The 46,622-nt window shown below is 69.4% G+C and carries 44 protein-coding genes (1 of these 44 running past the window's edge); 28 read left to right on the top strand and 16 right to left on the bottom strand.

Going from position 1 to position 46,622, the window contains the following annotated elements; genetic code table 11:
- Positions 1-108: 108 nt before the first annotated feature.
- Positions 109-582 (bottom strand): NUDIX hydrolase, encoded by a 474-nt coding sequence (locus AC069I_RS00485; protein WP_478264565.1) that lies wholly within the window; start codon positions 580-582, stop codon positions 109-111.
- Between the two features lie 186 nt (positions 583-768).
- On the opposite strand from AC069I_RS00485, the gene AC069I_RS00480 reads away from it, so the two are divergent.
- The 7 genes from AC069I_RS00480 (at position 769) to AC069I_RS00450 (ending at position 5,300) form a co-directional block, all read left to right on the top strand.
- Positions 769-930: a hypothetical protein gene (locus AC069I_RS00480; protein ID WP_005167589.1), complete on the top strand. Its 162-nt coding sequence runs from the start codon at positions 769-771 to the stop codon at positions 928-930.
- 24 nt (positions 931-954) lie between these two features.
- The gene (locus AC069I_RS00475) at positions 955-1,515 is read left to right on the top strand and encodes a PH domain-containing protein (protein ID WP_034313292.1); all 561 of its coding nucleotides are present in this window, start codon (positions 955-957) and stop codon (positions 1,513-1,515) included.
- 51 nt (positions 1,516-1,566) lie between these two features.
- Positions 1,567-2,430, top strand: coding sequence for a PHP domain-containing protein (locus AC069I_RS00470; RefSeq protein WP_219145857.1), 864 nt, complete (start codon positions 1,567-1,569; stop codon positions 2,428-2,430).
- A complete protein-coding gene (locus tag AC069I_RS00465; protein ID WP_016331481.1) occupies positions 2,427-3,056 on the top strand; it encodes a MarC family protein in 630 nt (209 codons plus the stop codon). The genes AC069I_RS00470 and AC069I_RS00465 overlap by 4 nt, the downstream gene beginning before the upstream one ends.
- A 197-nt stretch (positions 3,057-3,253) precedes the next feature.
- Entirely contained in the window at positions 3,254-4,114 is an 861-nt protein-coding gene (locus AC069I_RS00460; protein WP_478228391.1) for a RecB family exonuclease, read from the top strand.
- A 33-nt stretch (positions 4,115-4,147) separates the two neighbouring features.
- Positions 4,148-4,486 carry a hypothetical protein gene (locus tag AC069I_RS00455; protein ID WP_478234500.1) on the top strand — a complete coding sequence of 113 codons (339 nt, stop codon included), beginning with the start codon at positions 4,148-4,150 and terminating at the stop codon, positions 4,484-4,486.
- A 115-nt stretch (positions 4,487-4,601) separates the two neighbouring features.
- Entirely contained in the window at positions 4,602-5,300 is a 699-nt protein-coding gene (locus AC069I_RS00450) for a hypothetical protein (RefSeq protein WP_478264564.1), read from the top strand.
- Positions 5,301-5,340: 40 nt separating this feature from the next.
- On the opposite strand, the gene AC069I_RS00445 is transcribed toward AC069I_RS00450, so the two are convergent.
- Both AC069I_RS00445 and AC069I_RS00440 read right to left on the bottom strand, forming a co-directional pair.
- On the bottom strand, positions 5,341-6,735 hold the full coding sequence (locus AC069I_RS00445) for an Rv3212 family protein (protein WP_478264563.1): 1,395 nt from the start codon (positions 6,733-6,735) through the stop codon (positions 5,341-5,343).
- A gap of 132 nt (positions 6,736-6,867) precedes the next feature.
- Positions 6,868-8,466 carry a DEAD/DEAH box helicase gene (locus tag AC069I_RS00440; RefSeq protein WP_478228467.1) on the bottom strand — a complete coding sequence of 533 codons (1,599 nt, stop codon included), beginning with the start codon at positions 8,464-8,466 and terminating at the stop codon, positions 6,868-6,870.
- Between the two features lie 463 nt (positions 8,467-8,929).
- Between AC069I_RS00440 and AC069I_RS00435 the strand changes: the two genes are divergently transcribed.
- The 3 genes from AC069I_RS00435 to AC069I_RS00425 all read left to right on the top strand — a co-directional run bounded on the left by AC069I_RS00435 (position 8,930) and on the right by AC069I_RS00425 (position 11,269).
- On the top strand, positions 8,930-9,583 hold the full coding sequence (locus AC069I_RS00435) for a ferritin-like fold-containing protein (protein WP_034313407.1): 654 nt from the start codon (positions 8,930-8,932) through the stop codon (positions 9,581-9,583).
- Between the two features lie 60 nt (positions 9,584-9,643).
- Positions 9,644-9,874, top strand: coding sequence for a DUF3107 domain-containing protein (locus AC069I_RS00430; RefSeq protein WP_005167610.1), 231 nt, complete (start codon positions 9,644-9,646; stop codon positions 9,872-9,874).
- Between the two features lie 132 nt (positions 9,875-10,006).
- Positions 10,007-11,269 (top strand): heparan-alpha-glucosaminide N-acetyltransferase domain-containing protein, encoded by a 1,263-nt coding sequence (locus tag AC069I_RS00425; protein ID WP_478264562.1) that lies wholly within the window; start codon positions 10,007-10,009, stop codon positions 11,267-11,269.
- Between the two features lie 55 nt (positions 11,270-11,324).
- Here AC069I_RS00425 and AC069I_RS00420 read toward each other — a convergent pair whose 3' ends face one another.
- Positions 11,325-11,651 (bottom strand): DUF4873 domain-containing protein, encoded by a 327-nt coding sequence (locus AC069I_RS00420; protein ID WP_034313275.1) that lies wholly within the window; start codon positions 11,649-11,651, stop codon positions 11,325-11,327.
- Complete coding sequence (locus AC069I_RS00415) at positions 11,648-12,415, bottom strand: TetR/AcrR family transcriptional regulator (protein WP_457957897.1); 768 nt, start codon at positions 12,413-12,415, stop codon at positions 11,648-11,650. The genes AC069I_RS00420 and AC069I_RS00415 overlap by 4 nt, the downstream gene beginning before the upstream one ends.
- 50 nt (positions 12,416-12,465) lie before the next feature.
- Here AC069I_RS00415 and AC069I_RS00410 point away from each other — a divergent pair, with 50 nt between their 5' ends.
- Together AC069I_RS00410 and AC069I_RS00405 are read left to right on the top strand one after the other, a co-directional pair.
- Positions 12,466-13,374, top strand: a complete 909-nt coding sequence (locus AC069I_RS00410; protein WP_478228397.1) for an AurF N-oxygenase family protein — start codon at positions 12,466-12,468, stop codon at positions 13,372-13,374.
- Complete coding sequence (locus tag AC069I_RS00405) at positions 13,371-14,294, top strand: alpha/beta fold hydrolase (protein ID WP_340684424.1); 924 nt, start codon at positions 13,371-13,373, stop codon at positions 14,292-14,294. The genes AC069I_RS00410 and AC069I_RS00405 overlap by 4 nt, the downstream gene beginning before the upstream one ends.
- Positions 14,295-14,505: 211 nt before the next feature.
- Here the strand turns inward: AC069I_RS00405 and AC069I_RS00400 are convergent, their stop codons facing one another.
- A complete protein-coding gene (locus tag AC069I_RS00400; protein WP_478228398.1) occupies positions 14,506-15,042 on the bottom strand; it encodes a carboxymuconolactone decarboxylase family protein in 537 nt (178 codons plus the stop codon).
- 166 nt (positions 15,043-15,208) lie between these two features.
- Between AC069I_RS00400 and AC069I_RS00395 the strand changes: the two genes are divergently transcribed.
- Entirely contained in the window at positions 15,209-16,249 is a 1,041-nt protein-coding gene (locus tag AC069I_RS00395; RefSeq protein ID WP_478264561.1) for an amidohydrolase family protein, read from the top strand.
- A gap of 35 nt (positions 16,250-16,284) precedes the next feature.
- Complete coding sequence (locus tag AC069I_RS00390) at positions 16,285-17,706, top strand: amidohydrolase family protein (RefSeq protein ID WP_478234506.1); 1,422 nt, start codon at positions 16,285-16,287, stop codon at positions 17,704-17,706.
- A gap of 71 nt (positions 17,707-17,777) precedes the next feature.
- On the opposite strand, the gene AC069I_RS00385 is transcribed toward AC069I_RS00390, so the two are convergent.
- Complete coding sequence (locus tag AC069I_RS00385; RefSeq protein ID WP_125680286.1) at positions 17,778-18,401, bottom strand: TetR/AcrR family transcriptional regulator; 624 nt, start codon at positions 18,399-18,401, stop codon at positions 17,778-17,780.
- A 321-nt stretch (positions 18,402-18,722) separates the two neighbouring features.
- Here AC069I_RS00385 and AC069I_RS00380 point away from each other — a divergent pair, with 321 nt between their 5' ends.
- The 3 genes from AC069I_RS00380 to moeZ all read left to right on the top strand — a co-directional run bounded on the left by AC069I_RS00380 (position 18,723) and on the right by moeZ (position 22,134).
- Positions 18,723-19,580 carry an alpha/beta fold hydrolase gene (locus AC069I_RS00380; RefSeq protein WP_478228401.1) on the top strand — a complete coding sequence of 286 codons (858 nt, stop codon included), beginning with the start codon at positions 18,723-18,725 and terminating at the stop codon, positions 19,578-19,580.
- A gap of 81 nt (positions 19,581-19,661) precedes the next feature.
- Positions 19,662-20,837 carry a DUF3152 domain-containing protein gene (locus AC069I_RS00375; protein ID WP_478228402.1) on the top strand — a complete coding sequence of 392 codons (1,176 nt, stop codon included), beginning with the start codon at positions 19,662-19,664 and terminating at the stop codon, positions 20,835-20,837.
- Positions 20,838-20,955: 118 nt separating this feature from the next.
- On the top strand, positions 20,956-22,134 hold the full coding sequence (gene moeZ / locus AC069I_RS00370; RefSeq protein WP_034313402.1) for an adenylyltransferase/sulfurtransferase MoeZ: 1,179 nt from the start codon (positions 20,956-20,958) through the stop codon (positions 22,132-22,134).
- A gap of 146 nt (positions 22,135-22,280) precedes the next feature.
- Here moeZ and AC069I_RS00365 read toward each other — a convergent pair whose 3' ends face one another.
- On the bottom strand, positions 22,281-23,249 hold the full coding sequence (locus AC069I_RS00365; protein WP_478264560.1) for a hypothetical protein: 969 nt from the start codon (positions 23,247-23,249) through the stop codon (positions 22,281-22,283).
- A 106-nt stretch (positions 23,250-23,355) separates the two neighbouring features.
- On the opposite strand from AC069I_RS00365, the gene AC069I_RS00360 reads away from it, so the two are divergent.
- Positions 23,356-24,153: a TIGR02569 family protein gene (locus AC069I_RS00360; protein WP_125680289.1), complete on the top strand. Its 798-nt coding sequence runs from the start codon at positions 23,356-23,358 to the stop codon at positions 24,151-24,153.
- A gap of 1 nt (position 24,154) precedes the next feature.
- Here AC069I_RS00360 and AC069I_RS00355 read toward each other — a convergent pair whose 3' ends face one another.
- From AC069I_RS00355 to AC069I_RS00345, 3 genes are read right to left on the bottom strand one after another with little or no spacing between them, the layout of a single operon-like run.
- The gene (locus AC069I_RS00355) at positions 24,155-26,398 is read right to left on the bottom strand and encodes an FtsX-like permease family protein (protein ID WP_478228405.1); all 2,244 of its coding nucleotides are present in this window, start codon (positions 26,396-26,398) and stop codon (positions 24,155-24,157) included.
- Positions 26,395-27,075 carry an ABC transporter ATP-binding protein gene (locus AC069I_RS00350; protein WP_465457566.1) on the bottom strand — a complete coding sequence of 227 codons (681 nt, stop codon included), beginning with the start codon at positions 27,073-27,075 and terminating at the stop codon, positions 26,395-26,397. The genes AC069I_RS00355 and AC069I_RS00350 overlap by 4 nt, the downstream gene beginning before the upstream one ends.
- A gap of 15 nt (positions 27,076-27,090) precedes the next feature.
- The gene (locus AC069I_RS00345; protein ID WP_125680292.1) at positions 27,091-27,615 is read right to left on the bottom strand and encodes a PadR family transcriptional regulator; all 525 of its coding nucleotides are present in this window, start codon (positions 27,613-27,615) and stop codon (positions 27,091-27,093) included.
- 337 nt (positions 27,616-27,952) lie between these two features.
- On the opposite strand from AC069I_RS00345, the gene AC069I_RS00340 reads away from it, so the two are divergent.
- The 6 genes from AC069I_RS00340 to AC069I_RS00315 are packed head-to-tail and all read left to right on the top strand — an operon-like array spanning position 27,953 to position 36,782.
- On the top strand, positions 27,953-30,022 hold the full coding sequence (locus AC069I_RS00340) for a molybdopterin oxidoreductase family protein (protein WP_478228407.1): 2,070 nt from the start codon (positions 27,953-27,955) through the stop codon (positions 30,020-30,022).
- Complete coding sequence (locus AC069I_RS00335; RefSeq protein WP_478264559.1) at positions 30,019-31,446, top strand: FAD-dependent oxidoreductase; 1,428 nt, start codon at positions 30,019-30,021, stop codon at positions 31,444-31,446. The genes AC069I_RS00340 and AC069I_RS00335 overlap by 4 nt, the downstream gene beginning before the upstream one ends.
- A gap of 29 nt (positions 31,447-31,475) precedes the next feature.
- A complete protein-coding gene (locus tag AC069I_RS00330; protein WP_478264558.1) occupies positions 31,476-32,834 on the top strand; it encodes a nitrate/nitrite transporter in 1,359 nt (452 codons plus the stop codon).
- Entirely contained in the window at positions 32,834-35,338 is a 2,505-nt protein-coding gene (gene nirB / locus AC069I_RS00325) for a nitrite reductase large subunit NirB (RefSeq protein WP_478264557.1), read from the top strand. Before AC069I_RS00330 ends, nirB begins: the two co-directional genes overlap by 1 nt.
- Positions 35,335-35,682: a nitrite reductase small subunit NirD gene (gene nirD, locus AC069I_RS00320; protein ID WP_478264556.1), complete on the top strand. Its 348-nt coding sequence runs from the start codon at positions 35,335-35,337 to the stop codon at positions 35,680-35,682. The genes nirB and nirD overlap by 4 nt, the downstream gene beginning before the upstream one ends.
- A complete protein-coding gene (locus AC069I_RS00315) occupies positions 35,679-36,782 on the top strand; it encodes a uroporphyrinogen-III synthase (protein ID WP_478264555.1) in 1,104 nt (367 codons plus the stop codon). Before nirD ends, AC069I_RS00315 begins: the two co-directional genes overlap by 4 nt.
- A 77-nt stretch (positions 36,783-36,859) precedes the next feature.
- On the opposite strand, the gene AC069I_RS00310 is transcribed toward AC069I_RS00315, so the two are convergent.
- The 3 genes from AC069I_RS00310 to AC069I_RS00300 form a co-directional block, all read right to left on the bottom strand.
- On the bottom strand, positions 36,860-38,041 hold the full coding sequence (locus AC069I_RS00310) for a Kelch repeat-containing protein (RefSeq protein WP_478228413.1): 1,182 nt from the start codon (positions 38,039-38,041) through the stop codon (positions 36,860-36,862).
- A gap of 93 nt (positions 38,042-38,134) precedes the next feature.
- Positions 38,135-39,253, bottom strand: a complete 1,119-nt coding sequence (locus AC069I_RS00305; protein ID WP_478228414.1) for a DNA glycosylase AlkZ-like family protein — start codon at positions 39,251-39,253, stop codon at positions 38,135-38,137.
- 9 nt (positions 39,254-39,262) lie between these two features.
- Entirely contained in the window at positions 39,263-39,658 is a 396-nt protein-coding gene (locus AC069I_RS00300) for a DUF3224 domain-containing protein (RefSeq protein ID WP_478228415.1), read from the bottom strand.
- A 60-nt stretch (positions 39,659-39,718) separates the two neighbouring features.
- On the opposite strand from AC069I_RS00300, the gene AC069I_RS00295 reads away from it, so the two are divergent.
- Genes AC069I_RS00295 through AC069I_RS00285 form a run of 3 tightly spaced genes read left to right on the top strand, consistent with a single transcriptional unit; the run spans position 39,719 to position 42,833 of the window.
- Positions 39,719-40,687, top strand: a complete 969-nt coding sequence (locus AC069I_RS00295; protein WP_478228416.1) for a helix-turn-helix transcriptional regulator — start codon at positions 39,719-39,721, stop codon at positions 40,685-40,687.
- Positions 40,680-41,489, top strand: coding sequence for a uroporphyrinogen-III synthase (locus AC069I_RS00290; protein ID WP_478228417.1), 810 nt, complete (start codon positions 40,680-40,682; stop codon positions 41,487-41,489). Before AC069I_RS00295 ends, AC069I_RS00290 begins: the two co-directional genes overlap by 8 nt.
- 54 nt (positions 41,490-41,543) lie before the next feature.
- Positions 41,544-42,833 (top strand): sensor histidine kinase, encoded by a 1,290-nt coding sequence (locus tag AC069I_RS00285; protein WP_478228418.1) that lies wholly within the window; start codon positions 41,544-41,546, stop codon positions 42,831-42,833.
- A gap of 274 nt (positions 42,834-43,107) precedes the next feature.
- Here the strand turns inward: AC069I_RS00285 and AC069I_RS00280 are convergent, their stop codons facing one another.
- Both AC069I_RS00280 and AC069I_RS00275 read right to left on the bottom strand, forming a co-directional pair.
- Positions 43,108-43,938 (bottom strand): siderophore-interacting protein, encoded by an 831-nt coding sequence (locus AC069I_RS00280; RefSeq protein WP_478228419.1) that lies wholly within the window; start codon positions 43,936-43,938, stop codon positions 43,108-43,110.
- A gap of 14 nt (positions 43,939-43,952) precedes the next feature.
- On the bottom strand, positions 43,953-44,276 hold the full coding sequence (locus AC069I_RS00275; RefSeq protein ID WP_240595477.1) for an MGMT family protein: 324 nt from the start codon (positions 44,274-44,276) through the stop codon (positions 43,953-43,955).
- Between the two features lie 54 nt (positions 44,277-44,330).
- Here AC069I_RS00275 and AC069I_RS00270 point away from each other — a divergent pair, with 54 nt between their 5' ends.
- Positions 44,331-46,622 carry the 5' portion of an ATP-dependent helicase gene (locus AC069I_RS00270; RefSeq protein WP_478228420.1) on the top strand. It continues 939 nt past the right edge of the window, so only the first 2,292 of its 3,231 coding nucleotides appear in the window; it begins with the start codon at positions 44,331-44,333; its stop codon lies off the right edge, out of view.

Below are 46,622 nucleotides of genomic sequence, written 5' to 3'. Positions count from 1 at the left end.
TCTCCAGCCCTGGGGGGGGTCCGGGGTTTCGGGGGGGGGCGGTTGGGTTCCCACCCCAACCCCCCCCCCACGACCACGGTGTCGGCAATGTGTCGGGACGGCTAATTTTCACTTCTTGCGCTGCTTTGTCCCCGCGTCTTTTGCCGAATTGGGCAAAACGGGTGTCAAGACGGTGGTCGGCAGCACTCCCCAATCGCGGAGAGTGACGAACAGGAGTTCGGCCAAGTGGCCGCCTTCGTCGAGTTCGATCAAGGTTCCGGCGTCGATCCACCGGGCGTCGGTGGCGTCGTCCCCGGCACGGAGAGTGCCGCCGGTGACCGCGCAGGCGTAATCGTGGATGTCATACGGGCCGCGGCGGACGGTGCCGACGAGTGTGCCCGGCATCACGTCGAGCCCGGTCTCTTCGCGCATCTCCCGGACGACGGCCGCTTCGTCCGTTTCGCCTGGTTCGACCCGCCCGCCGGGGACCGACCAGAGTCCACGTCCGGGTTCATTCGCGCGCCGGATCAGCAGAATCCGCCCCAGCTCGTCGTGGACGATGCCGCCTACGCAGCGGACGGTGCTGTCCGAAACGGTGTTCATTCCCGAATGGTAGACGCGGGCTTCCTGACAATGGCTGTCCTGTACACGGAGAGTAGCCATACGGTACACTTCCCCTCGCCGGCTGACCCAAGCGCGGGACTTCCCTCCCGCGCCGGTGGAAGGTGCGGTACAAAATGAATGGTCAGTATCCGCAGTCAGTCACCGTAAGAGACAGGATTGATCGCTGTGAACGCGAAAAAGCTCCTCACTTTCGCAGGAATCGCGTTGGTGCTGTTCTTCGTGATCGCGCAGCCAGGTCAGGCCGCGGGCCTCGTGGGAAACATCATCGGCTTCCTGCGTGACTCGGCCGAATCGGTGATCACCTTCGTCAGCAACGTCTTCAGCTAGCGAGGGAGCGGATACTCTAGCGGTATGTTCGCCCCACGCGATCCAGACGAGTATCTCCTCGACACCGAGCGGCGGGTCATCAGGATCCGCCGGCACTGGGCTGTGCTGTTGTGGGAAACCTTCGAGACGGCCGCGTTGCTGGCCGTCTGCGTCCTGGTCTCCTACCTGTTGCCGCCCGCCGCGTGGGTCATCCAGAACATCCTCTGGTATGCCGCGTTGCTCATCATCCTGCGCTTCGCGTACGTGGTGATGGAGTGGTGGGTCGAGCGCCTGGTGGTCACGGACAAGCGGTTCGTCATGACCACCGGTGTCTTCACCACGAAAGTGCTGATGATGCCGATCACCAAGGTCACCGACCTCACCTACGAGCGTTCGGCGTGGGGCCGGATGATGGGGTACGGGACCATGGTGGTCGAGTCCGCCGGTCAGATCCAGGCGCTGAACCGCATCGACTACCTGCCGAAGCCGGAAGAGTTCTACGACACGATTTCCGAGCTCGTCTTCGGCGACAAGCAAAAGCAGGCCGAGCGCTTTTCGATGATCAAGGCGCAGCGTGCGGCGCGCGGCAAGAAGAAAGTCGGTTAGCGCAGGTCCCGGAGTCGCTGTGACCTGGAGCATCGTCGATACTGAGCGGCGATGCGCATCGACCTGCACGCCCACTCCACCGCCTCCGACGGTACCGACAGCCCTGCCGGGCTGGTCGCCGCCGCCGCGAAGGCGGGCCTCGACGTAGTCGCGATCACTGATCACGACACCACGGCCGGCTGGGCCCCGGCCGCCGAGGCACTTCCGCCGGGACTCACCCTGGTCCCCGGCGCCGAGCTGTCCACGATCTCCGTCGATCCGGTGACCGGGCGGCACATCAGCGTCCACCTGCTCGCGTACCTCTTCGACCCGGCGTCGCCGTCGATCGTCGCCGAACAGACCCGGCTCCGGTCGGAGCGGCGGTGGCGGCTGCGCGTGATGGCGGAGCGGATGGCCGCCGACGGTCTCCCCGTCGATCCCGACGAGGTCATGTCGCTGCTGCCGGAGGACGGTTCGGCCGGGCGGCCGCATCTCGCGCAGGCCCTGGTGCGGGCAGGCGTCGTCTCGTCGGTGAACGAGGCCTTCGGGAGCTATCTCGGCAACGGCAGCGGGTACTTCGTGGCGCGGCAGGACACGCTCGTGGAGGACGCGATCGACATGATCGCGGAGGCGGGCGGCGTCACCGTCATCGCGCACCCCTTCGCCTACACGCGCGGCGCGACCATCACCGTCGACGTGCTCGCCGGGCTGGCCGGGCACGGGCTCACCGGTGTCGAGGTCGATCACCCGAACCACGACGAGGAGACCCGCGTCCAGCTGCACGGGCTGGCGGGGGAGCTGGGGCTCGTGCGCACCGGTTCGAGCGACTACCACGGCACGAACAAGACCATCGATCTCGGCGACGAGACCACCGACCCGCTCGCGCTCGAAGAACTCGTCGCGCGGTCGACCGGCTACCAGGTCGTGACGCGGTGACGATCACGGACTTCTTCGACGCGCGCCTGTTCATGAGCGCGACGATCACGCTGATCGTCATCATGGACCCGCCCGGCACGGTGCCGGTGTTCCTGAGCCTGACCGGCCGCAAATCGGTCGCGTTCCGCGCCAAGGCCGCGCGGCAGGCGGTGCTGGTCTCCTTGCTGGTGATCTCGCTGTTCGCCGTCGCGGGACAAGCGATCCTGTCGTACCTCGGCATCGGGATCCCGGCGCTGCAGGGCGCGGGCGGGCTGTTGCTGCTGCTCATCGCGCTTCAGCTGCTGACCGGCAAGACCGGCGGCGAGGCCGAGGCGGCGGGCGACGACGTCAACGTCGCCCTCGTGCCGCTCGGGACACCGCTGCTCGCCGGCCCGGGCGCAATCGCCGCGACCATCGTCTTCGTCCGGCAGGCCGATGGGCACGTCGGCGCGTACGTGGCTCTCGCGCTTTCGATCGTGACGGTGCACTTCGTGCTTTACCTGTGCATGCGGTACTCGGGTGTGGTCATCCGGCTGATCAAGGAAAGCGGGATCACGCTGCTGGCGAAGATCGCCGGTCTCCTGCTGGCGGCGATCGCGGTCGAGCTGGTGGCGAACTCCGTGAAGGGCTTCATCTCGGGTACGTGACGTTCCGCGGGCGGTAGCAAAGGTCCCTTGCTCCCGCGCTCGGAGTCGTGAAGGCCTCCTTGCCTACCCTGAAGGTAGTGAAGGAGGCCTTCACGGACCGCGGCCGCCGGTGATAGCAAAGGTCCCTTGCTCCCTTCCTGGGGATCCCCTCGAAAAGTGTCGGTGGGGGTGCGTAGCGTTGCGCGCGGGGTGATCCGATGGAGCAGATTGGTTTCGACTTCGGCGTCGAGGCGCCGCGCAAGCTGACGAAGGTCTCGCCCGCGCGCCTCGCGACGTTCGAAGATTGCCCGCGCCGCTACCGCATGGCGTATCTCGACCGTCCGTCCCCGGCACGCACCGGCGCGTGGGCGCACAGCACGCTGGGTGCGGTGGTGCACAACGCTTTGCGGGCGTTGTTCGACCTGCCGGTGATCAAGCGCGTGCCGCAGCGGGCGATGGCGCTCGTCGCCGAACACTGGAAGGACGCCGGGTTCGAAGACGCCGACCAGGCCGCCCGGTACCGCGCCAGGGCCAAGGCCTGGGTCGCGGAGTACGTCGAGCACAACGACGTCAGCGTCGATCCTGTCGGGCTGGAGCGCTGGGTTTCGGCGCCGGTCACGCTGGAGCCGGGCAGCGGGCCCAGCCTCATCATCGAGGGCCGCGCCGACCGGATCGACCAGCGCGGCCGCGAATTGGTGATCATCGACTACAAGACCGGCCGCCGCGAGCCGGACGAGTACGAGGCGCGTTCGTCGCAGGCCTTGGCGCTGTACGCGGTCGCGGCCGCCAGGACGCTGCGGACGCCGTGCTACCAGGTCGAGCTGCACCACGTGCCCACCGGGACCATCGCGGCCGCCGAGCACACCGAAGAGAGCCTGAAACGGCATCTCCAACGCGCCGACGAGACCGCCGGGGACCTGCGGCTGGCAGCGGATACCCTGGACGCCGGCGGCGACGAGGACGTGTTGTTCCCGGCGCGCCCTGGCCGTCGTTGCTCATGGTGCGACTTCCGGCCCAGTTGCGCGGCAGGCCAGGAGGCCGGGCCCGCGGCTCAGCCGTGGGAGTTGCTGGCGCCCTAGATTCTCGAACCCGACGATTGGACAGGCGAGGACGTGTCGTCACCGGACACCGAAGAGCTCGCGACCACTCCGCCGCCCGCGGACGAGCCCACGACGCCCGGAGGCGGCCGGTTCTGGCGCGGGCTGACCGGAGCGCTCGCGGCCGGGATGGCCGTGCTGGCGGTGTGCGTCGTCGCGATCGCCTCGCTCTGCCTGTTCACCGGCGCGCCGGGGCCGGGGCTCCTGATGCTGATCGGCCACCCGGTCGCGGCGGTCGTCTCCTTGCTGGCACAACGGGTCGCGGACTCGCGTAATGGCCGCGCCGCGGGCTGCGCCGGTCTCGTGGTCGTGGTGAGCGTGACGGCCGCGCTCAGCCTGTTCTGGTGGAGCTGACACGGCAGGAAAGTGCCATTGCCCGAAAAAACGTCCCGTCCCTGCGAAACTATGGCTCACTGGGCATGTCGTAGATGAACACGCTGTCCCGCAGCGAGGACGAAGGGCACTGTTGATGACCTACCCACCCCAGCCAGGACAGCCCGACCACGGCCAGGGCGGGCAGCAGTACCCGGGGCAGCCCGACCAGGGCGGGCAGCAGTACCCAGGACAGCAGTACCCAGGGCAACAGCAATACCCGGGACAGCAGCAGTACCCGCAGGGCGGTTACGACCAGAGCGGCGCGTACCCGCAGCAGCAGTACCCCGGCTACGGCCAGCAGCAGTACGGCCAGAACCAGCAGTACCCCCAGGGCTTCGGCGGGCCGCCCGCGCCCCCGAAGAACAACAAGACCGGCCTGATCGTGGGCATCGCCGCCGCTGCCGTGGTGGTGGTCACGCTGGGTATCACCGGGTTCGTCGCTCCCGGGTTCTTCCTCAGCGACGACAAGGCCGAAAAGGCGGCAGGCCCGGAAGGGACCGCGCAGGCGATCATCGACGGCATCAACGCCCACGACAGGGCGGCGTTGACGGCGCTCAAGTGCGGGAACGCCGAAAAGGACATCGACCAGATCATCGATCGGGTCAGCGAAGCGTCGGACGCTTCGCTCGGCGCGGTCACGAAGGTCTCCGAGACCAAGTACACGGTCGCCGTCACGCTGAGCGTCGCGGGGCGGCAGGGCACCGCCACCGGCACGCTCGCCAGCGAAGGCGGCAAGTGGTGCTGGAAGGAAGTCAGCAGGCTGCGTACTTCCAGGACTTCGACGACGCGATGACGGCCGGCGGGAGCAAGGGACCTTTGCTACCGCCTGCCGGTCACTTGAGGGCGACGAGGGTGGGGCCGCGTTGCTCCAGCAGCACCGGCCCGACCGAGGAAAGCAGCACCGGGCCGGTGTAGCCGCGCCTGTCGACGCCGACGGTGCGGATCGTGGCGCCGGTCGTCTCGTCGAGCACGGCGAGCCCGCCCTGGATCGGCACGACCAGCTGCTCCCCGAAGGTCACCCCGGGGCCGGTGGAGTTGTTCAGCGTCCAGCGCGGCGTGAGGTCGTCCCGTGAGAACGCCATGGTCTTCGAGCCGGTGAACCAGTAGACGCCTTCCGCGGTCCACGAGGTCGTCATGACGCCACCCACCGGATCCTGCGCGATGTCCGCGTCGGGCACGTCGAGTGGGTACGCCGACTTCTGCAGGCCGTCGCCGCCGTAGATGACGAGCAGTTTCTGCTCGGGCAGCACGATCAGCGCGAGATCGCCGGACATCGCTATGACCTTCGCGTTCCTGCCCGCGAGCACGGTGCTGTAGTCGACCTTCGGGTCGTCGGCTTCGTCGTTGGTCGCGCGGTAGACGGTGAAGCGGTCGGCCGGGTCGCCGGGGCAGCGCTCGATCACACCGATCTTGCCCGCCGCGGCGGCCACTGTGCCGTAGGTGCAGCCGGTCCTCGGCTGCTTGTCCGGGTTCACGATGGCGGGGACCTGGCCGTACTCCATGCTCTTGACCAGGTCGTCGCGCCAGGTGTTCAGCAATCTCTTGCCGGTCGTGGTGACGTGCGATCCGTCGACGACCAGCCTGGTCCCGAGTTCGGCGTCCCCGTTGCGCTGCGCCGTGCGGCGCCCGGTGCCCGCGTCGAGCTGGGTGACCTCGCTGCAGCCGGTGTCCTTGCGGTACACCGCGTCCACCTTGATCCCGGCGAGCGCGACGGTGCACAGTTCGAGGTCGCGCGAGTAGCGCCACCGGACATCGCCGGTATACGGGTCCCGGCCGAGTACCTCGCCCTTGTCCGCTGTGACGACGCTGTTGGCTTCGCCGATCGGGACGGGTGTCGAGGAACTCGGTGCCTGCCACAGTTCGCTGAGGGAGCCGGGAACCTGCGCCGGCGCGGGCGGGAGCCCCGGCGGCAGGGTGGCGGCGACCTGCGCGACCGTCGCCGCGTTGTCGCTGGTCACGCCGACGACCACGCCGGTGATCGCGACGACCACGACGATCGCCGCGGCGATCACGCGATCCCGCGTGCGGTTCCACGGCGAGCGCCGGGCGCGTTTCCCGCCCAGCGGCGGCTCGTCGGCCACCGGGTGGGCGGGATCGGCGTCCAGCACGTCTTCCGTGCCGATCGCGTTTTCGGCCGCCTCCGGCTCACCGCCGTCCGGCCTGCCGTGATCGGCGGACACGGGCCGCACCGGTTCGTCGTCCGGCGCGGCGTCCCAGCGTTCGCTCACGTGCCCCTAGCTCCCCACGTCGCGGTCTGCGTTCTTACCGTGAACCCGCGCGGGGCCGTTCGGCCGGGGCGGGTTCACACTTGTGGCTGGTGCCACAGTAAGGCTTCAGCTCCGCCAGCCGGGCTGAAGCTCTCAGTCTGCCGACGCAGGTGTATCAGAAGTCGCCGAGGGACGGCGACGGCGGCGTCGGCGAGCCGGACGCTCGGCGCTGTCGCCTGCCTCCTTCTCGACCGCCGGACCGCTGACCTCCGGGCTCGGCTTCGCGGCACCGCGGCTACGGCGACGGGTCCGCGTGCGGCCCTCCGAAGCGGCTTCGCTCTGGCCTTCGGCGCTGTCCGCGGAAGCACTCGCGGCGGCGTCGGCGGCCTCGATCTTGGCGGCCGCGTTCGCCCCGCCACGGGTCCGCTTGCGCGGCGTGCGGTTGCGTTTGCGAGGCGCTTCTTCGTCCTTCGCCGGACCCTGGCCACGGCCGCGGCGCTTGCCGCCCAGGTCCTCTTCGACCTCGGCCGAAAGGCCGGCGCGGGTGCGCTTCGACAGCGGCAGGCGCCCGGTGGTGCCCTCCGGGATGCCGAGGTCGCTGAACAGGTGCTTCGACGACGAGTACGTCTCGACCGGCTCGGGCATGTCGAGGCCCAGGGTGTCGGAGATCAGCTTCCAGCGCGGCTCCTCGTCCCAGTCGACGAGGGTGATCGCGACACCGGTGCGCCCGGCGCGGCCGGTGCGGCCGATGCGGTGGACGTAGGTCTTCTCGTCCTCCGGCGTCTGGTAGTTGATCACGTGCGTGACGTCGTCGATGTCGATACCGCGGGCGGCGACATCGGTGGCGACCAGCACGTCGACCTTGCCGGAGCGGAACGCGCGCAGCGCCTGCTCGCGGGCGCCCTGGCCGAGGTCACCGTGCACGGCGGCGGCCGCGAAGCCGCGCTCGACGAGCTCGTCGGCGACCTTCTGCGCGGTGCGCTTGGTGCGGGTGAAGATCATCGTCAGGCCACGGCCTCCGGCCTGCAGCGCGCGGGCGATCAGCTCGGGCTTGTCCATCGAGTGCGCCCGGTAGACGAACTGGGTGGTGCGCTCGTGGATGGCGCCTGCGTCGTTCTCCTCGGCGCGGATATGCGTCGGCTGCGTGAGGAACGTGCGGGCCAGCGTGATGATCGGGCCCGGCATGGTCGCCGAGAACAGCATCGTCTGGCGCTTTTCGGGGACCATCCGCAGGATGCGCTCGATGTCGGGCAGGAAGCCCAGGTCGAGCATCTCGTCGGCCTCATCCAGCACCAGGCCGCGGATCTTGCCGAGCACCAGGTGCTGCTGCTCGGCCAGGTCCAGCAGGCGGCCGGGCGTGCCGATGACGACGTCGACGCCCTTGCGGAGGGCCTCGATCTGCGGCTCGTAGGGGCGGCCGCCGTAGATGGCCAGCGTGCGGATGCCGAGGTGCTTGCCCGCGCCCTTGAGGTCGTTCGCGACCTGGATGCACAGCTCACGGGTCGGCACGACGACCAGCACCTGCGGGGTGCCGTCGCCGGGGACCTCGACGCGGTGCAGCAGCGGGACACCGAAGCCCAGCGTCTTGCCCATGCCCGTACGGGCCTGGCCGATGAGGTCGTCGCCCGCCATGGCCAGCGGCAGCGTCAGGGCCTGGATGGCGAAGGTGCGCTCGATCCCGGCCTCGCTGAGGGCCTTCACGATCTCCGGCTTGACGCCGAAGGAGGCGAAGGTGGGGGATTCGGCCTCCACCGGCGCGCCCGCCTGCAGCGGGTGCGACGTGTCCAACGTCGCCGGGCCTGTCTCGCTGTGCTCCAGCGCGACGGCCTCCGGGACGCCGGTGGTGGTGTGCTCTTCGGTTGTGGTTTCGTTCGTGGTCAGGGTGCTCGCCTCTCTCGTGACCAGCGCGCACTGCCCTGGTCACCGATCGACACTCGACCACGAAAATTCGCTCGGGCTCCGCGCTACTGGCGCTGGAGCGGCCCTTCGTGGGAATGCCGCAGGATGGCGTGCACGCACATCATTCTTGTGCTGACCGGGGCCACACCGGCTGTCCTTCAGCCGCAGCGGCGCCCCGATCCGGGACGGAAGATCCGTCGTATCCGGCGGCCAGTTTACCTGATCTGCGGTTTTTCGATACCCCCCGGCGCGCCGGGCGGGGTGGGATCGGTCTCTTCACCGCCCCGGAGGTGTGTTCGGCGATACCCTTTCCGCCGTGACGGAGGCAAAGCAGATCAGTGAGGGCGTAGTCGATTTGCTCGGCGTACTCGCCTATGGGGAATTGTCCGCATTCGATCGCATGGCCGAGGACGCGCGCACCGCGCCGACGCTGTCGGGCCGGGCCGCGCTGGCGTCCATGGCGGCCGCCGAGATCGGGCACTACGACCTGCTCACCAAGCATCTCGCGGGGCACGGCGTCGCGATCGAGGACGCGATGCGGCCGTTCGTCGGGCACATCGACGCCTGGCACGCCTCCACGGCGCCGCGTTCGTGGCTCGAGTCCCTGGTGAAGGCCTACGTCGGCGACGGGCTCGCGGCGGATCTCTACCGCGAGATGGCCAGCTGGCTCGATCCCGAGACCAAGGATCTGGTGCTCACCGTGCTCGCCGACACGGGGCATTCCGCGTTCGCCGAGCGCGAAGTCGCGGCCGGTATCGAGGCCGACCCGAAGGCGCGGGACAAGCTCGCGCTGTGGGGCCGCCGCCTGCTGGGCGAGGCGTTGACGCAGGCCCAGTACGTCGTCGCCGAGCGGGATGGGCTCGCCGAGCTGATCGTCGAGGGCTCTGGCGACCTTTCGGGAATCGCCGCGCTGTTCCGCCGGTTGCAGCAGGGGCACACCAAACGCATGCAGGTGCTGGGGCTCGGCTGACGTCTCTTCGGCTAGCCTTGGCGCACCAGTAATTTCCGAACTTTCAAGCGGAGGTCCCACGTGGAGGTCAAGATCGGCATCAAGGACACGCCGCGGGAGCTCGTGGTGTCCAGCAGCCAGTCGCCCGACGAGGTCGAGGAACTGGTCGCGAACGCCTTGAGGGCCGGCGACGGGATCTTCCGCCTCGACGACGAAAAGGGCCGTAAGTACATCGTGCCCACCGACCGGATCGCCTACGTCGAGATCGCGCCGTCGGATGTTCGCAAGGTCGGCTTCGCTGTGGGTGGCTAACCCGATCGGGTTGTAGTCGGATGTCACAGTGGCGTCACCGCCGCGTCTCAGCCAGCTCTCAGATTTGATCGTCACGCTAAGGCGGGGACGGCAGGGGGCTAGCCGAGAAATGAGGTGGACGGCGTCACTGTGATGGACCCCGCGTTGGTCGACGGCGCGCGCACTGTTCCCGAGCAAGGCAAACGGGTCGCGGGGCGGCTGACCGGTATCGACGTCGCCCGTGGCCTGGCCGTACTCGGCATGTACGCGGTGCATGTCGGCCCTGATCCCGCCAAAGGCGGCTTCGGGGTGCTGTTCAAACCGTTCGAAGGCCATTCCGCGGCGTTGTTCGCGGTGCTGGCCGGGGTCTCGATCGCGCTGATGTCCGGCGGACGCCGTCCCAAACAGGGCCGCGACCGGACCCGCGTCGCACTCAAACTGGCGACCCGCGCCCCGCTCTTGGTGGCGCTGGGGCTGTGGCTGACCAGCCTCGAGACCGGCTACATGGTGATCCTGGCCTACTACGGGGCCTGTTTCCTCTTCGCGATCCCGTGGCTGCGCGCTGGCGCGAAGGCGCTGGCGATCGCGGCGGTCGTCGTCGCCGTGGCGGGCCCGCTGCTCTCGCATCTGATCAGGGCGCAACTGCTGCCCCGCGACCTGCTCTTCTTCGCGCCGGACCTGACCGCGGACGACGTCACGTCGACCGGACTGCTGAAGGCCGCGACCGTCCTCGTCCTGACCGGGACGTTCCCCGCGTTGACGCTGATGGCGTACGTGTTCGCCGGGATGGCGATCGGGCGGATGGACCTGACCTCGCGCAGCGTGTGCCGGCGGCTGTTCTTCGGCGGATCGGCGCTCGCGGTGGGCGGGTACGTCGTGTCCTGGATCGCGACCGGGCCGCTCGGCGGCATGCAGGCCGTCTACCGCTCGCTGGAACCGGCCGCCGCGCAGATGGGGATGACGCCGCCGGAATTCCTCCGGCTCCACCAGACCTGGATCCACGGCACGCCGCCGACCACCAGCTGGGCCTGGGAACTACTGCCGACGGGGACCTCGTACACGCCGTTCGACCTGCTGATCTCGATCGGGATCGCGGCGGCGGTGATCGGCGGCTGCCAGCTGCTGATGCCGAGGTTCGAACGCGTGCTGCGGCCGCTTTCGGATCTGGGCGGGCGGGTGCTCAGCGCGTACGTGCTGCATTTCGTGGCGATCGCGCTGCTGTGGGACGAGAGCGACGGCGACTCGATCTTCAGCGTGCTGCACTTCGTCGAGTTCTCGGTGGTCGCCCTGACCGCGGCGGTGCTGTGGCGGAAGTTCGTCGGGCGCGGGCCGCTGGAATGGGCGATGAACAAGCTGTCGAGCTGGCCGAAGTACGTGGTGCCGCGTACTCGGGTGCCCGCTCAACGGCAGGGCTGAGTTCTGCGGCTCGTGAGTGGTAAGGACGGTTCTAACCGTCCTTACCACTCACGAGTCAGGCGTTGAGTTCGTTCAGTTCTTCCAGCGAGGTCGGCACGTGGAAGGGCGGCGTGCTGGTGCCCATGATGCGGTAGCGGTCCCACGGGTCCGGGTCGGAGAGTTCGCCCTTCGCGCTGTACTCGCCCGCGCGGATCTCGACGGCGGTCTTCTTGCCGCCGGCGGCCGCGGACACCTGCTCGTTGGTGGCGACGCGGCCGTACCAGCGGTAGTACCCGTCGATGGGCTGGAAGTAGCCCCTCAGGTCGACCGTGGTCGCGATCTCGGTCCCGTCGATCACGAGGACCGCTTCGCCGGAGTAACCGTCTTCGTCGTGCTCGCTCATTGTGCCTCCGATTCCTTCCGCATCTGGACGACCTTGTTCTCTTCGAGCGGCAGGTTCGGGTCGATGACGATGCCCTGCTGCCGGGAGAGGCCGTCGATCGCGGCCCAGATGATCTGCGTCAGGTACTCGACGACGCTGTCGCGGCCCATCGAGCGCCGGTCCAGCCACCATTCGCCGGTGCTCTGCACCATGCCGACGATGCCGTGCGCCCACGGTTCGGCGGCGCCGGAGTCCATGTTGAACATCCGCATGTAGTCGCCGAGCAGCGCGGTCAGCGCGGTGGCGATCAGTTCCTTGTCTTCGGCGACGACGTCGGCCTTGACGACCACCTTCTCCTGAAGGCCGCCGCGCGCGAGCAGTCGGTACAGGTTGGGGTGCTCCTCGATGACGCTGAAGAACGCGTCGAGCGCCATCCGGATCCGGGGGACCGGGGCGAGTTCGGAGTTGATGGCCGGGATCAGCCGCTGGAAGAGGATCTCCGTGCCGCGCTGCCCGAGCGCGACGTACAGATCCGCCTTGTCGTCGAAGTGCCGGTACAGCACGGGTTTCGTGACACCCGCTTCGGCGGCGACGTCTTCCATGCCGAGGTCCGGCCCGTGGGTGTCGAGCGCGCGCAGGGCGGCCTCGACGAACTCCGCGCGGCGCGCGATCCGGTGCTTGCGCCAGCGGTCACGACGGGCATCACCCGTGTCGGCCTCACCCGCCGTGGGGTGCTTGCTCGACTGCTTGCTGTTGCGCTTGACACGTTCGATCACCCCGGTCATGCTACCAGAGGTAACTGTTACCACGAGTTACAGATAGGGGTGTGTCGGCAATGACGCGGGCGCTGAAGGAAACAGACCGGGAGAAGACGGCCGAGCGGCTGCTCAAGTCCTCCGCGAACAAGTTCTACGATCCCGACGTCGACATCGACTGGAACGCCCCGCTCGTCGACGGGAAGCGCTTCATCCCGGCTCACCGTTCTTCGCTCTACGGCACCGAGTTGTGGGACTCGCTGTCCGAAGAGCAGCGCATCGAACTCGGAAAGCACGAAGTCGCGAGCGTCGCCACGACGGGGCTGTGGTTCGAAATCCTCCTGATGCAGATGCTGCTCAAGGAGGTCTACGAAGAGGACCCGACCAGCTCGCACGCCCAGTACGCGTTGACCGAGATCGCGGACGAATGCCGTCACTCGACGATGTTCGCGCGGATGGCTTCGCGGATCGGCTGCCCGTCCTACGGGCCGGTGCCGTGGTTGCGGCGGCTGGCGAAACTGATGCCGACGATCAGCTACGGCCCCGCGCGCTACGGCGCGATCCTCGTCGCCGAAGAGGTACTCGACCGGCTTCAGCGCGAGCAGATGAACGACCCGGAGATCCAGCCGCTGGTGCGCATGGTGAACCGGATCCACGTGCTCGAAGAGGCCCGGCACGTCACTTTCGCCCGCGAAGAGGTGACTCGCGGGATGGCGAAACTGTCGAAAAAGGAAATCCTCTACCAGCAGTTCATCATCGCGCTCATTTCGTACTTCGTGACGCGGGCCTTCATCAACCCGAACGTCTACAAGGCCGTCGGCATCCGTCCGCGAGACGGCGTCGAAGCCGCGCTGAACAACCCCAACTGGCGCGAAAGCATCCAGTGGGCGGGCGAGAAGATCATGCCGTTCCTGCAGGAATCCGGTCTGGTCGGCAAGCCGGGCATGTACTTCTGGCGCAAGTCCTTCCTGTTGCCGGGGAAGCGATGAGGAGCGTCAAGCAGCGCGACGCCGTCTCGTGGGACCCGTCGCGGGAACACCGGTTCGTGACGGGCGACGGCACCGCCCTGCACGTCGAGACGAGCGGCCCCGCCGACTCCGAACTCACGCTGGTGCTCGTGCACGGCTGGACACAGGACCACCGGACCTGGGACGGCGTGGCGTCGCGGCTCGGGGACTCCGTCCGGACCCTGCGCTACGACCTGCGCGGCCACGGCGGCTCCGCGCCGGCGAAACCGGGGACGGCCACGATCGCGACCCTCGCGGACGACCTCGCCGAGCTGATCGAAGACCGCGTCCCGAACGGACCGCTCGTGCTCGCCGGGCACTCCATGGGCGGTATGACGATCATGGAGCTTTCCCGCAGACATCCCGATCTCGTGGCCCGGCGCGTCGCAGGGGTCGCGTTCGTCGCCACATCGTCCGGTGAGATGGACCGGATCACCCTCGGCTTGCCGGGGATCGCGGGCAGCGGCGCGGCGAGGTTCGAACGGAGGCTCGCGAAGCTGCTCGCGAAGAACCGCCGTGACGCCTTGCCGCTGCCGCTGTCGGTGGTGCGGCCGGGTGCTCGGCTGCTCGTCTTCGGGCGGCGGCCCGCTCGGGCCGACGTGGACTCGGTCGCCGAACAGCTGCTGTGCGCGCATCCGGCGAGCGTCGCGGGTTTCCAGGACGCGATCTCGCGGCACGACTGCCGGGTCACGCTGGCGGCGCTGCAGGGCAAACCGGTGGTCGTGCTCGCGGGGGAGCGGGACCGGCTCTGCCCGCCGCCGCACGCCAAGGTCATCGCCGACGAGCTGCCGGAGGCGGAGTTCGTGCGCTATCCGGGCGCCGGGCACATGCTCCCGCAGGAACGGGCGCAAGAGGTTTCGGACCGCATCGCCGCCCTCGTCCGCCGCGCCGCGAGGGTCTGAAATAAGGGGAGCAAGGGACCTTTGCTACCGCTTCTCTCGACATTGAGACAAGTGGGAGCAAAGGTCCCTTGCTCTCTTCTCGCAGGTCAGGGGCTCGGGTAGGGCGCTTGAGGATGACGCGAAAGCCACTTTCGGGACATCAGGCGTCGCGAAAGTGGCTTTCGCGACGTGGGGATGCGAGCCCGGCGGTAGCAAAGGTCCCTTGCTCCACTCAGAGGTTCGTGTACCCGTGCTCAAGGAGACGGACACCGGTCTCCCGGTAGGCGTCCTGGTCGTCGACGGCGAGGGTGGCCAGCCCGTCGACGTAGCGGTTGAACATACAGAAGGCAGCCGCGATCAGGACCGTGTCGTGGATTTCGACGTCCGTAGCGCCCTCCGCGCGGGCCATCTCGATCAGGTCTTCGCCCACGGATTTCCCGCTTTCCCGGACCGCGAGCGCGACGTGCAGAAGCGCCTTCACCTTCGCCGACACAGGTGCGCCGTCGACGTCCTTCCAAGCCGCTTCGACGACCGGCATGCCACCTTCGAGCGCTTCGGCGGCGACGGCGGCGTGACTGCGTGAGCAGAACGTGCAGTCGTTGCCGCGCGAGACGACCGCGCCGATCAGTTCGCGCTCGCCCACGCTGAGGCTGCTCGGACCGCGAAGCAGGACCTCGGCGAGTTGCCCGAGCGGCGCGGCCGTCTCCGGCCGGTAGGCGAACAAAGCCGTGATACCGGGCAGGTTCTCGTCGAGCGCGATGTGGGGCATGGGTGACTCCTCGCGGATCGGTGACGTGATCGCTCGATTCATAGCCGAGATCCGGCCAGGACCGGTGCCGCTGGATGGATCAAAAGCGGTAGCAAAGGTCCCCTGCTCTTCTCGCGAGGGCGCCGTCCGTGGTTGAGTCGGGACGAACACTCACGAGGGGGACACCGTGATCGCCAGAGTCCGTGGGCGCGCGCTTCCCGATGGCGAGTACGTCGATTTGTACGCCGACGGCGACCGCTGGACGTCCGATCCGGTTCCGGGCGCGGAGCTGGTGGCCGAAGGCTGGCTCCTGCCGGGGCTCGTCGACGCCCACACCCATCCCGGAGCCGAAGAGCCCGGCGATCCGATGGACGACGAAATCCTGCGTGCCGATCTGCACCGGCACGTCGACGCCGGGGTCACGATGATCCGTTCGCCGGGGCTGCCCGGTGAGCAGCCCGAGTGGTTCGGTGCCGAACCCGGGCTGCCCCGCGCGGTGCACGCCGGACCGTGGATCGCCCAGCACGGCGAGTTCTTCGACGGCTGGGGTCGCCGCGCCACGCACGCGGAGCTTCCCGCGCTCGCCGCGGAGCAGGCGAAACGCACTGGCTGGGCCAAGGTCATCGCCGACTGGCAGCCCGGGGACGACGCCGTGCCGTCCGACGTCCTGACCGCGGTCGTCGAGGCGGTGCACGCGGCGGGCGGGCGTCTCGCGGTGCACTCGCAGCACGCCGCCGGAGGCGAAGCCGCGGTGGCCGCCGGAGTCGATTCCGTCGAACACGGAATGTGGCTCGACCCCGGCTATCTGCCGGACATGGCGGCCCGCGGCACCGCGCTCACACCGACGCTTTCGGTGTTCCAGGCGGCGCTGGGGAGGGCGCGGGACCGCGAGGACACCCCGCGGAAACGCTGGTTCGTCGGCGGGGCGGAGGCGCATCCCGCGCTGGTCGTGGCGGCGGCCGAGGCAGGCGTGAAGATCCTCGCCGGTACGGATTCCCGGCCGCATGGTCGTGTCGGCGACGAAATCCGCGCACTGGCGGAGGCGGGGCTGCGACCGCATCACGCCCTCGCCGCGGGCTCGTGGGCCGCGCGCGAGTACCTGGGGTTGCCCGGGCTGGTGCCGGGCGCGCCCGCCGACGCCGTCGTCTACGCGGAGGATCCGCGCGAAGACCTCGGACAGCTGGAGCATCCCGTCGCGGTCGTTTTGCGGGGCGTCCGCGTCAGGTGAGCTAACGTGATCGAATCGACTGGGGAGTTGAAACGATGAAACAGCGTGGATCGATTCTGTCCGTCTTCACCCTCACCCTCGCCGTGGTCCTCGGCGCGGCCCTGCTCACGAACCTCGGCGGTGAGACCACCGAAGCCGGGAGCGACGCCGAGTTCGCCGGGGCCGGCCGTGTCGTCATCCGTGACGCCTCGATGGTGCTCACCATGGATCCCAGCCTCGGCGAAGGACCGCTCGGCGCCCTCGCCGACGCCGACGTCGTGCTGGAAGGCACCAAGATCAAGCAGGTCGGCAAGGACCTCGACGCGGGCTCCGCGAAGGTCGTCGACGGCCGCGGCAAGATCGTGCTGCCCGGATTCGTCGACCTGCACAACCACCTGTGGCAGTCGCTCATCCGCGGCTGCGCGGCCGACAAGGAACTCATCGGCTGGCTCGGCAAATGCGTCATCCCGTTGTACCGCGCGCCCGTGACCGACGCGGACGCGTACGCGGGAACGAAACTCGCCGCGGCCGACGTCGTCTCGACCGGCATCACCACGGTCACCGACTGGTCGCACGCGTTCAACACCGACTTCGCCAAGGGCGGTCTCCGCGCGCTCGGCGAGTCGAAGCTGCGGTTCCTCTACTCCTACAACGGCACCACCGATCCCGCGCTGCAGAACGAGATCCGCCGCGTGAAGCGCGAGGTCATCGACCCGAACCCGTTGGCACGCCTGCAGATCGGCACTCATCCGTCCACGGGGAACTTCCCGAGCGTCGAGGCGTCGGAGAAGCTCGCGCGCGAACTCGGCGTCTCGCTGAACGTGCACCTGCTCGAATCGAAGGCCGATCTGACCGCGGGGCAGATGGACGCGCTCCGGCGGGCGAACGCGCTGCACCCCGGGCTGGTGGCGAACCACGTCATCCAGACCACCGACGCAGACCTCGACGAGCTCGCGGCCGCCGGGGTCAGCGTGGCGCACAACCCGCTGTCGAACATGCGCCTCGCGTCGGGGGTGATCCGGCTGCCGGAGATGAAGAAGCGGAACATGAAGGTCGGGCTCGGCCTCGACGGCGGCACGAACGACACGAGCGACATGTTCAACGTGATGCGCGCGGCCGTCGGTCTCCAGCGGGCGACCACGACGGATCCGGCGGTCTACCCGACCACGGCGGACGTCCTGCGTATGGCGACCCTCGGTGGCGCGGAAGCGCTGGGGATGGACAAGGAGATCGGGTCGCTGACGCCGGGCAAGCGGGCGGATCTCCAGTTGGTCGACGCCCAGGCGGTCAACTTCGCGCCGAAGGTGGACTGGGTGAATCAGCTGGTCTTCAACACCCAGCCCGCGAACGTCTCGTGGGTGTTCGTCGACGGCCGCGCCCTCAAGCGCGAAGGACGCGTCGTCGGCATCGACACCGCGAAGGTCGTCGCCGACGCCCAGCTTGCCGCCGACCGCCTGAAGAAGCTCCTACCCCAGTAACCTCACGCATTTCGTCCTCTGAATGCGGTAGTTGCACGCGCAAGGACCGCATTCAGAGGACGAAACGCGGGTCAGTGCTGCAGCGGGAAGCCACCGCCGATGCCCCGCCAGGCGAGGTTGGCGGTGAGGGCGACGGCCTCTTCGCGGCTCATCGACTTGTGGTGCGCCAGCCAGAACCGCGCGCTGACCTGCGAGAGGCCCACGAGGCCGACGGCGAGCAGCCGGGCCTTGTCCTCGTCGAGGCCCGCGTCGGCGGTGATGGTCTCGGTGATCGCGTCGACGCTGGCCGACGTCGCCCGGTCCACCGCCTCCTGCACGGCGGGCTCGCCGCGCAGGTCGGACTCGAAGACCATGCGGAACGCGCCGGCGTCGTTGTTGACGAAGTCGAAGAACGCGCCGACGGTCGCCGGCACGCGCTGCTTGTTGTCCGTCGTGGAGTCGAGCGCGTCCTTGACCCGCCGCACCAGTTCGTCGACGTGGCTCTCCAGCAGCGCGATGTAGAGGTCGAGCTTGCCGGGGAAATGCTGGTAGAGGACCGGCTTGCTGACTCCGGCCTCTTCGGCGATCTCGTCCATCGCGGCGGCGTGGTATCCGTTCGCGGCGAACACCCGCTGCGCGGCGGCCAGCAGCTGGGCGCGGCGTTCCGTTCTGGGCAGGCGGACACCTCGGGCCTGCAGTCGCGCCATGTCTGTCATCGTTCCTCCAGTTCGAGGCACTCGTCTCCGCCGAGAACGCATCAGCCTTGTTCGAGGCAATCCTTACCGCCGAGAACTCATCAGCGCAGTCGAGCGGGCTTCACAGGGCGGGGTCACCACCGCGTGAAGTGAGGTCGAGATTACTCGCCGGTACAGCCGGACCGCCAAGGGTCAGGCATCCTTGATGCTGTGTCTTCTCCAGTTTCCCGTGCCGCCGGGGGCCGTCCGCCGCTGACCCACGTGCCGCTTTCGCGCAGGTCGTTGCCGTCACTGGACCCCGCGCCGCCCCCTTGGCCCGGGGAAACAATAGGTGTCGCCGGGGTGAAATTGCACATCCGCCGGACACCGGGCGGCCCGGAGACGGCCGTCTACGTCCACGGGCTCGGCGGTTCGTCCACGAACTGGACCGACCTCGCCGCGTTGCTGGCGCCCCAAGCGGGAGGCACCTCGGTCGATTTGCCGGGTTTCGGCTACTCGGAGCCGCCCGACAGGTTCGACTTCAGCCTCGACTCGCACGCCGAGATCGTCGCGAGCCACATCGAGAGCCTCGAAACGGGGCCGGTGCACTTGTTCGGCAACTCGATGGGCGGCGCGGTCGCGCTGCTCGTCGCGGCCCGCCGCCCGGAGCTGGTGAAGACGCTGACGCTGATCTCACCCGCGATGCCGGATCTCCGGCCCAGCATGAAACGGCTGTCCGACCCGCGGATGGCGTTCGCGTACCTGCCACTGATCGGTCCGCGGGTGCGACGGCGGCTGGCCGCGCTCGGTCCGCGTGAACGTGCCATGCAGGTCATCAAGCTGTGCTTCGCCGATCCCAGCCGCTTCGCCGAAAGCAGGCTGGACGAGCTCGAAGAGGAGCACAGCGCTCGCGCCGCCTTCGAGTGGGCCGCCCCCGCTCTGGCACGCAGCACCTTCGGCATCTTCCGGACGTGGTCCGCCCGCGGGCCCGCGTCGCTGTGGGCGGTCGCGCCGGCCGTCGACGCGCCGACACTCGTCGTGTGGGGGCAGCACGACCGGGTGATCTCCGTCCGGCGCGCCGAGCGCACCGCTCGGCTACTTCCGCACGCCCGGTTGCTGGTCCTTCCCCGAACCGGCCACGTGGCGCAGATGGAACGCCCGAATGTCGTAGCGAAGGCCGTTTTGGGGATGTGGGAATCGGTCGAATCGGGCACCTGGTAGCCCATTCGGGTGGGCGGGACACGCTTCGCGAAGCGCCGGTCGCTCACAACATCACAGTTCGGTTATGGCACCCTGGTGCGCGTGGATCGGGTAAAGCAAGGCGCGCAGGGCGAAGGTCGGCGGTCTCAGTACTCCGCCTCCGCCCGTCGTCCGCCGCGCGCCCAGCCCCGGACCACCGACGCGCCGCGCACCGGGCAGTATCGGCCGACGGCGCCGCCGTCGCAGCGGCTCGACGAGGACCGCTACCGTCCCGGTGGCCGCCGGACCAGCGCCCAGCCGCTCAGCGCCTCCTGGAAGCCGCACGAGCCCGGCGTCGCGAAGACCGCCAAACGCAAGGGCAAAGGCGGCATCGGTCAGTTCGCCAAGACCTACGGCTGGCGCGTGTACGCACTGCCGATCCTCGTGGTGATCACCGCGCTGGTCGTGTTCAACACCGCCACCGGCCCGCCCGAGCCGATCGCCACGGACGGGGCGAGTCTCGCGTCGGGCGATGGGTCCGACGGTTCCGCCGGCAACGGCGGCGAGCCGGGCGCCGGTGTGGACGGGGGCGGCGACGTCCTCCCGGAGAACCCGGCCAAACCGGTCGACCTCAAGATCCCGACCGCGGACCTGCCCAAGGGCGGCCCCTTCACCGAGTCCGGCAAGGGCACCTATCACGTGGTGCCGGGCAAGGGCGAAAAGGTCGGGACGGGCCAGCTGTACACGTACACCGTCGAAGTCGAGGACGGTATCGATTCGGCCAGCTACAGCGGTGACGACAGCTTCGCCGCGATGGTGGAGGGCACCCTGTCCAATCCCAAGAGCTGGACGTGGGACGGCAAAAAGGCGCTCCAGCGCGTCGATGCGAGCTACCCGAACCCCAGCTTCCGGGTGAGCCTCACCACGCCGAACACGACGCATCGCGCGGACGTCTGCATGTTCCAGATCACTTACGAGACCTCGTGTTACCGCGCGAGCTTCGACAAGCGCGTGGTGATCAACCTCGCCCGCTGGGTGCGGGGGGCGATGGCCTTCGAGAGCGACATGACCGGGTATCGCCAGTACGCCATCAATCACGAGGTCGGGCATGCCCTCGGCGGAAAGCATGTGGGCTGCAAGGAGAACGGCGGGATCGCGCCGGTGATGATGCAGCAGACGTTCGGCGTCTCCAACGACTTCGTGGCGCAGCTGAACAATCTCCCCGGCGGTGACCGCGGCAAGGTGCCCGCGGACGGCAAGGTCTGCAAGCCGGGCTCCTGGCCGAATCAGACACCTTAGTCCGCGCCGTCTCATCAACTGGAATATCCCAGGGTCTGGAACAGGGGAAGGCGTTCGGGCCTTTCCGTGTTGTAGATACTGGGATGCGACCCGCGATCCACGCGAGATGGAGGACCCGATGTCAGGCACGCTGCCGCCGCTCGTCGAGCCGGCCGCCGAGCTCACCAAGGAAGAGGTGGCCCGGTACAGCCGTCACCTGATCATCCCGGACGTCGGGATGACCGGGCAGAAGCGGCTGAAGAACGCCAAGGTGCTGGTCATCGGTGCCGGCGGCCTCGGCAGCCCGGCGCTGCTGTACCTCGCCGCGGCCGGGGTCGGCACGCTCGGCATCGTCGACTTCGACGAGGTCGACGAATCGAACCTGCACCGCCAGGTCATCCACGGCCAGTCCGACATCGGCAAGCTGAAGGCGGCGTCCGCGCAGGAGTCGCTCGCCGAGATCAACCCGTTCGTCAAGGTGCACCTGCACACCGACCGGCTCGAGTCGTCCAACGCGCTGGAGCTGTTCGAGCAGTACGACCTCATCCTCGACGGCACCGACAACTTCGCGACGCGCTACCTGGTCAACGACGCCGCCGTGCTCACCGGCAAGCCCTATGTGTGGGGCTCGATCTACCGGTTCGAGGGGCAGGCGAGCGTGTTCTGGGAGGACGCGCCGAACGGCAAGGGCCTCAACTACCGCGACCTCTACCCCGAGCCGCCGCCGCCCGGCATGGTGCCGTCGTGCGCCGAGGGCGGTGTGCTGGGCGTGCTGTGCGCGTCGATCGGCTCGATCATGGTGAACGAGGCGATCAAGCTGATCACCGGTATCGGTGAGCCGCTGCTGGGCAGGCTCGTCAGCTACGACGCGCTGGAGATGAAGTACCGCGAGGTCAAGATCCGCAAGGATCCGGAGACCCCGAAGATCACCGAACTCATCGACTACGAAGCGTTCTGTGGTGTTGTGTCCGACGAAGCCGCTTCGGCCGCTTCGGGGCACACGATCACTCCGGCGGAGCTCAAGGCCAAGTTCGACAACGGCGACAACTTCGCCCTCATCGACGTCCGCGAGCCGCACGAGTACGAGATCGTGAACATCAAGGGCGCGACGCTGATCCCGAAGGACAAGATCCTCTCGGGCGAAGCGCTGGCGGAACTGCCGCAGGACAAGCCGATCGTGCTGCACTGCAAGTCGGGTGCGCGTTCGGCGGAGGCGCTCGCGGCGCTGCACAAGGCCGGGTTCAAGGACGCGACCCACCTCGGGGGCGGCGTGCTGGCCTGGGCGCGGCAGATCGACCAGAGCTTGCCGACTTACTGAGCTGTCGCGGAAGCGTGGCAGTGCCGTGAAGGCCTCCTTGCCTACTCTGAAGGTAGTGAAGGAGGCCTTCACGGACTCTGGCTCCCTGAAGTGGCCCCTCGCGGATCCGCAGGCACCGAGGCGGTAGCAAAGGTCCCTTGCTCCCCTCAGTAGCCGACGGACCGGCCCACGAAGATCGCCCGCACGAACGTCGCGAACCCCGCGACGACGTCCGTCCGGTTCCCGCGGGGTGACTTCGGCAGGGCGGCGATGATCTCGGCGTCGGTCAGCGAATGGGTCTTCCCGGCCAGCTCGCGGAGTTCCTCGGGCTTCCAGTTGTGGTTCCCCGCGAGGTGCACCGACAGGGCACCGCGCCGCTGGATGAACTCGATCCGGTCCGCGTTCCGCCGGATGAACTCGCCTTCGCCGACTTGGGCGCACGTCGCGTTCTCGAGGCGCCAAGTGGTCTTCACCGACGTCTCGCAGCTCTCGACGGCGTCGGTCGCGAAGGTCCAGACGGGCGAGATCCACAGCTGAGGCGCGTACTCGACGATCAGCGACCCGGAGTCTTCGGTCGTCTTGGTCGGGAGCCGCTGCGGGCCGAGATCCGCCGCGAGGGTGCGATCGCGCGGGACGCCGGTCGCGGCGAGGCGCCGTGCGGGGGTGTCCAGAGGCAGGGACGCGGGGACGGCGATCCCGCCCGCGATCAGGGCGACCAGGAGGACGCCCGCGCCTGTCCGCACCCGGAGATCACGGGTGAACAGTCCCGCGACGAGCAGCACAGGCACTCCGAGGAACGGCACGGCGAACCAGGGATCGAACGCCTCCGCCACCTCCAGGACGAAGATCGCGCCGAAAACAGCGGAAATCCCGGTCGCGAAGGCCCACGCCAGCCGCGGCCAAGGTTTCGCGACGGACGGAAACGCCTCCGGTGCCGCGAAACCGATGAGGTAGACCACGCCGATCGACACGAGTGGCACCGGCAACGCGATCCAGGGAACGTGCAGGAACGCGGCGAGCGGGAGCAACAGGCCCACGGTGAGCGCTCCCAGGGTGCCGAGCAGCCACAGTGAGCCGAGCGCGAGCGCGGCGAGTTGCCCGTCGGTGAGTCGGCGCTGCGCCGTTCGGGGGACCACGGTCGAAAGAATGGCAGGTCAGAAGCGATCCTGTCTTGAGTATCGCTACTCAAGACCAGCGCGTCTTCTCGTTCGTGGCGCGGAAGACGGGGTAACGTGCCGAGCCGTGCGTGCCACCCTTGAAAGCCCTCCGGAACACGTCTGTTCGGCGTTCGGCGGACGTACCGGTGACGCGGAACCGCTGCCCGGCACCACCGCCTGGCGCTACAACGATCTCGTGCTCAAACCCGTCGTCGACAAGTCGCGGACCCTGTGGACGGCCAGGGCGCTGGAAGCCGTCGACGAGCCGGGGCTGCGGGTCGCGAAGCCCGTCCGGTCCAGCGACGGCCGATGGATCGTCGGCGGCTGGTCGGCGAACCGGTTCGTCTCCGGCACGGCCGAGCACCGGTACGACGAGGTCGTGCACGCGGCGGTCAAACTGCACCGCGCGACGGCCGGGTTGCCGCGGCCGGATTTCCTGGGACGGCGCACCGATATCGAGGCGCTGGCCGACAAACTCGCCTGGGGCGAGGCCGAAATGCCCCTCGACGAGAACAAGGGCGGCCGCTGGTTCGAGGTGCTGGCCGGTTCGCGAAGACCGGTCAAACTGCCGGACCAGGTCGTCCACGGGGAGCTCCTCGCCGGCGTGCTGTTCGACGGTGACGCGGCCCCCGGCATCGTCGATTTCGTGCCGTACTACCGGCCGGGTGAATGGGGCGCCGCGATCGTCGCGGTCGACGCGCTGGCCTGGGGCGGCGCCACCATCGATCTCCTCGAACGCTGGGCGCATCTGCCCCAATGGCCCCAGCTTCTCCTGCGGGCGGTCCTCTTCCGGCTCGCCGCCAACGCCCTCGACCCGCGGTCGACCCGGGCGGCGCACGACGGACTCCGTGCCGCCGCCCGGGACGTGAGCGCCGTGCTGTAGGTCACTCGGTGCGCAGGTTCTCCGTCTTCGCCGCCGCCCGCACAGATGGCACCGTCGACGCCGTCACCAGCAGCACCATCGCGATCGCCGCCGTGGCGAGCAGCCCGACCGCGGACCAGTCGACGTACAGCCCGTCCCAGTACAGCCGCCTGCCCAGCGCGGCGACGGCGATCCCGGTCGCCGTCGCGACCACGATGCCCAGCAGCAGCGGAATCCCGTTCTGCCACAACAGGGACCGGACGATCACCCGCACCGGCACGCCGGTGGCGGACAGTGCACCGAGCGCCCGGCGCCGTTCCCTGACCTGTTCCTGGGCGAGCACCAGCAGGCTCACCCCGGCCAGCAGCAGGATCGACAACGCGCCGCCGAACAGGATGTTCCGCACGTCGTCGAACATCCGGGCCTCGTCAGAGGCCCGCTTTTCGTTGGCGGACGCCACGGCGACCTGTCCGCTGTACGGCGCCACCGAGTTCCGCACCAGTTCGACGAAGTCCGGATTCCCGGTCGTCCCACGCAGGCTCACCGTGACCGGTGCGGCGGCCAGGTCGACGCCCGCCATCGCGGCGGGCGTCGCGAGCACGTGCGGCTGGAGCTGCTCGGTGAGCCCCGACGGCTTCACACCGAGCGGGCGGGGCGTGGCCGGAACGGTCCAGGCCCGCTCTTGCTTGTCGTTGTCGGTGAGCTTCACCGACTGTCCTTTGTGGAGAGAGGCCGGGTCGGCGAACACGTCACCGTCGCGGCATCCGGTCGCGGTGGTGGTCGCTTCGATCGTGGCGCAGTCGGCGACGGCGAGCGAGAAGAGCACGCTGTCCACGCGGTTCGCTTGGACGAGCATCGAACGCATGGTCTGGAAGTCGGCCGCGCCGGCCACCGCGCGGACCGCGCCGATCGCCTGATCGGCCACCGAGCCGTCGGCATGGACGGTGATGCGGTCGTCGGTCTTCTCCTGGTAAACGGCCGTCAGCGCCACCTGGCCCGCCAACAGGCTCTGCAGCGCGATCGCCCCGGCGAGCACCACGCAGAGACCCGCGACCACCCGGGCCGGTGTCCCGCTGTCGTTCCGCAGACGGCGGATCGCGAGCTGGAACGACGGCGGCCCGCCCTTGATCCGGGCGACGACGCGCTCCAGCAGCCACGGCAGCACCGCGGGTATCCCGAGCATCAGCAGCACGGCACCGGCGATCAGCGCCGTGCGGCCAAGTTCGCTGGCGACGCCGAAATCCGGGGCTATAAGGGCGATTCCGACGACGATCGGCAGCAGCCGCCACCACAACCGCCGCTTCGGCGGCACGGTTTCGCGGACGACTCCGAGCGGTTCGACGACCGTGTGCCGTTGGGCCGCCCAAGCCGCCGCCACGGTCAGGGCGGGGACCACGAGCACGATCAGCGCCACCAGTGGCCACGGCGGCGTCAGGTCCTCCGGGTACACCCCGAACCGGAACACCTGGAAGTCCGCCACCGCGCCGCGGAAGAGCAGGAACGTCGCGGTCCCGGCGATCAAGCCCGTCACGGCGCCCACGAGGGATTCCGCGGCGGTGATCCGGTGCAGCTGCTTGAGGGACGAGCCCGCCAGCCGCAGCGCGGCGAGCCGCCGGTCACGGGCCGCACCGCCGAGCCGGGAGACGGTCCCGACGAAGATGAACACCGGCGTGAGCAGGACGAAGAGGCCGATCAGCAGCAGCGAGAGGATCCCCCGTTCGAACGGCGTTTCGTAACCGGAACGGGAACCGAAGGCATAGGTCGCGACTCCGTTCCGCGGATTGTCCGTGCCGGCGTAGACGACCAGATCATTCGGATTGAGCACGGCTTCCGCGTCGATGATCCCGACCGGCTTGCCGGGCAGACGGGGCCGCAACAGGCCACTGGTGTCGGCCGCGACGAGTTCGTCGAGCTTCGGTGAGAGGAAGACCTCGCCCGGCGCGGGCAGCCGGTTCACCCCCGGCGGGATCGGCGAGTTCGGCCCGGTGGCCTGAAGGTGGACGAGCGAGATCGCCTGTCCGCGGAAATCGGTCGTCGTCGCGTGGTGGTTCAGCGGTGCGACACCCGGGATCGGTTCGTGCCGCGGGGAAGCGGCGTACGCCCGCTGGTCGCGGTTCTCCTTGACGGTGCCCGCGGAGGCGCCGATCAGGAGGACCGCCACCGCGAGCCCGATGCCGACGGTGCTCAGGACGAGCCTGACGATCGAGCCCCGGCCGCCCCCGACGGCCAGCCGGAACCCCAGCATCAGGTCTTCGCGCCCGGTCATCGGGTGACCACCGGTTCGCGTGTCCGGCCGTCTCGCACGATGACCTCCCGGTCGGAGTAGGCGGCCACCCGCGGTTCGTGGGTGACCAGGACGACGGCGGCGTCGGTCTGCTTCGCCGTCTCGGACAGCAGGCGCATGACCAGCTCGCCGCTGAGCGTGTCCAGCGCACCGGTCGGTTCGTCGGCGAAGACCACCGACGGTTCGGTGATCAGCGCCCTGGCCATGGCGACCCGCTGGCTCTGCCCGCCCGAAACCTGGCCGGGTGTGCTGTCGCCGGCGTCGCCGACCGCCAGCCGGTCGAGCCAGGTCCGCGCGATCCGCTCGGCGGGGCGGCGCTTCATCCCGCCCAGGCGCAGCGGCAGCGCGACGTTCTCCAGGCAGGTCAGCTCCGGGACGAGCTGGCCGAACTGGAAGACGAAGCCGAATTCGGTGCGCCGCAAGGCGCTGCGTTCGGTGTCGGACATGCTCGCGAGGTCTCGCCCGCGGAACAGCACCTGACCCGCGTCCGGCCGCACGATTCCGGACAGGCAGTGCAGCAGCGTCGACTTCCCGGAGCCGGAGGGACCCATGATCGCGACGATCTCGCCGGCTTCGAGCGTCAGCCCCGCCCCGGCGAGCGCCTGATTCGGGCCGAAGGCCTTGTGCAGGCCGAGCCCATGTAACAACGGTGTTTCCACTGTGTGGTCCCCAGATCAGCGCGCCAGCTGGCGCGCGAGGTCGTCGAGGCGGGCGGCGGTGAGTTCCAGCCACCGCAGATCCGCTTCCAGGTGGAAGAGCGCGTGGTCGCAGATCAGCTGGTCGGCGAGGTCGCCGTCGGTCTTGCGGGCGGTGAGCTCGCGCATGGCGCGCAGGTGGGAGCTCCGCTGGGCGTCGAGCAGGTCCTGCGCGCCGCGGCCGGACAGCAGCGCGAGCACGACCTTGGTGTAGAGGGTGTTCTGCAGGTAGACCGAAGGACTTTCCGGGCTTTTCAGCCATTCCTCGACGTTGGTGACGCCCGCCTCGGTGATCGCGTACCGCTTCCGGTCCGGGCCGCCGCCCGCCTCGACGCCGTTCTCCTCGACCAGGCCGTTCTTCAGGAGCCGGTTCAGCGTCGAGTAGACCTGCCCGTAGTGCAGCGGACGGTCTTGGCGGAACTGCTTGTCGTAAAGCTGTTTGAGGTCGTAGCCGTGCTTCGGACCTGCTTCGAGCAGGCCGAGCAACGTGTTCCCGATGGACATACCGGCGACTATACACAGTGTGTATACGCACGGTCTATACATGCTGTGTATAGTTAGATGAGCCGGGCTGACCCCATTCGAGGTCGATCTCGAGCGCGTGCTCAGGGAGCCACCAATCGCCGGGACGCGCCGTGAAGGACCCCTTCCCTCGGCTCAGCCGGAGAAACTCGACCTTCATGTACTTCCGGCAGGCGAACGCGGCAGTTCGGCCCCTCGCGACCTCACTGTGTGACGTCCCTCGGCGGCGGGCAATGTCAAACGCCTGAAACATTCAGGAGTTTTCAGGTAACACGGCCTACCTACCTTCAAGCGCTATCGACGCCTGGAGGAGGTGCCCGTGCCGCTCGCCGCCCCCACCGCGACCGCGGTGGACACGCACTGCCCGTACTGCGCCCTGCAGTGCGGGATGAGCCTCGACGGCGCCCGGGTCGCCCCGCGTGACTTTCCGGTCAACGCCGGCGGCCTGTGCCAGAAGGGCTGGACGTCGGGGGAGCTCCTCACCTCGCCTTCCCGCCTGACGACACCACTGATCAGGGTCGACGGTGAACTCCGGCCCGCGACCTGGACCCAAGCCCTCGACCTCGTCGCGAAGCGGCTCACCGAGATCCGCGCGGCCAAGGGTGCCGACTCGGTCGCCGTCTTCGGCGGCGGCGGGCTGACCAACGAGAAGGCGTACCTGCTGGGGAAGTTCGCGCGGATCGCGCTGGGCACCTCGCAGATCGACTACAACGGCCGGTTCTGCATGTCGTCGGCGGCGGCCGCCGGGATCAAGGCGTTCGGCGCCGACCGCGGGATGCCGTTCCCGGTCACGGATCTCGCCGACGCCGACGCGGTCCTGCTGATCGGCGCGAATCCCGCCGAGACGATGCCGCCGTTCACCCAGCATCTGCGGGGCGCGGACCTGATCGTCGTCGACCCGCGCCGCACGCCGACCGCCGAGCTGGCCGGACTGCACTTGCAGCCCGCGCCGGGAACCGATCTCGTGCTGGCGCAGGGCATCCTGCACGCCGTCGTCGCCGACGGCCTGCTCGACAAGTCCTATGTGGTCTCGAGGACGAACGGCTTCGAAGAGCTGTGGCGGTCGGTCGCGGCGTGGTGGCCGGAGCGCGTCGAGCAGGTCACGGGGGTCTCCGCCGCGGACCAGCGTCGCGTCGCCGCCAAGCTCGCCGCGGCCCGGAACGCCTACATCCTCACCGCGCGCGGCACCGAGCAGCACGCCAACGGCACCGCGATGGTCAACGCCTGGATCAACCTCTCGCTCGCTCTCGGACTGCCGGGGCGCCAGGGTTCCGGCTTCGGCTGCCTGACCGGGCAGGGCAACGGACAGGGCGGGCGCGAGCACGGGCAGAAGGCCGACCAGCTGCCCGGCTACCGCAAGATCGACGACCCCGCGGCCCGCGAGTACGTCGCCGGGGTGTGGGGTGTGCCGCCGGAATCCCTGCCGGGGCCGGGCCGTTCGGCCGTCGAACTGCTGGAGGCGCTCGGCACCGAAGACGGGCCGAGCGCGCTGATGGTGTTCGGCAGCAACCTCGTCGTTTCCGCGCCCGGCGCCGGGAACATCCAGGACAAGGTGTCCTCTTTGGACTTCCTGGTGGTCTCGGACCTCGTCCTGTCGGAGACGGCGGCGATGGCCGACGTCGTCCTGCCGGTCACCCAGTGGGCGGAGGAGGACGGCACGATGACCAACCTCGAAGGCCGGATCCTCCTGCGGCGCAAAGCGTTCGATCCGCCGTCCGGTGCGAAGACCGATCTCTATGTGCTTTCCGAACTCGCCCGCCGGTTCGGCCAGCCCGATGGGCGGTTCCCGACGGACGCCGAGACCGTCTTCACCGAGCTCCGCCAGGCGTCCAAGGGCGGTGTCGCCGACTACTCGGGCATCACCTACGACCGGCTCCGGGACGGCGAGGCCCTCTACTGGCCCGTGCCGGCGGAATCGCATCCCGGCACGCCGCGGATGTTCCTCGACCGCTTCGCCCATCCGGACGGCCGCGCGCGGTTCGTCCCGGTGGACCACGTCGGCCCGGCAGAGCTGCCCGACGCCGAATTCCCCTTGCAGGCCACCACCGGACGGGTCCTGCAGCACTACCAGTCCGGGGCGCAGACCCGGCTGGTCAAAGAACTCAACGACGTCGTGGCGGAGGCCTTCGTGGAAGTTCATCCCGACACCGCCGCGAGGGCGGGGCTGGCCGAGGGCGACCTCGCGGTCGTGCGCTCCCGGCGCGGCGAGACCGTCGCGCGGGTCCGCTGCGTGGCGTCGCTGCGCCCCGACCTCGTGTTCCTGCCGTTCCACTTCCCCGGTGAGGGAAGGGCGAACCTGGTGACCAACCCGGCGCTCGACCCGACGAGCCGGATGCCCGAGTTCAAGGTGTGCGCGGTCGCGCTCGCCCCGGCCGAGGCCGTCGCGTGAGCCCCCGGTCGGTGGTCATCGCCGGATACGGGATGGCGGGCGCGCGGCTCGCGGACGAGATCCAGCGCCGCGATCCCGAGGGCGAGCGCGTGCGGCTCACCGTCGTCGGCGCGGAAAAGCACACCGCCTACAACCGGGTGCTGCTCTCGTCGGTGGTCGCCGGCACCATGCGGCCCGAGGCCGTCCGGCTGCACGACGACGAATGGTCGTCCCGTACCCGCGCCGACCTGCGCCGGGGTGTCTCCGCGACGTCGATCGACCGGGACGCGCGGCGGGTCCATCTCGACGACGGGTCCACTGTGGACTACGACGCGCTCGTGCTCGCCACCGGCGCGAACCCGTGGATGCCGCCGGTCGAAGGGCTCGAACCCGGCCCGGACGTCGTCGCGTTCCGCACCCTCGACGACTGCGCGCGCATCCTCGACGCCGCCAAGCTGGGCGCGCCGGTCGCGGTGCTCGGCGGCGGGCTGCTCGGTCTGGAAGCCGCGCGAGGTCTTGCCGGACGGGGGAACCTCGTCACCGTCGTGCATCCGATGCCGCACATCATGGAACGCCAGCTGGACGCGGAATCCGCGCGGGTGCTGACCAGGAAGCTCGAAGAACTCGGCGTCGCCTTCCGGCTCGGTGTCGGGGCCGCGCGTTACGTCAGCGGCGACGGGCTCAAACTCGACGACGGCACGCACGTGCCCGCCGATCTCATCGTCGTCTCCACCGGTGTCCGGCCCGAGACGAAACTGGCCGTGGAGGCCGGGCTGACCGTCCAGGGCGGCATCGTCGTCGACGATCTGCTGCGCACCAGCGACGGCCGGATCCACGCGATCGGCGACTGCGCGAAGCATCCGGGCGCGTTCGGCGGTCTCGTGCAGCCCGCGTGGGAGCAGGCCGCCGTCGTCGCGGATCTGGTCACCGGCACGAAATCCGCGTCACGCTATCGCGGCACCCAGGCGGTGACGCGGCTCAAGGCCCGCGGCATCGACCTCACCGCGCTCGGCGAGACGATGACCGGCGCGGACGACCCGACCGCCGAAGTGCTCACCTTCAGCGACCCGGCGGGCTGCCGCTACGGGAAGCTCGTCATCCGTGAGAACCGGGTGGCCGGCGCGATCCTGCTCGGCCTGCCCGACTCGGCCGCGATGATCACGCAGCTCTACGACCGGGGCACCCCGGTGCCCGAAGACCGGCTGGCGGTCCTTTTAGGACGCTCGCTGCCGCCGGGAGCGCCGTCGGCGTCGAGCCCGGCCGATCTGCCCGCGTCGGCGGTCATCTGCCGCTGCAACGCGGTGACCAAGGGACGGCTCGTCGAAGCGTGGCGCGGCGGTGCCACCGACGTCCCCGCCCTCGCCGGGGCGACCCGCGCGACGACCGGCTGCGGCGGCTGCAAGGACGCCGTCGGCGGGGTCGCGAAATGGCTGGCCGCCCAGTGAACCCGAACGCATCCACCAAGGAGGACCTCATGCACGCTCGTGGAAAGCGCTGGATCGAGCACTGGGATCCGGAGAACGAGCAGTTCTGGGAGGAGACCGGGAAGAAGGTCGCCCGGCGGAACCTCTGGTTCTCCATCCTGGCCGAGCACATCGGCTTCTCCGTCTGGACACTGTGGTCGGTCATGGTCCTGTTCATGGGGCCGCAGTACGGGTTCTCCGCCGCCGACAAGTTCCTGCTGGTTTCGACGCCGACATTGATCGGCGCGCTGATGCGGCCGCTGTACACCTTCGCGGTGGCGAGGTTCGGCGGCCGGAACTGGACGATCGTCAGCGCGCTGCTGTTGCTGGTGCCCACGATCCTGGCGGCGATCGCGATGCAACCGGGCACCTCGCTCGGCACGTTCCTGCTGATCGCCGCGCTCGGCGGGGTCGGCGGCGGGAACTTCGCGTCGTCGATGACCAACATCAACGCGTTCTACCCCGAGAAGCACAAAGGCTGGGCGCTCGGGCTCAACGCGGGCGGCGGGAACCTCGGCGTGGCGGCGATCCAGCTCATCGGGCTGCTGGTCATCGGCACCGTCGGCGCGACCGCGCCCCGGGTGGTGCTGGCGATCTACATCCCGCTCATCGTGGTCGCGGCGGTCTGCGCGTACTTCTACATGGACAACCTCGCCTCGATGAAGGGCGACACCAAGGCGATGCGCGAGGTCGTCAAGGATCCGCACACCTGGGTGATGTCGTTCCTCTACGTCGGCACTTTCGGTTCGTTCATCGGGTACAGCTTCGCCTTCGGCCTGGTGCTGCAGAACCAGTTCGGGAGGACGCCGCTGCAGGCGGCCGCGGTGACGTTCCTCGGCCCGCTGCTCGGCTCGTTCTCGCGGCCGACCGGCGGCTGGCTGGCCGACCGGATCGGCGGCGGCAAGATCACCTTCGTGACGTTCGTCGGCATGGCCGCGGCGACCGTGGTGCTGATCCTGGCCTCGACGTCGAATTCGCTGGCGCTGTTCACCGTCGCGTTCATCGTGCTGTTCGTGCTCACCGGTATCGGCAACGGCTCGACGTACAAGATGATCCCGGCGATCTTCCGCGCCAAGGCGAAGGTCGCGATCAGCGAGGGCGCGGACGAGACGCTGGAGATGCTCAAGGCCCGCAAGCTTTCCGGCGCGTTGATCGGACTGGCCGGGGCCATCGGCGCACTCGGCGGCCTCTTCATCAACCTGGCCTTCCGCCAGTCGTTCGCGGACACGAAGAGCGGGGTGCCGGCGTTCATCGCCTTCCTCGTCTTCTACGGGCTGTGCTTCGCCGTCACGTGGGCGGTGTACCTGCGCAAGCAGCAGGCGGAGGTGACGAGCGTCCGGGGTCTGGCGCTCGCCGGAGCGGAGGTCTGATGCGGAAACTCGTCGTCGCGGGACATGGCATGGTCGCGCACCGGCTCGTGGAAGCGGTGCGTGCGGAGGACAAGGCCGGCCAGTGGCAGGTCGTGGTGCTCGCCGAGGAGGCGCGCCCCGCGTACGACCGGGTCGCGCTGACGTCCTATGTGGACACCTGGGACCCCGCGTCCCTTGCCCTGGAAGGAGCGGACTACGCGGACGACCCGCTGGTCGAACTGCGGCTCGGCGACGCGGTGGTTTCGGTTGACCGGGATCGCAAGGTCGTCGTCACCGAGGCCGGGTACGAGCAGCCGTACGACGCGCTCGTCCTCGCGACCGGTTCGCGACCGTTCGTCCCGCCGGTGCCGGGCCATGATCTTCCTGGCTGCTTCGTCTACCGGACGATCGAGGACCTCGACGCCATCCGGGAAGCCGCTCAGCGGCCCGGGCGCGGACGTCGTTCGGCGGTCGTCATCGGTGGCGGGCTGCTCGGTCTCGAAGCCGCGAAGGCGTTGCGGGACATGGGCCTTTCGCCGCACGTGGTCGAGATGGCGCCGCGCCTGATGCCGCTGCAGGTCGACGAGGGCGGCGGCGGCCTGCTCCGGCGGCTGATCACCGACCTCGACGTGACCGTCCACACGGGAACGTCGACCGACGCCATCGAGCCCGACGGCGAACGCTACATCGCGAAGCTCGGCAACGGCACGGAACTCGACGTCGATCTGGTCGTGTTCTCCGCCGGTATCCGGCCGCGTGACGATCTGGCGCGCTCGTCCGGGCTGGAGGTCGGCGCGCGGGGAGGGATCCTGGTCGACGACACCTGCCGGACGTCCGATCCGGCGGTGTACGCGATCGGGGAATGCGCGGCCGTGGACGGCAAGGTGTACGGCATCGTGGCGCCCGGATACGCGATGGCGGAGATCGTCGCGGCGCGGCTGACCGGCGGCGAGGGCAGCTTTCCCGAGCCGGACATGTCGACGAAACTCAAACTGATGGGTGTCGACGTCGCCAGCTTCGGCGACGCGCACGCGGCGACCGAGGGCGCACTTGAGGTCGCGTTCAACGACGCAGTCGCCGGGACGTACAAGAAGCTCGTCGTTTCGGACGACTCGAAGACGTTGCTCGGCGGTGTGCTCGTCGGTGACGCGAGCGAGTTCAACACGCTGCGCGCGATGGTCGGCAGGCCGCTGCCCGCCGAACCCGGCGCGATCCTCGCCCCGGCCGGTGGCGGGGCGGCGGTCGGCGTCGACGCGCTGCCCGATGCGGCGCAGATCTGTTCCTGCAACGCGGTTTCCAAGGGTGCGATCACGCACGCGATCACCGAAGAGGGCTGCGATTCGGTCGCCAAGATCAAGGGCTGCACCCGGGCGGGCACGGCCTGCGGATCCTGTGTCCCGCTGCTGGGCAAGCTGCTGACGGCGCGCGGTGTCGAGCAGTCGAAGGCGTTGTGTGAGCACTTCACGCAGTCCCGCGCGGAGCTGTTCCAGATCCTCCAGGCCACGCGGATCACCACGTTCAGCGAGATGATCGACCGCTACGGCACCGGAACCGGCTGCGCCATCTGCAAACCGGCGATCGCGTCCATCCTGGCCACGCTGGGCAACGGGCATATCCTCGCCGGCGAGCAGGCGACCCTGCAGGACACCAACGACAAGTTCCTCGCGAACCTGCAGCGCAACGGGACGTACTCGGTGGTCCCGCGGATCCCCGGCGGCGAGATCACGCCGGAGAAGCTCATGGTGATCGCGCAGGTGGCGATGGACTTCGGGCTGTACACCAAGATCACCGGCGGACAGCGGATCGACCTGTTCGGCGCCACCGTCGACCAGCTCCCGCTGATCTGGCGGCGGCTCGTCGACGCCGGGTTCGAGTCGGGGCACGCGTACGGGAAGTCGTTGCGCACGGTGAAGTCGTGCGTCGGTTCGACGTGGTGCCGCTACGGCGTGCAGGACAGCGTCGGCCTGGCGATCGAGCTGGAGCTGCGCTACCGCGGCCTGCGCTCGCCGCACAAGCTGAAGTCCGCCGTTTCGGGCTGTGCCCGGGAATGCGCCGAGGCGCGGAGCAAGGACTTCGGCGTCATCGCCACCGACAAGGGCTGGAACCTCTACGTCGGCGGGAACGGCGGCGCGACCCCGCGGCACGCCGATCTGCTGGTGTCCGAAGTGGACACGGAGACGCTGATCCGCACGATCGACCGGTTCCTGATGTTCTACGTCCGCACGGCAGACCGCCTGCAGCGCACCGCGCCGTGGGTCGAGGAGATGGAGGGCGGCCTCGATCACCTGCGCGCGGTGATCGTCGACGACAAGCTCGGCATCTGCGAGGACCTCGACGCGGCGATGGCCAAACACGTCGGCGACTACGCCGACGAATGGCGCGGCGTGCTGGAGGACCCGGAGAAGCTGGCGAAGTTCAGCTCGTTCGTCAACGCGCCGGGCACGCCGGACCCGACGATCTCGTTCCGTACCGAACGCGACCAGAAGGTGCCCGTGCTGCTGGGCATCCCGGAGGTGAAACAGTGACGACCTCGATCCAGCGAACCTGGACCGCCGTCTGCGCGGCGGGAGCCGTCCCCGAATGGTCCGGTGTCGCCGCCCTGCTCGACGGCGGCGTGCAGGTGGCGATCTTCCGGCTGCCCGGCGATCGATGGTACGCACTGTCCAATATGGACCCGATCAGCGGCGCGGCGGTGCTTTCGCGGGGGATCGTCGGCGACGCGGGCGGCGTCCCCGTGGTGGCGTCGCCGGTGTACAAGGAACGTTTCGATCTGCGGACCGGAGACTGCCTCGACGCCGAAGGTGTCACGGTCGCGGCCTATCGGGTGCGGGTCACCGATGGCGTCGTGGAGGTGGAATTCTCACCGTGACAGAAGTCCTTCCCCTGGCGGGATTCGTCATCGGGATCACGGCGGCGCGACGGGCTGACGAGCTCGGCGCGCTGTTCGTGCGCAAGGGTGCGAGCGTGCGCTACGGCCCGGCCATCCGGATCGTGCCGCTCGCCGACGACACCGAACTGCGGTCGGCGACCATGCGCCTGTTGGAAGACCGGGTCGACGTCGTCGTCGCGACGACCGGGATCGGCTTCCGCGGCTGGGTCGAGGCGGCCGAGGGCTGGGGACTGGGGGAGGAGCTGCTCGACCGGCTCGGCAAGTCGTCGCTTCTGGCGCGTGGCCCGAAGGCCAAGGGCGCGATCCGCGCGGCCGGGCTTTCGGAGGACTACTCGCCCGCCTCGGAGAGCAACGCCGAGGTGCTGAGACATCTTCTCGATTCCGGTGTGGACGGTCAGCGGATCGCGGTGCAGCTGCACGGCGAACCGCTTCCGTACTTCGTGGACAGTCTGCGCGCCGCGGGCGCCGAGGTGATCGAGGTGCCGGTGTACCGCTGGGTCGGCCCGGCCGACCCCGGCCCGCTGGACCGGCTGCTCGACGGCGTTCTCGACGGTTCGGTGGACGCGTTGCCGTTCACCAGCGCGCCCGCCGTCGCGTCCATGCTGGCGGTCGCGAAACGGACCGGACGGCTGCCGGGAATCGTGCGGGCACTGGAGAAACGGGTCGTGGCGGCCTGTGTCGGGCCGATCACGGCGGCGCCGCTGGCCGCGCTCGGGATCCCGACGGTCCAGCCGTCGCGGTCGCGGATCGGGGCGTTGGCGCGGACGGTGTCCGACGCGCTCGAAGTCCGTTCGCCGCGGCTGACCGCGGGCGGCCGGAGCATCGAACTGCGGGGGCAGGCGGCGCTGGTCGACGGACAGTGGTGTGACATCGCGCCCGCGCCGATGGCGTTGCTGCGAGCGCTGGCGGAATCGCCGGGGCGGGTGTTCTCCCGGCGGGAACTGGTCGCCGCCTTGCCCGATGGCGGCGAGGAACACGCCGTCGAGACCGCCATCGGGCGCCTGCGGAACTCTTTGGGGGCGCCGAAACTCGTCCAGACGGTCGTGAAACGCGGTTACCGCCTGGCCGTCGACCCGTGACCCCCGCGTTTCGTCCTCTGAATGCGGTCCTTGCGTGCGCAACTACCGCATTCAGAGGACGAAATGCGGGAGGTGGGTCAGGGGGTGAAGAGGTCGGTCTTGGTGATGAGGACGTGGTTGGCGTCCGGGCCGGCGTTGGCCAGCACGGCGGCGCCACCCGCGATGAGGACCCGGCCGTCGGCGAGTTTGACCGCGCCGAACTTCGCCCGGCCGATGGTGAGCCCGAGCAGCGGCCCCCAGTTCCCGGTCGCGGGGTCGAAGATCTCGGAGTTCTGGTATCCGGCGTCGTACCCGCCGTATTCGAGGCCGCCGATGGCCAGTACCTTGCCGGAGTCCAAGCGGATCAGGCGGAATTCGTCGCGCGGGATCCGCATCGGCGCCGCGTCGGTCCATTTGCCGGTGGCCGGGTCGTACCGTTCGGATTCGGAGAGGCTGAACGGCGCGTAGTTCCAGTTCTGCGGCCCGCCGGTGTGGCCGCCGGTGAGCAGCACGGTCCCGTCGGCCAGCGCGACCATCTGCGCGCCGACACGCGGCCGTCCGGCTTCGAGCGGGACAGTGGTGCCGATCGGCGTGGTGGGGGTCCAGGTGCGCGCGACCGGGTCGTAGAGCTCGCAGAAGGTCAGCCCGACAAGATCGCCGCCGGTTTCGATGAGGCCCGAAGCGACGAGCACCTTGCCGTCCGGCAGCAGCACCGCGGGGAACGACGCCCTGGCGTGGATCATCGGCGCGGTTTCGGTCCAGGTTCCCGTCGCCGGGTCGTAGATCTCCGCCGAAGCGATCACCAGGGAATCGATCGGCGGCCGTTCGCTCCCGCCGCCCATCACGAGCACCCGGCCGTCGGCCAGCGCGATCGCGTGGTGGTTGCAGCGGCTGGTGTGCATCGAGCCGGTCGGGCTCCAGGTCCCGGTCGCCGGGTCGAAGACCTCCGCGGAGGCGAGGATGTTGGGCGAGGCCGACGGATGGCCGTGGAAACCGCCCGCCGCCAGCACCTTGCCGTCCGGCAGGACGGTCAGCGAGTGCAGGCGGCGACTGGTCGCGAGCGATCCGGTGACCGTCCATTGGCCACTGCCCGGGTCGTAGAGCGCGGCGTCGGAGTACGTCACCGCACCTCTGTTGTTACCACCGCCCGCGGCGAGGACACGTCCGTCCGGCAGCAGGACCGGACCTTCGTTCATGCCGTCCCATTGGCGTGCCCAGGGCAGGTCACCGGTGGGCGCCCAGCCGCTCGTGATCGTCCGGGGTTCGGTCTGTGTGCTCATGTCTTCGACGGTCGCCGCCGTGCTCTCCGGCGGCAAGCGGTTGCGCGATGGCCTACCTCTTGGGCACCCGGAATGCGACCGATCGGACCGCCTTCAGGACCAGGCGACGCGGAAATCGGGGAATTCCCGGGCGGCGGCGACGCGGGCCGCCTCCTCCTCGGCCGCTTTCCGGACGGCCGGGCGGAGGGCGTCGAACGGGGTGACGGTGAAGTCGAGCCGTTTCCTGCCGTTCGCCTTGGCCCGCCACACACCGGAGATCTCGCCGTCGGCCAGCAGCGCGCCGGGACTGCCGAGGATCTTCCAGACCTCCTTCTGCCGGGCCTTGTCCGGCACCAGCACGGCGCGGTCGCGTGCCTGGACGAACGGATCGAGTGGCGGCAGCAGGCGCACCACGTCCGGCTCCGGCGGATTCTCCAGCAGCGCTACCCGGTCTTCCGGCAGGAAGGCCTTCTGGCCGCCGACGCGGACCTCGGCCAAGCCGTCCGGCCACATCGCGTCGACCCCGGTGCGGGTCGTCCCGACATAGGCGGCGGCGTCGCCGGGAGCGGCGGGACCGTTGATCCGCAGGTAACCCTCGACCACGCGGGTGGCCGCCTTGGCGTCCGGCGACGTCTTGAGCCTGCCGCGCCCTTCCAGTGGCGCCAACGTCGCCGGCGTCGCGCCCGCTTCCAGCCGGACCCCGGCGTGGATCGACGCGACCCGCATCAACTGCTCGTAGATGTGGACGACACCGCAGCCGCGGCAGGCGTACGACAGACCTTCGGGGATCAGTTTCGTGACCGCGCCGCTCACCGTGCCCTTGGTCTGCGGGCCGGTGACGACCTTGCGGATCGCTTTCGCGGCGGTGAACAGCGCGTCCGTGGCGGACCCGCCCGCGTCCTCGACCTGCTTGCGCTGCCAGAGGATCCGGGCCATCGCGTCCTTCTCGTCGAGCGGCACGAGCGCGGCCCGGATCGCGTCCAGTTCCGCGCGCCGGTGGAAATGCGGCGCGCCGCGATGCGTCCACGCGAGCACGAAACGTTCGTCGTCCCAGACGCCGGGCGTGATGTCGCCGTCGATCCGGGCGGCGAGGCCCAGCAGGGCGGTGTCCCGTACGGAATCCTGCAGCCCGAGGTCGAACACGGCCGCTGCGGCCGGATCCGTCTCCTCGCGGTGCAGGCCGTGCGCGGCGATCCGGTACGCCAGCACCTGTTCGCGATCGACCTCGAGCACCTTTTCCCCCTAGAGCGCGTATTCGAGCGTGTACGACATCGTCGGCTCGCCGAGGGTCCCCGTCGTGGTGCCGCTGCCGGTGATCCCGGCGAGTTCACCCGTTCCGGAGCCCTCGACCACGGTGAACGCCGACGTGATCCCCTGCGCGTCGAACCCGGTGTCGTGCTTGATCACAAAGCTTCCCTTACGTCCGTCCACGCTGCCCTCGATGCGTTCGAGGCCAGGCGATGTGGTCCCGCCGCCGTCGAAGCCTTCACCCGCGTAGTACAGCAGGTAGTCGATGACCGCTTCGCCTTCGATCAGCCCGCTGTAGGCGAAGGTGGCGTGCGCGTGGGCCACGCGCGGCCCGCCCTCCGTGCCGCTGACGAGGGCTTCTTCCCAGTTCTTCATGGCGAACGTGTTCATGGGTGCACCCTGTCAGTCAAACCTGTCAGGTTGTGTCAGGTTTTCGGCGATACTGGATCCATGCGCGCGAGCAGACTCCTGTCGGTCCTCCTCCTGCTGCAGAACCGGGGCCGGATGACGGCCGAGGAGCTGGCGACCGAGCTGGAGGTGTCGGTCCGGACGGTCTACCGCGACGTCGAGGCGCTGTCCGCGGCCGGTGTGCCGGTGTACGCCGATCGCGGGCGCATGGGCGGATATCAGCTGGTCGACGGCTATCGCACGCGGCTGACCGGGCTGACCGAGGAGGAGGCGCAATCGCTTTCGCTGGCGGGCCTGCCGGGCGCGGCCAGTGAACTGGGGCTGGGCACCGTCCTCGCCGCCGCACAGCTCAAACTGCACGCCGCCATGCCGGCGGAGCTGCGTGCCGGGGCGAGCAAGATCTCCGAACGGTTCTATCTCGACGTGCCTGGCTGGCATCGCGGGATCGAAAGCCTGCCGCGACTGTCCGAACTGGCCGACGCGGTCTGGCACGGGCGGCGGATCAAGGTCCGGTACGAACGCTGGGGGCAGCGGAAGGTCGATCGCGTGCTCGACCCGCTGGGCCTGATCCTCAAGGCCGGGAACTGGTATCTCGCGGCGCGATGCGACGGGACCGACCGGACCTATCGGGTCTCCCGGATCGAAGAGCTCGAAGACCTCGGTGAGACCTTCGAGCGGCCGTCCGACTTCGACCTCGCGCGCTATTGGCGGGAGTGGTCGGAGCAGTTCGAAAAGCGGATGTACTCGCGAGTGGCGGTGGTCCGGCTGAACGAGTTCGCCCGCATACTGCTGCCGTTCTACCTCGGGGCGGTCGGGGCTCGGGCGTTGCGGGAAACAACCGCGGAGCCCGACGAAAGCGGCTGGCTGACGATGGAACTGCCCGTGGAACCGGGAGAATCGGCCGTCGGCGAACTACTGCGGTTCGGCGGGAACCTCGAAGTGCTCGAACCGCCGGAGCTGCGTGAGCGGCTGGCGGAGGAGATCAGGAAGATGGGCGCGGTTTATGGCTGACCTGGACGGAATCACGATCGGGATCACCGCGGAGCGGCGGGCCGACGACTTCATCGGCGCGCTGACCCGGCAGGGCGCGACGGTGCTGCACGCGCCCACCATCCGGATCGTCCCGCTGCCCGACGACACCGAACTGCGTGCGGCGACGGACGCCGTGCTGGCCGGACCGGTCGGGTTCACCGCGGTCACCACCGGCGCAGGGTTCCGTGGCTGGCTTTCGGCCGCCGAAGGCTGGGGGCTGCGCGAACCGTTGCTGGAGCGGCTGGCGGCGTCACGGATCTTCGCGCGCGGGCCGAAGGCGGTGGGCGCAGTGCGTGGTTTCGGCCTCCGAGAGGAGTTTTCCGCGCCCGAGGAGAGCAACGCGGAGCTGTTCGAAGGGTTGCGTGACGCCGGGGTGCGCGGAGCACGGGTGGCCGTCCAGTTGCACGGAACCCTGCTGCCCGAACTCACCGGGTCGCTGCGGGACGCGGGCGCGGAGGTCGTCCAGGCACAGCCGTATCGCTGGCTTTCGCCCGCGGACGTCGCACCTGTGCACGAACTCGTCGAAAGCGTGCTCTCCGGACGCGTGCACGCTTTGGCCTTCACCTCCGCACCGGCGGCCGCGAACCTGCTGACGCTGGCGGGGTCGCGTCGCGAGGAACTCCTTGCCGCACTGCGAGGTCCGGTGCTGTGCGCGTGCGTGGGACCGGTGACCGCGGCGCCGCTGGAAGCCGCCGGGGTACCGACCGTCCAGCCCGAACGTCAGCGGCTCGGCGCGTTGGTCAAACTTCTGGTCGCCCAGCTGCGCATTCGGCCGTCTTGACGCGGGAAGTCCGCTTTGCCAGGCTCGACACATCGGACGCGGGGAGGGCGGCGGATGTCCGAGTCTCAATCGGTCACGTTCGTGCGCGCGATGTTGCGAAAGGGCTCTTCGGTCTTGGGCGCGAGCCCCGCCGACGAAGCACCCGACCCCGATTCCGTTCCCGATTGGCGCTATCGGGAAGATTCCGCGGACACCCTGCTGATGCGCGCGATCCGCTACTCCGCGCTCGGCCCGATCTTCTACCGGGTGGCCGCGTTTCCGAAGGTGTACATCGGTTTCCTGGTCGCCAACGGCTCGGCGGGGATCGTTCCGGTGCTGAGCACGACGATTCTCGGGATGCTGCTCAACGTCTTCGCGGTCTGGTGGGTGGTGCGCGGCCGCGGGATCCGGGCGAAGACGTCCGGACGGCTGATGTACGCGGATCTCGCCGTGGGCGTGGTGCTCACGACGATCGTGGCCGTCGCGGCGCCCGCCGAGATCCAGCCGTTCGCCGTCGACGTCGCGTGGACGTGGATGGTCGGGACGGTGGCGTTGTGGACGCTGTCGTTCGGCCTGCCCGCGGCGCTCGTGCTGGTGATCGCGGCCGTGCCGTTCCGGGCCTTCCTGACGTGGGTCGGCGGGCTCCCGCTCGACCATCCGCTCGCGATGAGCCGGTCGGTGGGGTGCATGGTCGCGCTCGTCGTGGCGATGGTGACCACGGCCGGGATCCTGATCCTGCTCGGTGTCGGGACCCGGTTCGCGCTGGGCATCGGGATGCGCCGGGGGCAGCGCGCCGAACGCCTGCGGACCCAGCGGGTCATGCACGATTCCGTGCTGCAGACCTTGGAAGCGATGGGGCTCGAGGCGCCGGACGACGATTCCGCGGCCGCGGAACGGCTCGCGGAAATGCGCGCCACCGCACGGGCGCAAGCCGCCGAACTGCGCCGCGAACTGATCGGCCCCGACGCGCCGTCGGCTCGCGGCCTCGCGGCGGATCTCGCCGAGGTCGCCACCGAAATGGCGCGCGACGGCCTTCGCACCCAGCTTGTCGCCGCCGAGACCGAAGAGGACTACCGCCTCTCACACGCGCGCCGGACCGCCATCCGTGACGCCGTCCGCGAAGCGCTTCGAAACACCGTGAAGCACGCCGGGACGAACCAGGTCGTGCTTCGCGTCGAGGAGTGTGAAGGCGGCGTCGCGGTCATCGCGCGGGACCAGGGGACCGGCTTCAGCATGCTGGACCGGCCGCCGGGCTTCGGGATCAGCCAGTCGATCATGGCGCGGCTGGCGGAGGTCGGCGGGCGGGGGACGATCGATTCGCAGCCGGGGCGGGGGACGCGGGTGACGCTGTGGGTGCCGCACTGAGGTTCCGGTCCGTGAAGGGAGCAAGGGACCTTTGCTATCGATTGGTTAGCATGGCTACGTAAGTGGTAGCAAAGGTCCCTTGCTCTCTTTCTGCAGGTCAGGGCCCTGCTGGCGCAGGTGCTGATGTCTCAAAGGGGCCCTTCGGGACGTCCAACGTCCCAAAGGTGGCTTTCAGGACATGCGGCTGGGCGGAGCGCGCCCAATGTGACATAGGGGACGCTCAACGACCCCAATGCCACATTGGGCGCACCAAATCGCACGTCACCAGGGAGTCTCAGTCCTCCTCGGCCGCGGGAGCTTCGCCGGCCTCCGCCTGCCTCATCGCTTCACGGCCGGCGGCCTCTTCGCTCACCCCTTGCCGCCAGTACCCCGTGAAGCAGATCGCCCGCTTGTCGACGCCGCGCTCCCGAACGAGGTGCCGCCGCACCAGCTTCACCATGTTCGCTTCGCCGGAGATCCACGCGTAGGGCGTCCCGCCCGGCAGATCCGCCTTCCGCACGGCTTCGAGCACCGCGTCGCCGGCAGGACCAGAGTCCCGAACCACCCAGTGCAGGTCCACGGTCCCCTGCGTATCGAAGACCTGCCTGTCTTCGCGATCACTGATCTCGACATAGACCACCGCTCGCGTTCCGGCGGGCAGTGCTTCGACGATCGCGCCGATCGCCGGGATCGCGGTCTCGTCGCCGACCAGCAGCTGCCAGTTCGTGTCCGAGGGCACGTCGTAGAGCCCGTGCGGACCCAGGAAGGCGACCCGATCGCCCTCCGAGGCGCGCGAGGCCCAAGCCGAGGCCGGGCCTTCGTCGCCGTGCAGCACGAAGTCGATGTCCACCTCCTGCACCGACGGTCGCAGCGCGCGCACGGTGTAGGTGCGCATCGGCGGCCGGATCTCGTCGGGCATCGCGAGGTAGGTCCGGTACCAGGACAGCACTTCGTCGCCGCTCAGCGGAGCGGGCAGCACGGGCTCCGACTGACCGGGCTGCGGGAAGAACACCTTCAGGTACTGGTCGGGCGCCTGGTCCACCAGCGACGCCCCCGAGAAGGTCACCCTGCTCATATGCGGCGTGAGCCGCCGGACACAGGTCACCTTCGCCTCGATGTAGCTCATTAGGGGAGGCTAACCTAAAAGAGGGCGCCTGGGCCGGCGTCGTCGTCGGGATCACGTTGCCACCGGTATTTGCGCAGGTCGACGCGCTGGCCATCGGCCATGACGCCTTCCGCGCGCAGCCGTTGCAGCTGCTCGTCGACCAGATGCGGAGCCGGCGTCCCGTCGGCCCGCAGAATGCGGTGCCAGGGCAGATCGTGGCCGTCCTCGCCGAGGATCCGGCCGACCAGCCGCGGCGACGGGGCTCCCGAAACCGACGCTATATCCCCATAAGTCGCGACCGAGCCGGCGGGCACGCTCGCGATGACCTCGCGCACCCGCTCGTGCAGTTCGTCATCCATGGGACCACTTTGCCGTGCCGCTGCGAGGTTGTGTCGGCGGGGCGTGGTTCCATCGTGGGCGTGAACGGGCGGCGAACAGCGGCACGAACCGACGCGCGGCTGGTCCGCACGCCGGTCACCGGCACGCCGTCCTTCCAGTGGGATTCCGGCGCCCGCCGCCTGCTGGCCGCCCCGGACGGGTTCCGCCGGGTCCTCGGCGGGCCGGGCACGGGCAAGACGGCCTTGCTGGCGTCGGCGGCGTCGCGGCGCATCGCGGAGGGCGCGAATCCGGAGAGCGTGCTCATCCTGACCACCTCCCGCAAGGCGGCCGAGGTCCTGCGCGCGGACATCACCCATCGGCTCACCACCGATCCGGAAGAGGATCCGCTGCCGCGCACGATCCGTGAGCCGCTCGTGCGCACGGTGCACTCGTACGCGTACGCGCTGTTGCGGATGGAGGCGCAGGCCGACGATCTCCCGCCGCCCCGCCTGCTGGCCGGAGCGGAACAGGACGTCGTCGTCCGGGACCTGCTCGCGGGCGACCTCGAAGAGGGCGCGCTCGACTGGCCGGAGCAGCTGCGGCCCGCGTTGGGCGTGCCCGGGTTCGCCGAGGAACTGCGAGACCTCCTGCTCCGCGCCGCCGAACGCGGGCTCGGCCCGGAGGATCTGGTCGAACTCGGCAGGCGCCGCGGCCGCGAGGAATGGATCGCGGCCGGGCGTTTCTGGAGCCAGTACGAAGAGGTCACGCTGCTGCAGGGCGCGGGCGGCAACGCGCTCGGCGTCGCGAGCGCGCCCGCACTGGACGCCGCCGAGCTGGTCACTTCCGCGCTGCTCGCGCTGGAGGACGATCCCGAACTGCGCGAACGGGAGCAGCGCCGCGTCCGGCACCTTTTCGTCGACGACGCGCAGCATCTCGACCCGTTGCAGACGCAGCTCATCCGGCTCATCGGGCACGCGGCGGACGAGTTCGTCGTCGCGGGCGACCCCGATCAGTCCGTGTTCTCCTTCCGTGGCGCGGATCCCAGCCTGTTCGCCGCCGCGGACGAGGACGGCGAGCGCACGGTCCTGCTGACCACGGCCCACCGGCTCGCCCCGGTGATCCGCGCGGCCGTCACGAAACTCGGCTCCGTGCTGCCCGGTTCGTCGCCGCAGCGCAAACTCGTCGACGCGCCGGACGCCGAGGGCGGCGCCGTCCGGGTCCGCCTGATGCCGACCCCGGCCGCCGAGGCGAGCTGGATCGCCGATCAGCTCCGCCGCGCGCATCTCGTCGACGGCGTGCCGTGGTCGGAGATGGCGGTGCTCGTCCGCTCGCCCGCCCGAACTTTCCTTGTCCTGCAACGTGCTCTGCGGGCAGCCGGGGTGCCCATCGGTTCGGCCACCGAAGAATTACCGCTCGCGAAGCAGCCCGCAGTTCGTCCTCTGCTGGCGATGTTACGGCTCGCCGCGGATCCGGAGCTGCTCGACGTCGACCTCGCCGAGATGCTGCTGTCCTCGCCCTTGGGCGGCGCGGATCCGCTCGCCCTGCGAAGGCTGCGCCGCGGCTTGCGCAGGCTGGAGCTCGCGGGCGGCGGACAGCGGTCGAGCGACGAACTGCTGGTGGAAGCCCTACGTACCAACGACGTCCTCACCGGACTCGCCGAGGCCGAGGCGCTGCCGATGCGCCGGATCGGCGGCCTGCTGCACGCCGCGCACCAGGCCGTCGTGCGCGGGGACGGCGTCGAGCAGGTGCTGTGGGATCTCTGGCAGGCGAGTGGTCTGGAGGAGCGCCTGCTGCGTTTGGTCGACCGTGGTGGTTCGCTCGGCTCCCAGGCGGATCGTGACCTCGACGCCATCGTCGCACTCTTCGACGCGGCCGGTCGCTATGTCGACAGATTGCCGAAGGCGAGTGTCGCCTCGTTCGCGGATTACCTGTCCTCGCAGAACATCGCCGGTGACACGCTGGCGCCCGCCGCGATGAAGAGCGACGGCGTCTCGCTGCTCACAGCGCACGCGTCCGCCGGTCGCGAGTGGACGGTCGTGGCGATCGCCGGTGTCCAGGAGGGCAGCTGGCCGGATCTGCGGCTGCGCGGGTCCGTGCTCGGCGTCGAGCGGCTTGTCGACCTCATGTCCGGCGTCGACGACGAAAAGGTGTCCGCCACCGCGCCGATCCTCGCCGAAGAGCGGCGGCTGTTCTACCTCGCCGCGAGCCGCGCGCGGAAGACATTGCTGGTCAGCGCGGTCGCAGGGGAGGACGAGCAGCCCTCGCGGTTCATCGACGACCTGGAGGAGAACGGCGCGGACGACGGCGGCCTCGATTCGCGGATGAAGCCGGCGGGACGCTCGCTGGTGCTCGCCGAACTCGTCGGTGAACTGCGCGAGGTCGTCTGT

It is taken from the genome of Amycolatopsis sp. NPDC043885, assembly GCF_056435685.1.
Note: the sequence above shows the minus strand (reverse complement) of the source record. Positions and strands in the feature narration are given on the sequence as shown.

Excerpts from the sequence above, each read along its gene's own strand:
- AC069I_RS00485 (WP_478264565.1), bottom strand. The coding sequence starts at position 582 with ATGAACACCGTTTCGGACAGCACCGTCCGCTGCGTAGGCGGCATCGTC.
- AC069I_RS00475 (WP_034313292.1), top strand. The coding sequence starts at position 955 with ATGTTCGCCCCACGCGATCCAGACGAGTATCTCCTCGACACCGAGCGG.
- AC069I_RS00470 (WP_219145857.1), top strand. The coding sequence starts at position 1,567 with ATGCGCATCGACCTGCACGCCCACTCCACCGCCTCCGACGGTACCGAC.
- AC069I_RS00460 (WP_478228391.1), top strand. The coding sequence starts at position 3,254 with ATGGAGCAGATTGGTTTCGACTTCGGCGTCGAGGCGCCGCGCAAGCTG.
- AC069I_RS00450 (WP_478264564.1), top strand. The coding sequence starts at position 4,602 with ATGACCTACCCACCCCAGCCAGGACAGCCCGACCACGGCCAGGGCGGG.
- AC069I_RS00425 (WP_478264562.1), top strand. The coding sequence starts at position 10,007 with ATGGACCCCGCGTTGGTCGACGGCGCGCGCACTGTTCCCGAGCAAGGC.
- AC069I_RS00420 (WP_034313275.1), bottom strand. The coding sequence starts at position 11,651 with ATGAGCGAGCACGACGAAGACGGTTACTCCGGCGAAGCGGTCCTCGTG.
- AC069I_RS00415 (WP_457957897.1), bottom strand. The coding sequence starts at position 12,415 with ATGACCGGGGTGATCGAACGTGTCAAGCGCAACAGCAAGCAGTCGAGC.
- AC069I_RS00410 (WP_478228397.1), top strand. The coding sequence starts at position 12,466 with ATGACGCGGGCGCTGAAGGAAACAGACCGGGAGAAGACGGCCGAGCGG.
- AC069I_RS00405 (WP_340684424.1), top strand. The coding sequence starts at position 13,371 with ATGAGGAGCGTCAAGCAGCGCGACGCCGTCTCGTGGGACCCGTCGCGG.
- AC069I_RS00400 (WP_478228398.1), bottom strand. The coding sequence starts at position 15,042 with ATGCCCCACATCGCGCTCGACGAGAACCTGCCCGGTATCACGGCTTTG.
- AC069I_RS00390 (WP_478234506.1), top strand. The coding sequence starts at position 16,285 with ATGAAACAGCGTGGATCGATTCTGTCCGTCTTCACCCTCACCCTCGCC.
- AC069I_RS00385 (WP_125680286.1), bottom strand. The coding sequence starts at position 18,401 with ATGACAGACATGGCGCGACTGCAGGCCCGAGGTGTCCGCCTGCCCAGA.
- moeZ (WP_034313402.1), top strand. The coding sequence starts at position 20,956 with ATGTCAGGCACGCTGCCGCCGCTCGTCGAGCCGGCCGCCGAGCTCACC.
- AC069I_RS00355 (WP_478228405.1), bottom strand. The coding sequence starts at position 26,398 with ATGACCGGGCGCGAAGACCTGATGCTGGGGTTCCGGCTGGCCGTCGGG.
- AC069I_RS00345 (WP_125680292.1), bottom strand. The coding sequence starts at position 27,615 with ATGTCCATCGGGAACACGTTGCTCGGCCTGCTCGAAGCAGGTCCGAAG.
- AC069I_RS00330 (WP_478264558.1), top strand. The coding sequence starts at position 31,476 with ATGCACGCTCGTGGAAAGCGCTGGATCGAGCACTGGGATCCGGAGAAC.
- nirB (WP_478264557.1), top strand. The coding sequence starts at position 32,834 with ATGCGGAAACTCGTCGTCGCGGGACATGGCATGGTCGCGCACCGGCTC.
- AC069I_RS00310 (WP_478228413.1), bottom strand. The coding sequence starts at position 38,041 with ATGAGCACACAGACCGAACCCCGGACGATCACGAGCGGCTGGGCGCCC.
- AC069I_RS00300 (WP_478228415.1), bottom strand. The coding sequence starts at position 39,658 with ATGAACACGTTCGCCATGAAGAACTGGGAAGAAGCCCTCGTCAGCGGC.
- AC069I_RS00295 (WP_478228416.1), top strand. The coding sequence starts at position 39,719 with ATGCGCGCGAGCAGACTCCTGTCGGTCCTCCTCCTGCTGCAGAACCGG.
- AC069I_RS00290 (WP_478228417.1), top strand. The coding sequence starts at position 40,680 with ATGGCTGACCTGGACGGAATCACGATCGGGATCACCGCGGAGCGGCGG.
- AC069I_RS00285 (WP_478228418.1), top strand. The coding sequence starts at position 41,544 with ATGTCCGAGTCTCAATCGGTCACGTTCGTGCGCGCGATGTTGCGAAAG.
- AC069I_RS00280 (WP_478228419.1), bottom strand. The coding sequence starts at position 43,938 with ATGAGCTACATCGAGGCGAAGGTGACCTGTGTCCGGCGGCTCACGCCG.
- AC069I_RS00275 (WP_240595477.1), bottom strand. The coding sequence starts at position 44,276 with ATGGATGACGAACTGCACGAGCGGGTGCGCGAGGTCATCGCGAGCGTG.